The organism is Fibrobacter sp. UWB2, from assembly GCF_002210425.1.
In the GTDB taxonomy this organism is placed as follows: Bacteria; Fibrobacterota; Fibrobacteria; order Fibrobacterales; family Fibrobacteraceae; genus Fibrobacter; species Fibrobacter elongatus.
Genome location: NZ_MWQK01000003.1, coordinates 115,343 through 173,013 on the forward strand (window position 1 = coordinate 115,343; position 57,671 = coordinate 173,013).

Annotated in this window: 48 protein-coding genes (1 of these 48 cut by a window edge); 17 read left to right on the forward strand and 31 right to left on the reverse strand. The window is 45.8% G+C overall.

All coding sequences use genetic code 11. The features are described 5' to 3' along the window. Position 1: 1 nt before the first annotated feature. A complete protein-coding gene (gene hsdR / locus B7982_RS06665) occupies positions 2-2,347 on the forward strand; it encodes an EcoAI/FtnUII family type I restriction enzme subunit R (protein ID WP_088660307.1) in 2,346 nt (781 codons plus the stop codon). Positions 2,348-2,525: 178 nt separating this feature from the next. Beyond that, entirely contained in the window at positions 2,526-3,236 is a 711-nt protein-coding gene (locus B7982_RS06670) for a type 1 glutamine amidotransferase (protein WP_072830128.1), read from the forward strand. A 543-nt stretch (positions 3,237-3,779) separates the two neighbouring features. Here B7982_RS06670 and B7982_RS15220 read toward each other — a convergent pair. Then, complete coding sequence (locus tag B7982_RS15220) at positions 3,780-4,022, reverse strand: type II toxin-antitoxin system RelE/ParE family toxin (protein ID WP_088660083.1); 243 nt, start codon at positions 4,020-4,022, stop codon at positions 3,780-3,782. Further along, positions 4,003-4,242, reverse strand: a complete 240-nt coding sequence (locus tag B7982_RS06680; protein ID WP_088660084.1) for a type II toxin-antitoxin system prevent-host-death family antitoxin — start codon at positions 4,240-4,242, stop codon at positions 4,003-4,005. Before B7982_RS06680 ends, B7982_RS15220 begins: the two co-directional genes overlap by 20 nt. A 197-nt stretch (positions 4,243-4,439) precedes the next feature. Here B7982_RS06680 and B7982_RS06685 point away from each other — a divergent pair, with 197 nt between their 5' ends. From B7982_RS06685 to B7982_RS06700, 4 genes are all read left to right on the forward strand, one after another. Continuing rightward, positions 4,440-4,979 (forward strand): flavodoxin family protein, encoded by a 540-nt coding sequence (locus B7982_RS06685; RefSeq protein ID WP_088660085.1) that lies wholly within the window; start codon positions 4,440-4,442, stop codon positions 4,977-4,979. Positions 4,980-5,014: 35 nt separating this feature from the next. Then, positions 5,015-5,626: a DUF1349 domain-containing protein gene (locus B7982_RS06690; RefSeq protein ID WP_072827658.1), complete on the forward strand. Its 612-nt coding sequence runs from the start codon at positions 5,015-5,017 to the stop codon at positions 5,624-5,626. Between the two features lie 159 nt (positions 5,627-5,785). After that, a complete protein-coding gene (locus B7982_RS06695; RefSeq protein ID WP_088660086.1) occupies positions 5,786-6,988 on the forward strand; it encodes an alpha/beta hydrolase in 1,203 nt (400 codons plus the stop codon). A gap of 105 nt (positions 6,989-7,093) precedes the next feature. Next, positions 7,094-7,618: a cyclophilin-like fold protein gene (locus B7982_RS06700; RefSeq protein WP_233138414.1), complete on the forward strand. Its 525-nt coding sequence runs from the start codon at positions 7,094-7,096 to the stop codon at positions 7,616-7,618. 371 nt (positions 7,619-7,989) lie between these two features. Here B7982_RS06700 and B7982_RS06705 read toward each other — a convergent pair whose 3' ends face one another. Continuing rightward, positions 7,990-8,559 carry a sugar O-acetyltransferase gene (locus B7982_RS06705; RefSeq protein ID WP_088660087.1) on the reverse strand — a complete coding sequence of 190 codons (570 nt, stop codon included), beginning with the start codon at positions 8,557-8,559 and terminating at the stop codon, positions 7,990-7,992. Positions 8,560-8,881: 322 nt separating this feature from the next. Beyond that, entirely contained in the window at positions 8,882-9,025 is a 144-nt protein-coding gene (locus B7982_RS14885) for a hypothetical protein (RefSeq protein ID WP_158212976.1), read from the reverse strand. Between the two features lie 79 nt (positions 9,026-9,104). Here B7982_RS14885 and B7982_RS15055 point away from each other — a divergent pair, with 79 nt between their 5' ends. The 6 genes from B7982_RS15055 (at position 9,105) to B7982_RS06730 (ending at position 12,474) form a co-directional block, all read left to right on the forward strand. Beyond that, entirely contained in the window at positions 9,105-9,278 is a 174-nt protein-coding gene (locus B7982_RS15055) for a hypothetical protein (protein WP_233138415.1), read from the forward strand. Further along, a complete protein-coding gene (locus B7982_RS06710; protein ID WP_233138416.1) occupies positions 9,254-10,324 on the forward strand; it encodes a carboxymuconolactone decarboxylase family protein in 1,071 nt (356 codons plus the stop codon). The genes B7982_RS15055 and B7982_RS06710 overlap by 25 nt, the downstream gene beginning before the upstream one ends. Positions 10,325-10,468: 144 nt before the next feature. Then, positions 10,469-10,855: a flavodoxin gene (locus tag B7982_RS06715; RefSeq protein WP_233138417.1), complete on the forward strand. Its 387-nt coding sequence runs from the start codon at positions 10,469-10,471 to the stop codon at positions 10,853-10,855. Between the two features lie 39 nt (positions 10,856-10,894). Next, positions 10,895-11,536: a DUF4405 domain-containing protein gene (locus tag B7982_RS06720; RefSeq protein WP_233138418.1), complete on the forward strand. Its 642-nt coding sequence runs from the start codon at positions 10,895-10,897 to the stop codon at positions 11,534-11,536. Positions 11,537-11,556: 20 nt separating this feature from the next. Further along, positions 11,557-11,982: a hypothetical protein gene (locus tag B7982_RS06725; protein ID WP_144065930.1), complete on the forward strand. Its 426-nt coding sequence runs from the start codon at positions 11,557-11,559 to the stop codon at positions 11,980-11,982. 90 nt (positions 11,983-12,072) lie between these two features. Beyond that, complete coding sequence (locus B7982_RS06730; RefSeq protein WP_144065931.1) at positions 12,073-12,474, forward strand: hypothetical protein; 402 nt, start codon at positions 12,073-12,075, stop codon at positions 12,472-12,474. An 85-nt stretch (positions 12,475-12,559) separates the two neighbouring features. On the opposite strand, the gene B7982_RS06735 is transcribed toward B7982_RS06730, so the two are convergent. Continuing rightward, positions 12,560-13,723 (reverse strand): hypothetical protein, encoded by a 1,164-nt coding sequence (locus tag B7982_RS06735; protein WP_088660091.1) that lies wholly within the window; start codon positions 13,721-13,723, stop codon positions 12,560-12,562. Then, complete coding sequence (locus tag B7982_RS06740; protein ID WP_088660092.1) at positions 13,720-14,568, reverse strand: TIGR02147 family protein; 849 nt, start codon at positions 14,566-14,568, stop codon at positions 13,720-13,722. The genes B7982_RS06735 and B7982_RS06740 overlap by 4 nt, the downstream gene beginning before the upstream one ends. 166 nt (positions 14,569-14,734) lie before the next feature. Here B7982_RS06740 and B7982_RS06745 point away from each other — a divergent pair, with 166 nt between their 5' ends. Continuing rightward, positions 14,735-16,390 carry a glycosyl hydrolase gene (locus B7982_RS06745; RefSeq protein WP_088660093.1) on the forward strand — a complete coding sequence of 552 codons (1,656 nt, stop codon included), beginning with the start codon at positions 14,735-14,737 and terminating at the stop codon, positions 16,388-16,390. A gap of 82 nt (positions 16,391-16,472) precedes the next feature. Here B7982_RS06745 and B7982_RS06750 read toward each other — a convergent pair whose 3' ends face one another. From B7982_RS06750 to B7982_RS06760, 3 genes are all read right to left on the reverse strand, one after another. Further along, positions 16,473-17,939, reverse strand: a complete 1,467-nt coding sequence (locus B7982_RS06750) for an ABC transporter ATP-binding protein (RefSeq protein ID WP_088660094.1) — start codon at positions 17,937-17,939, stop codon at positions 16,473-16,475. A 73-nt stretch (positions 17,940-18,012) separates the two neighbouring features. Continuing rightward, positions 18,013-18,717 carry an energy-coupling factor transporter transmembrane component T gene (locus B7982_RS06755; protein WP_088660095.1) on the reverse strand — a complete coding sequence of 235 codons (705 nt, stop codon included), beginning with the start codon at positions 18,715-18,717 and terminating at the stop codon, positions 18,013-18,015. After that, the gene (locus B7982_RS06760) at positions 18,714-19,319 is read right to left on the reverse strand and encodes an MptD family putative ECF transporter S component (RefSeq protein ID WP_088660096.1); all 606 of its coding nucleotides are present in this window, start codon (positions 19,317-19,319) and stop codon (positions 18,714-18,716) included. The genes B7982_RS06755 and B7982_RS06760 overlap by 4 nt, the downstream gene beginning before the upstream one ends. A 174-nt stretch (positions 19,320-19,493) precedes the next feature. Here B7982_RS06760 and B7982_RS06765 point away from each other — a divergent pair, with 174 nt between their 5' ends. After that, the gene (locus B7982_RS06765) at positions 19,494-21,863 is read left to right on the forward strand and encodes an RND family transporter (protein ID WP_088660097.1); all 2,370 of its coding nucleotides are present in this window, start codon (positions 19,494-19,496) and stop codon (positions 21,861-21,863) included. Between the two features lie 122 nt (positions 21,864-21,985). Here B7982_RS06765 and B7982_RS06770 read toward each other — a convergent pair whose 3' ends face one another. From B7982_RS06770 to B7982_RS06850, 17 genes are all read right to left on the reverse strand, one after another. After that, a complete protein-coding gene (locus B7982_RS06770; RefSeq protein WP_088660098.1) occupies positions 21,986-22,921 on the reverse strand; it encodes an Rpn family recombination-promoting nuclease/putative transposase in 936 nt (311 codons plus the stop codon). 488 nt (positions 22,922-23,409) lie between these two features. Beyond that, positions 23,410-25,509: a heavy metal translocating P-type ATPase gene (locus B7982_RS06775; RefSeq protein ID WP_088660099.1), complete on the reverse strand. Its 2,100-nt coding sequence runs from the start codon at positions 25,507-25,509 to the stop codon at positions 23,410-23,412. Positions 25,510-25,522: 13 nt separating this feature from the next. Further along, positions 25,523-25,750, reverse strand: coding sequence for a DUF1490 domain-containing protein (locus tag B7982_RS06780; protein ID WP_088660100.1), 228 nt, complete (start codon positions 25,748-25,750; stop codon positions 25,523-25,525). 234 nt (positions 25,751-25,984) lie between these two features. After that, positions 25,985-26,413 (reverse strand): flavodoxin, encoded by a 429-nt coding sequence (locus tag B7982_RS06785; protein WP_088660101.1) that lies wholly within the window; start codon positions 26,411-26,413, stop codon positions 25,985-25,987. A 133-nt stretch (positions 26,414-26,546) separates the two neighbouring features. Continuing rightward, complete coding sequence (locus B7982_RS06790) at positions 26,547-27,122, reverse strand: DUF3793 family protein (protein ID WP_233138420.1); 576 nt, start codon at positions 27,120-27,122, stop codon at positions 26,547-26,549. Positions 27,123-27,388: 266 nt separating this feature from the next. Beyond that, positions 27,389-28,513, reverse strand: a complete 1,125-nt coding sequence (locus B7982_RS06795; RefSeq protein WP_088660102.1) for a hypothetical protein — start codon at positions 28,511-28,513, stop codon at positions 27,389-27,391. Between the two features lie 281 nt (positions 28,514-28,794). Continuing rightward, complete coding sequence (feoB, locus tag B7982_RS06800) at positions 28,795-31,677, reverse strand: ferrous iron transport protein B (RefSeq protein WP_088660103.1); 2,883 nt, start codon at positions 31,675-31,677, stop codon at positions 28,795-28,797. Beyond that, positions 31,677-31,961, reverse strand: a complete 285-nt coding sequence (locus tag B7982_RS06805) for a FeoA family protein (RefSeq protein WP_015732083.1) — start codon at positions 31,959-31,961, stop codon at positions 31,677-31,679. The genes feoB and B7982_RS06805 overlap by 1 nt, the downstream gene beginning before the upstream one ends. Positions 31,962-31,963: 2 nt before the next feature. Continuing rightward, positions 31,964-32,398 (reverse strand): metal-dependent transcriptional regulator, encoded by a 435-nt coding sequence (locus tag B7982_RS06810; protein WP_085491381.1) that lies wholly within the window; start codon positions 32,396-32,398, stop codon positions 31,964-31,966. A gap of 352 nt (positions 32,399-32,750) precedes the next feature. Continuing rightward, the gene (locus B7982_RS06815; RefSeq protein ID WP_088660104.1) at positions 32,751-33,989 is read right to left on the reverse strand and encodes a Wadjet anti-phage system protein JetD domain-containing protein; all 1,239 of its coding nucleotides are present in this window, start codon (positions 33,987-33,989) and stop codon (positions 32,751-32,753) included. Then, positions 33,986-37,228: an SbcC/MukB-like Walker B domain-containing protein gene (locus B7982_RS06820; protein ID WP_088660105.1), complete on the reverse strand. Its 3,243-nt coding sequence runs from the start codon at positions 37,226-37,228 to the stop codon at positions 33,986-33,988. Before B7982_RS06820 ends, B7982_RS06815 begins: the two co-directional genes overlap by 4 nt. 2 nt (positions 37,229-37,230) lie before the next feature. Then, positions 37,231-37,884 carry a DUF4194 domain-containing protein gene (locus tag B7982_RS06825; protein WP_158212977.1) on the reverse strand — a complete coding sequence of 218 codons (654 nt, stop codon included), beginning with the start codon at positions 37,882-37,884 and terminating at the stop codon, positions 37,231-37,233. Beyond that, positions 37,871-39,280, reverse strand: coding sequence for a Wadjet anti-phage system protein JetA family protein (locus tag B7982_RS06830; protein ID WP_158212978.1), 1,410 nt, complete (start codon positions 39,278-39,280; stop codon positions 37,871-37,873). Before B7982_RS06830 ends, B7982_RS06825 begins: the two co-directional genes overlap by 14 nt. Before the next feature lie 222 nt (positions 39,281-39,502). After that, on the reverse strand, positions 39,503-42,478 hold the full coding sequence (locus tag B7982_RS06835) for a UvrD-helicase domain-containing protein (RefSeq protein WP_158212979.1): 2,976 nt from the start codon (positions 42,476-42,478) through the stop codon (positions 39,503-39,505). Positions 42,479-42,481: 3 nt separating this feature from the next. Further along, on the reverse strand, positions 42,482-43,663 hold the full coding sequence (locus tag B7982_RS06840) for an HNH endonuclease domain-containing protein (RefSeq protein WP_088660109.1): 1,182 nt from the start codon (positions 43,661-43,663) through the stop codon (positions 42,482-42,484). After that, a complete protein-coding gene (locus tag B7982_RS06845; RefSeq protein WP_088660110.1) occupies positions 43,630-44,220 on the reverse strand; it encodes a bifunctional 2-polyprenyl-6-hydroxyphenol methylase/3-demethylubiquinol 3-O-methyltransferase UbiG in 591 nt (196 codons plus the stop codon). Before B7982_RS06845 ends, B7982_RS06840 begins: the two co-directional genes overlap by 34 nt. A 153-nt stretch (positions 44,221-44,373) precedes the next feature. Continuing rightward, positions 44,374-45,300: an Rpn family recombination-promoting nuclease/putative transposase gene (locus B7982_RS06850; RefSeq protein WP_088660111.1), complete on the reverse strand. Its 927-nt coding sequence runs from the start codon at positions 45,298-45,300 to the stop codon at positions 44,374-44,376. 246 nt (positions 45,301-45,546) lie between these two features. On the opposite strand from B7982_RS06850, the gene B7982_RS06855 reads away from it, so the two are divergent. Both B7982_RS06855 and B7982_RS06860 read left to right on the forward strand, forming a co-directional pair. Next, a complete protein-coding gene (locus B7982_RS06855; protein ID WP_088660112.1) occupies positions 45,547-46,128 on the forward strand; it encodes a xanthine phosphoribosyltransferase in 582 nt (193 codons plus the stop codon). 35 nt (positions 46,129-46,163) lie between these two features. After that, positions 46,164-47,483, forward strand: a complete 1,320-nt coding sequence (locus tag B7982_RS06860) for a nucleobase:cation symporter-2 family protein (protein ID WP_088660113.1) — start codon at positions 46,164-46,166, stop codon at positions 47,481-47,483. A 59-nt stretch (positions 47,484-47,542) separates the two neighbouring features. Here B7982_RS06860 and B7982_RS06865 read toward each other — a convergent pair whose 3' ends face one another. Genes B7982_RS06865 through sbcD form a run of 4 tightly spaced genes read right to left on the reverse strand, consistent with a single transcriptional unit; the run spans position 47,543 to position 55,285 of the window. Beyond that, a complete protein-coding gene (locus B7982_RS06865) occupies positions 47,543-48,718 on the reverse strand; it encodes a deoxyguanosinetriphosphate triphosphohydrolase family protein (RefSeq protein WP_088660114.1) in 1,176 nt (391 codons plus the stop codon). A gap of 5 nt (positions 48,719-48,723) precedes the next feature. Next, positions 48,724-50,370 carry a hypothetical protein gene (locus tag B7982_RS06870; protein WP_088660115.1) on the reverse strand — a complete coding sequence of 549 codons (1,647 nt, stop codon included), beginning with the start codon at positions 50,368-50,370 and terminating at the stop codon, positions 48,724-48,726. A 56-nt stretch (positions 50,371-50,426) separates the two neighbouring features. Beyond that, positions 50,427-53,978: an AAA family ATPase gene (locus tag B7982_RS06875; RefSeq protein ID WP_088660116.1), complete on the reverse strand. Its 3,552-nt coding sequence runs from the start codon at positions 53,976-53,978 to the stop codon at positions 50,427-50,429. An 11-nt stretch (positions 53,979-53,989) separates the two neighbouring features. After that, a complete protein-coding gene (gene sbcD / locus B7982_RS06880; protein ID WP_088660117.1) occupies positions 53,990-55,285 on the reverse strand; it encodes an exonuclease subunit SbcD in 1,296 nt (431 codons plus the stop codon). 283 nt (positions 55,286-55,568) lie between these two features. Between sbcD and B7982_RS06885 the strand changes: the two genes are divergently transcribed. Next, on the forward strand, positions 55,569-55,964 hold the full coding sequence (locus B7982_RS06885) for a hypothetical protein (RefSeq protein WP_088660118.1): 396 nt from the start codon (positions 55,569-55,571) through the stop codon (positions 55,962-55,964). Here B7982_RS06885 and B7982_RS06890 read toward each other — a convergent pair. Next, a protein-coding gene (locus B7982_RS06890) for a response regulator (RefSeq protein WP_088660119.1) crosses the window boundary here: on the reverse strand, positions 55,957-57,671 show its end. 2,797 nt of this gene lie beyond the right edge of the window; the window shows 1,715 of its 4,512 coding nt (coding positions 2,798-4,512); its start codon lies off the right edge, out of view; the stop codon is at positions 55,957-55,959. The genes B7982_RS06885 and B7982_RS06890 overlap by 8 nt on opposite strands.

Here is a 57,671-nt window from a genome sequence, read left to right on the forward strand (position 1 = left end):
TATGAACGAGTCCGATACCAGAAGAAAGAAGATTGACCCCAAACTGAAAGAAGCCTTGTGGGAAGTGACGCCGGACAGCGCCATTTATACGGAGCAGTCCGCTTACGAAATCGCACCGGGTCGAATCGGCCATGCCGAACGCAACCCCAAGAAAATCGACTACCTTCTGGTTTACAAGGGCATCAAGATTGCCATCGTCGAGGCGAAAAAGGACGAACTTGATGTAAGCGAGGGTGTGCCGCAAGCCAAGGAATATGCGGAACGCATGAACATCCGCTTCACGTATTCCTGCAACGGCGATAAAATCTGGGCAATCGACATGCAGACGGGTAAGGAAGGCTTTGTCAAAGCTTTTCCGACACCGCAGGAACTCTGGAATCGGCTTTATCCTGAAAAAAATCCGCTCCGCGACAAACTGAATGCCGTTCCGTTCAACAGGGATGGCGGCAAGTCTCCGCGCTACTATCAGGAAATCGCAGTCAATAACGTCATGGATGCCATATCCCGAAAGCAGGACCGCATCTTGCTCACGCTTGCTACGGGAACAGGCAAAACCTACATCGCGTTCCAAATCTGCTGGAAAATTTTCAAGGCGCATTGGAATGTCGATGGAACGGAACGCTTGCCGCGCATTTTGTTCCTTGCCGACCGCAATATCCTCTCAAATCAGGCTCTCAATGATTTCGGACAATTTGACGAAAATGCCATGTGCCGCATTACGCCGGAATCTATCGCCAAATCAAAAGGCGTGCCCAAAGGCCCGAGCATCTATTTCAGCATTTTCCAGACGATGATGACCTCATTGAATGGAAAATTCGTTTATGAAAATTACCCCGAAGACTTCTTTGACCTTGTCATCATCGATGAATGCCATCGCGGTGCCGCCAATGACGAAAGCCGCTGGCGTGATATTCTCGATTATTTCCAGCGGGCGTATCACTTGGGCCTGACGGCAACACCCAAGAAAAACGAAAATGCCAATACCTACGAGTATTTCGGAAAGCCTGTCTATGTGTATTCTCTGAAGCAGGGAATTGAAGACGGTTTTTTGACGCCTTACCGCGTGCGAATCTCTTCTAGCAATATTGACAATTACATCTACGATCCCGAAGACGATGTAGAAAGCGGCGAAATTGACCCGAATAAAATTTATACGGAAACGGATTTTTATCACGGCAATATCAAGATTCGCGAACGCGATGAGTTTAGGGTTGAAGAATTCCTGAAACAGATTGACCCCGACGAAAAGACGATTGTGTTCGGTGCGACGCAGGCCCACGCGGCCATTCTGCGAGACCTCATCAATCAGCATTCTCGCAAGCCCAACGTGAATTATTGTAAGCGAGTCACCAGTGACGATGGCGACAAGGGCGAAGCCGATTTGAAGACTTTCCAGGACAATGAAAAACTGTTGCCCACGATTCTCACGACATCGCAAAAACTCTCGACAGGTGTAGACGCCAAGAACGTCCGCAATATCGTGCTGATGCGGCCAGTGAACAACATCATTGAATTCAAGCAGATTATCGGTCGTGGCACGAGACTTTTCGACGGAAAGTATTTCTTCACCATTTACGATTTCGTGGGCGCAAGCAGGAACTTTAGCGACCCCGAGTGGGATGGCGAACCGATTATTGATACGCCGGAACCACCCGATGGTGGAAAAACTGATGGTGGAAATGGCGGGGGGAGAAAGACACCGCAACCGAAACCTTGCAAAATCTGTGGCAATCTCCCGTGCACATGCGACGCAAACGTGAAAGAAAAAAATTGCGTTGAAATTAAACTTTCTGACGGGCACGTTTTGCGCTTGCGTGCCCAGTGGGAAGAAAAGTTCATGTTCGATGGCGAACTCATAACGCTCGAACAGTTTATCAAAATTCTCTTCGGCAAGATTCCGGAGTTCTTCAAGGATAGTAAGGATTTGCGAACCCGCTGGTCTGACCCCATGACCCGCGAAGCGTTGCTGCAGAACTTGAGCGACAACGGATTCAGCAAAGAAAGGCTCCGCCAAGTGCAAGCCTTGACGCAGAACGAAAAATGCGACCTGCTCGACGTGCTGGAACTCATCGCTTACAACAAGAGCCCCATGGAGCGCGCCGAAAGAGTCCGCCTGATGCACGAAGAAATCTTGAACGAAATATCCGAAAAGCAAGTTCCCTTTATGGAATTCGTCTTGCAGCAATATGTGGAAAACGGAGTCGATGAACTCTCGCTGAACCAGTTGCCCGAACTCGTCAAACTCAAGTACGGCACCATCAAGGATGCCTGCGATAAAATGGGCGTGACCGGCAAGGATTTGAAGAAGCTCTTTACCGATTTCCAGAAGACGTTGTACGTAGCGTAATTTTTTGTCAAAACCTCTTGACAACCGCCATATAGCAATTTATATTTAGTGCACAAACGTGTAGAAAATTATTTGGCTCTGTCAAGCCTTTTTGTATTACTGCGAACCTGCTGCGGCGATCCGACCGCCCAAAAAATTAGCCCGCGAGAAATCGCGGGTCTTTTTTATATTTGCGGTTATGGAAACCTATATTTTTCAGCATGTTGAATACGAAGGTCCGGGAGCGATTCTCCCCTACCTGCAGGCCAAGGGGCACAACGTTCATATCGTGCGCCTTTACGCCGGCGACCCCATTCCTCATGAAGACGACGTGGACTTCGCCATCTTGATGGGTGGGCCCATGAGCGTTCTGGACGAAACAAAGTACCCTCATTTTGTTCGCGAAAAAGAACTTTGCTGCGACATGGTGCAGCTGGGCAAGCCCCTTCTGGGAATCTGCCTCGGTGCCCAGATGATCGCAAGCGCCTTTGGCGCGGCCATCAAGAAAAATCCCGAAAAGGAAATCGGCTGGTTCCCCGTCACCTTCACCGGCGATGCAGTCGAAGAAATGAATTTGCCCGAAAGCCTGGACGTTTTCCATTGGCATGGCGAAACCTTTGACATTCCAGAACTACCGGGCATTGCAGAACCATTCGCCTTTAGTGAAGCCTGCCAGAATCAGGCATTCAAAATCGGCAGCGGAATCGCATTGCAGTTCCATCTAGAAGCCACGCCCGAATCCATGGAAAGCATGTTAAAGAACGGCGACGACGAAATCAAGGCAGGCATTGCCGCAGGTTTTGACTACGTTCAAAACCCGAAGGACATCCGCATTGCCGGTAAGACCGCCATGGGCCCCGCCAACGAATTGCTGGTAAAAATCTTGGATTACCTGTTGGAAGAAAAATAAGCAGGATGATTTTGAATAAAGGCAAATAGGTTCTGTGACCGTTGGCTCTGTCGGGCCAGACCGTACTTTTGGGTCGAAACTGCGAAAAAGCTGCGAAAATGACCCTTTGGCTCTGCTGGGCCAGATTGTACTGCTGTGAACTTGCTGCGACGGTCAGGGCGGGCCGGATAGCCAAAAAACTACGGTTCCGCAGCGAATAAACAGCCTGGAAGGGGCTTACGAAACCTCAAAAGTTTGCTAGCCGAGGGCGCCTGTACAGAATAACCCGACAGAGCCAATTATTTTTCGCGCACAGTGTAAAACAAGCAAAGCCCCGCCTTTTTATGCATGTAGGCGGAGGGAGGAAAGATGAAGAATGTCGCAAAATCAAGCTTGCTTGATTTTATGACCGAGTTGCAGCCGATTGCACTTAGTGCAAATGGCTGAGCTGTTCAATACGGGCTGAACTTCAATAAATCGGCATATTCGCAACATTTTTCAGACGCAGGAATTGTATGAAAATTCAACTTGTGCAAAAATTGCACAGGTTCGTTGTAACCAACATCACAATCCCAAAATCCTCAGATAGTCCATCCGGCTATTCAAAATTCGAATGACAAAAACTTTATCACGTTCGTTCCGGTAAAAGACCAAATACCCGCTGACAGAAAGGCAACGATACTTCGTCAAGCTATTTACCTTACCTCTTAACGAAGGGCCGATCTCGGGGAAAACGGCTAGGTTGTCAATGGCGTCAAGAATTTCAATGATTTTTTCATTTGCCGCCTTAATATTTTTTCCGCACATCAGCGGCGGAAAGCCATCGTCCCTGTTCAGCGGAGCGTTCGCCTTCGGCAAGAGCCTTCTGTAACTTCAGTTCGGCGACCATGCGTTCGTATTCCTTGATGTCTATTACAACGTAACAACCGCGACCGTTCTTGGTCAAAAAGACTGGAGAATCTTCGGTCACGTTCTGAAGAACTTCGTTATAATTGCGCAAATCAGAAACTGGCAAAATACAGGGCATGGGGAACCTCCTTTCCTAAAATACAAAATTTTAAGAATAATTACAAGTAAAATTCAACGAAAAACGTGCCGTATTACGAGTTTTCCGTTTCAAATCTATGCTTTTTAAACATATCTAGTTATGAAAACAAAGTATTTGCAATATCTAGAAAATGGAGGTATATTTGAACATGTAAAGACTTCAACCGAGAGGAACCTATGAAAAAAGTATTGGTCTTGTCCAGCAGCTTGCGCAAGGGGAGCAACTCCGAAACCTTGGCGCAGGAGTTCGCGAAGGGTGCCGCCGAGGCGGGCAACAAGGTGGAATTCGAGTCGCTACGCGGCAAGAAGATCGGTTTCTGCATGGGCTGCCTCGCTTGCCAGAAGAAGGGCAAGTGCGTCATCAAGGACGACGCTCCCGCCATCACCAAGAAGATGGAATCGGCTGATGTCATTGTGTTCGCGACGCCGATTTACTATTACGAGATGAGCGGCCAGCTCAAGACAATGCTCGACCGCGCAAATTCCCTCTATTCCAGCGATTACAAGTTCCGCGAGATTTACTTGCTCACGTCTGCTGCCGACACCGACGCGAAGGCCATGAACATCGCGAAGCGCGGCATTGGCGGGTGGATCGCTTGTTTCGATGGCGTGAAACTTAAGGGCGCCCTCTGCGCCACGGGTGCCGAAAGAGCCGGTGACGTCAAGAAGAATTCCGCACTCCTGAAAAAGGCGTTCGCCATGGGAAAGAAAGTTTAATAAGGGGTGATCAACTATGAAAAAAGGAATTCCTCATGAAGCAAGTTTTTGACACCGCCGACCTGAAATGGACTCGCGAACCTGCAACTTACAAAGTTGGCGAGGATGAAATTTGCATCGTGACCGATCCGCATACGGATCTCTGGCAAAGAACTTATTACCGTTTTCGCAACGACAATGCGCCGGTTCTTCAGATTGAAACGGAGGAAAAATTTTTCTCGTTTGTCATGAAGACAGACTTTTCTGGAAGCCATCATCGCTTCGATCAGTGCGGAATCGCTATGTATCTTGATTCTGAAAATTGGCTGAAAGCATCTGTTGAATACGAAAATGAAAAATTCCAGCATCTTGGTTCGGTTGTAACCAACCACGGTTATTCCGACTGGGCTACGACTGCTATCAGTGCCGAAATTAAAACGATGTGGTTCCGCTTTAGCCGTCGAGAAAGTGACTATTGCGTAGAATGCTCGCAAGATGGAAAAAACTTCACGCAAATGCGCATTTGCCACATGTGGGAAGGTGCTGGTAAAATCCGCTTTGGTATTTACGCTTGTAGCCCTGAAGATTCCTCGTTCTTGGCAAAATTTTCAGACTTCGCGTTGACGGAATGCCTGTGGAAAGCTCACGACGGCCAGCAACCTGATTGAATTTGTTTATTAAATATCCATGCCTAAAAAGCATAACAAACCATAGTAAATAAGCAATTGCTATTGTACAGGGAATAAATAATATTAAAAATGTAAAGGGAGATGTCCGCCTGCGCGGACATGACAAGAAGAGTTGAATTTTTAAATAGGAGATAAATCATGAAATCCAGATTCTTAAAAGCGGCGCTCGCCGTGGCTTCCGCATGCACCCTGATGGCATGCTCCCCCGAAAAAGTCCCTTCGACAAGCTCAGGGACCTTGTCGACAACAAAGCAGGCAACAGAAACTGCCTCCGCAGCACAACAGACAAAGGAAGAAAATATGAACAAGCTCACGCTCACCGCCGAATGGGACAAGGTATTCCCCAAGAGCGACAAGGTCGAACATTCCAAGGTCACTTTCAAGAACCATTTTGGCATTGAACTCGCCGCCGACATGTTCGTGCCCAAGGACACGAGCCTCAAGGTGAACGGCAAGTTCCCCGCAATCGCAGTCTCTGGCCCGTTCGGTGCCGTCAAGGAACAGTCCAGCGGCCTTTACGCCCAGCAGATGGCGGAACGCGGATTCCTGACCATCGCATTCGACCCGAGCTTCACTGGCGAATCGGGCGGCGAGCCGCGCTACATGAACAGCCCGGACATCAACACCGAAGACTTCATGGCATCTGTAGATTTCCTCTCGACCCGCGACAATGTTGACCCGGAACGCATCGGCATCATCGGCATTTGCGGCTGGGGCGGCATGGCGATTAACGCTGCCGGCATCGATACCCGCGTCAAGGCGACAGTCGCTTCGACCATGTACGACATGAGCCGCGTGACTGCAAACGGCTACTTCGATTCCGCAAACAACGCCGACGCCCGTAACGAAGCGCGCAAGGCACTGATGGCCCAGCGCACCAAGGACTTCAAGAACGGCACCTACGACCTGGCCGGCGGTGTGGTGGACCCGCTTCCGGACGACGTTCCTTACTTTGTCAAGGATTACTTCGCCTACTACAAGACCCCGCGCGGCTACCACAAGCGCTCTCTCAACAGCAACAAGGGCTGGGCCGCTTCCGCAGGCACCTCGCTCATGAACACGAAACTCCTCGCATACGCCGACGAAATCCGTAACCCGGTGCTCATCATCCACGGCGAAAAGGCTCACAGCCGCTACTTCGGCGAAGGCGCATTCGAAAAGATGACCGGCAAGAAGGTCAAGGTCCCTGCAAAGCTTGACCCCAGCAAGAACTGGAGCAAGACCGTCGGCAACAAGGAACTCCTCGTCATCCCCGGAGCCTCCCACGTGGACCTCTACGACAACCTGGAAAAGATCCCCTTCGAAAAGCTGAACGAATTCTTCAAGACGAACTTGAAGTAACTTGACTGATGTCATCCCCGCGTAGGCGGGGATCTCCTGTATTGTGTCATCCTGAGCGAAGTGCCGCAGGTACGCAGCCGAAGGATCTAAAAGAGGATCATGTTTATGAAAAAACTTTTCGCATTCATCGCCACTCTTTTGCTGTTCGCAGCTTGCTCTTCTGACGCGGCGTCGTTTGTCAAACCGTCGCAGCCTGAAGCTCAGACGCCGAAATCGTCCGCCAGTAAAACGCCCGGCGCAGAGCCAGCAAGTTCATCGGCCCAAACGGAGGCTCCCGTGAAACTCAAGATCCATGTGAACGACACCACCTTCACGGCAACGCTCGAAGAAAATTCCTCGGCCAAGGCCTTCGCCGAATTCCTCGCGCAGGGCGACATGACGCTTGACATGCACGACTACGGCAGCTTCGAGAAGGTGGCTGACCTGCCGCGCAGTTTCCCGCGCAACGACAAGCAAATCGACACCGACGCAGGCGACATCATCCTTTACCAGGGCAATTCCATCACCATTTACTACGACAAGAATTCCTGGAACTTTACGCGCCTGGCACGCATCGACAACGTAAACAAGAAACGCCTCCTGCAGATCCTCGGCAAAGGGAACGTGAAGGCGACATTCTCGGTGGAATAGATATATATTTAAGCACATGCCTGGTACACAACCTTGTGTACCGATGAAAGAGAAAAAATGCATAAACCTCTTGACAATCGCGTTCTGGCAACTTATATTTAGTGCACAAGTGTGTAGAAGTCGCAGGGCGATGTAGAACTTTGGTGTTGAAGCCCCCAGTAATGTTTAAGATTTTAAACACAAGTCCTTTATGATGGTCAAAATCGCCATTCTAAGCCACGGACTTATCCACAACACGAAAGTCATACTTTCCCGATTCATCGTTATACATACGGGCACTCATCATACCGGTGCCATTATCCATGCCTGGAAACGTCATGGATGCAATCTCATTGAAATCTATGCGCATGTTCTCCTCCAAAAACTGGAAGTTATTCTTCAATATTCTTTATGATTTTTGCTGGGTTTCCTGCAATCACCACATGATCAGGAAAAGATTTAGTTACTACAGAAGCAGCAGCGATTACCGTGCTATCTCCTATGGATACACCCGGAAGAATCGTGACTCCACCGCCGATCCAGACATTATCGCCAATGGTGACCGGCTTAGGGATACCAATCTTTTCTCTTCTTGATTCTGCGTCCAACGGATGACCGATTGCATATATACAGGTTTTAGGTCCGATCATACAATGTTCTCCAATCCGAATCGGAGCTGCATCCAGGAACACGCAGTCAAAGTTTATGAACAAGTCATCGCCCGCAAAGATGTTATATCCGTAATCACAATGGAACGGGGGCTTGATGGCTATCCTCTCCCCGCAGTGCCCGAATAGTTGTTTTAACAATGCTTTTCTTAAGGACTCATCTTCCGGAGAACTATTAAAACGAGAACAGAGGATACGAGCGTTTTTCTTATCCTCCATGAGCTGCGGGTCATTTGTAAAAAAAGATTCTCCATTTGTCATTCTTTCTCGTTCAGTTTTCCTGCATTTTTCCATCATTCCCTCCACAAATCCCGATTTGTCTTAGTCTATTACTAGCCGATTATATTCAAGATTTTGTAATTTTAGTTACTTTTGTATGTGATACCCGCCGTCTGCAAATACAACACATCACTATCTTTCAGCATCTGCTTGAATTCTTGTGAAATCACTCGCATAATAGACCTCCAATAACAAATATATACTAATACTAATTGGCGATAAAAGGCAAGTCGCCGAACTCAAAGGCAAAGTCCAAAAGAAGGCTATAGAAGCATTCATCTGACAAATACCTTTTTACAGAAAAAGATGTTCCCTTTTGAATCCATCTTTTCATATTTTACTCCAAATCAACGACAACTTCATCATTTTGATAGAATTTTAAAGGTTGAAGATGTTTTACTTCAATGTTTATTTCCGCAGTTTCATAGGCAAAATTGTTTACAAAAGTGCGTTGGCGGGCTTCACTATGCGTTTCGCGCATACTGAGCATGAAAACTTGGTATTTTGCGAGGTTTGCACAATTATTTATATTAAAAGCGTAGAAAGAAAAGGAACAAACTATGAAACTAGGGACGATTATGACGATGCTTGGTATGGGTGCGGTGCTTGCCGCATGTGACTGCTGTCCGCAAGACGGGGCGAAGACGCTTTCGCAGGACAAGGAACTGCGTGCCGTGATGGATACGAGGTTCCGGCGGCGACTCCGCTTGTGGAAAAGCGCGAGGTGGAGTTGATTCGCCTGGTGTCGCTTGTGACGCAACAGTCGGGCGATCTTTTGCAAGAAGAAGTGGCGACGGCGCTTGCGCAGGGGCTAGCTCCCGAAGAGATTCTCGAGGCGATTTACCAGTGCGCCCCTTACACCGGGTTCCCGCGGACGGTGGATGCTGTGGAAATTGCCCGCAGCGTGTTCAAGGCGAAGAACGTAAAGGTGGACGAAAACCGTGCAACGGTGACGGCGCAGTCCCGTTTGCAGGCGGGTGCAGACGCGCAGGGAACGCTGTTCGGCCAGACTTTCCGCGACATGGCGAAAAACGGTAAGAGCGGTATGCCGACTATCAATTACTTCTTGGCGAGCAACTGCTTTGGCGATTACTACACCCGCAAGGGGCTCGACCTGAATACTCGCGAACTCTTGACGATGGCGATTCTCGTGAACCTGGGAACGGAGCCGCAGCTCAAGGCGCATATCGGCGCGAACCTGAAGATTCGCACGGCCGAATACGTGGAACAGGCGATTTATAATTGCTTGCCGTATTGCGGTTATCCGCGCACGCTGAACGCGTTGCGACTGCTCAAGGAAGCGGTGGCGGAGGCGAAGGCTGGTGCTGTAAACGCGGCGGACACAAAGGTCGCTGAGCAAGGTCGAAGCGTGCCGGGCAAAGACTGGAGCGTGTTTCCGGTGGGCAAGCCGAACGATGCCTACGCCAAGTTTTTCGTGGGCAAGAGCTATCTCGACATGATCAGCAAGGAACAGGTGGGCGTCGGGAATGTGACTTTTGAACCGGCGTGCCGCAACAACTGGCATATCCATCATGCAAAGAAGGGCGGTGGCCAGATTCTCATTGCGACGGCGGGACGCGGCTACTACCAGGAATGGGGCAAGCCGGCGGTGGAACTGAAGCCCGGCGACGTGGTGAACATTCCAGCTGGCGTCAAGCATTGGCACGGGGCGGCTCCGGATTCCTGGTTCCAGCATTTGGCGATTGAAGTCCCTGGCGAAGGTGGTCGCAACGAATGGCTTGAGCCCGTGAGCGACGAAGACTACGGGAAGTTGAAATAAAATCGGGCCTAATGACGCGAATGGTTTTGCTCATGAATACGTTTAGGTTGTTGGCTTGTGCGATTTTGTGGTTCTCGGCGGCGTCGCTTGCGGCGGCACCTGCGCCCGAGGGATTCGTGCTTATCAAGGGCGGGACTTGAACTCGTGAAGCCCTATTCCGACGACTACAACACCGTCTTGAAACAGGCGCAGAACGACCAGCACAAACAGGCGCGCCCGGCCCTCAAGAAAAAGCCCGACGCAAAGAAGTGGGCCGATTACGAAACGATTATCATCGGTTACCCCAACTGGTGGGCAAGTATTCCGATGCCTATTGCGACTTTGCTCGAAAGTTACGACTTTACGGGCAAGCGGATTTTGCCGTTCTGCTCCCACGGTGGCGGGCGCTTTGGCCAGAGCATCACCGCGATTGCGAAACTCGCGCCCAACGCAAAAATCGGCGAAGGCCTTTCGGTGCATTACTCCGGCGGTTCGAGTCTCTCGAAAGATGTGGCCAAGTGGCTCGAGAAAAACGGCGTGAAGACGAAATAATGTATATTCCTTGATATGCCTATTTCCGCTAAAATTCGTATGCCACTTGATATCGCGATGACGGTCGCGACGCTCGTGCTGATGGGCGGCAATTACTTCTTTGAATCGACTGCCGTTCACGAGATTCTGGGCGTGGTGCTGCTTGTTCTGTGGGCGGTGCACATCACGCTGAACCGGCGATTTTTCCTTTCGCTGTTCAAGGGCCGCTACAACGTATTCCGCATTTTGCAGGCAGTCGTGAATTGCGGAATCCTTTTGTGCGCGATTTTCCTGATGGTAAGTGGCATCATGCTTTCGAACCACGTGTTCGCCTGGCTCGGGATTGAATCGGGCGCAAGTTTTGCCCGCACGGCGCACCTGCTTGCAAGCCACTGGTATTACGCGCTCATGTCGCTCCACATCGGGCTGCATGTGAGCCTGATTGCAAACCGCTTGGGACTTGCTGGAGCATTCAAGTCAAAGGCGGCGCTTGTCGCAACCCGCGTGGTTGCCGTTCTTGTGGCGGGTTACGGAATTTACGTCTTTGTGATTCGCGGGCTTTGGAAATACTTGTTCCTGCAGCAGTCGTTCTTTTTCTTTGACACGGAACGCGGCTACGCCCTCTTTTTCGTGGACTATATCGCCATCGTCGTGTTGTTTGCCGTCGCGGTGCATTATGTGGCAAAACTCATGAAAGCGTAGATTTGTACATTATTAGTACAATGAAGCGTATTAAACAAAACATTCTTTCGATGATTGCAGTCGCGTTATTCACGATTCTTTCTGCTATTGTCGAGGGTTCTTTTGTTTACGATTACGGCGCTGAACTTGGTCAGGTTGCAGAAAGTGAGAAAGTTTTCACTGCTCACGATTTTGCCGATAATCCGTTATACCTGTCACGCGAATCAACAGCGGATGCTATACTGCTTACGCGCAGGTCGGGCCAACAGGTTTCATTGCGAACATCGCGAAGCAGCAGCCTTCAAGGCTATGGCGGGCGCAGTTCGGCAACGTCCAAACAGGCTACACCGTTGGCGACTAAAATCGCGCGGTCAACTATTTGCATTCATTGCGGCTTCCCTTTACCGCTAGTTTATCAAAAACCTAAAGAATATTACGTTTACACGCTAGAGCGAATACTCTGTTAGCAAGTTCTTTCTCCAAGCCTTAAACACTAGTAAATGGCCGCGGCCCTTACCGGGTGCGCGACATCATTCATTTTAAAAAAGAGAAAGAACATGGAAAACATTTCCAAGATGGAGATGGCTAACGCCCTCTTCAATAAGCCCTATATCAAGACTAAAAAGAAGTTTTTCGGTTTCAAAACCAATGTCACCTACACTAAGACGAATTCACCCGTTGTGGGAATATGCCTGGAGTTTAGCCCCACGGAAGGGCAAAAAGTCCAGGCGATTGTCGAAGCGTCTTTGGAATCTCTGGATGCAACAATTCAAAGAGAGGGGCGGCCTAAAACAAGCGACAATGGAAACCTCCGGCTGAATCTTTGCTATTCGCAGGACCGCGAATTTGTGGCACTGCACTTGCAGCAGTTTTCGGGATTTGAATACCATACACTAGGTGAAATCCGATTTGCTGAAGGTGACGAGGCGCATAAACTTCTCGCCGCTTTCATGAAATAAACGGACATATCGTCAAAAAGGCTCCCTCGGAAACGGGGGGCCTTGATGCCGATGCCGCTATAGCATAACCAATCGCAATAATCGTTTATTTGAAATCAATTCCTTCAAACACGATTTTGTCAACTTCTAGATAAGTTCCGCTTCTCATAAAAATGCTAAACAGACCGATTTCGTGAGAAATCTTTTTCCACTCCACTTGATAGGAGCTTTCTTCAAGAACTTCCTTACCGGGGTGCAAGATGATTTCATTCCAGTTTTCAGCCGCTTTGGCCTTCCATAACGATTTTTTAAAGGTATTTTCTCCAACTTCACGGTAATGTTCCAAAGCGATATTCAATTCACAGTCGCCTCTTACCGTAAGGCGAATCGCCGTGAGATTGCTCAGGTCGAAAAATCCTGTATCAAGTCCTAGATGAGTTCCGAGCAAAACGAAGCCTGTATCTATTGCGAATTTAACAGCGAGATACTTTCCATGATCGTTATCTTCTTTTAATACGGATGAGAAACTTTCAGCACTATCAGGTATTGCAAAATTCGCTTTGCCAACAGCATTAAAATACCATCCGTAGTTAGGATAAGTTTTGGCGAGGTTATTCAAACTATCTCCATCGTCAAAGTCTTCGAAAACATACTCAACAGACTTTCCTGGAACAGGAACAAGCGTATCTGCGGATTCGTTTGGCGCAAGCGCCACTTCTGCGACGGTCGAATCTCCAGCAACAATAGTAAAGGACCCTGCCGGCACATGCGCAAACACATACTCGCTACCGAAGCGGTTTGCAAAATAGGGGGTCGATTCCAGTTGAACATTTTCTAACAGGCCTTCGATTTCTTGGGTCGAAACGCCAGTACGTACAATGAGCGAAGCCGAAGGCAACAATGCAATTTCCTGAACCGAGGTATCTGCAAAATCGACCGGCGACCAACTCATGAATGCGGAATCTTCGCCCGCAAGGGCTTCTACAAAACAGCCTTGGTCTGTGCAGATGCCGAGTTTGTCATTAAAAGAAACTCGTCCGCTTGAATCCGAAAGGGCGCTATCAATGACCGAGAAGGCATCTTTTGAATACACCTTCATTTGTGCGCAAGCGAACGGCTTATTTAAACTGTCAACGACGTTGAAGGCAATTCCATTTGTCGTTTCACTTGTGGCACCTGCGGTGTTACTTTCTGAACAACCTAAAAACAGCGACAGGCAAAGCAAGGCGCAAAACGAAACACAAAACGAAGTTTCCATACCTTTTTTCATTGTTCTTCCTTTTTCATCATCGGAAACAACTGAAAGTTTAACTGATAAACGCTATCGCAAATTTGCGGAGGCATCGCATTGACTACGTTTACGATGGCTTTTCTCGTTTTGGCGAGGATTTCACGAATTTTATCAATTTGTCGCGAATCAAGAGCCATCGTGAGCGTGCTGATGTCGCGCTTTTCTTTGGGTGTGTTTTGGATGGATTTGCCGGCCAGTTCCGCAATGCTGCTTTGGTAATCGCTGATACAGGCACTCAGCCAGTGTTCCATAGTCTTGAGATGAGCTTCGGTCGGAACCACGCGACCGTCATTGCGGGCATGCGCAAGTCCGAGCTGCAACAAAGCATCGACAGCGTTTTCTACTTGCGAAGCGGAAAGCTTTGGAATGCAGCATTCCCCAAGGGCGGCAGCATCTTGTGTACCGCGATAATTGAATACATCGAGCGCCGAGCGGATCATCGGATAATACCATTGCTGAAAATAGCGGTACCGGGCTTCGTCGAGTTCTCGGCTGGCTGCAGGTCGCATTTTTTGAAGCGTTTCAAAATGGCTACGCACATCCTCATCGTTTTTCGCCTTGCCGTAAGCAATCATTTCGCGGAAGTATTCCGCCTTAGCATCCTTGAAATGGAAAAAATTAACGAAAACATCTATGCATTTCGGAGAAATGTGGCGTTTACCCTGCAATATTTTCAAAAGCAGGCTTGCGTCCATGCCAACCGCCGCAGCAAACACTCGATAACTGAACGAGGAATCCAGCGATTTTTCGAGTTCATAGAACTCTTGCAGGAACTTGCGGTAGTCCGAATAGTCGTAGATGTTGATTTTGTTTTTTGCAAACATAAAGCGTCTCGCCAGATATAAAAAGCCCTATTTGAAAAATCGCTTCATTTCCTGGCGTCTCGTAAAAAAAATATACAATTCGTGGACATTTTTGTCCACACCATTCGAAAAAAACAATTGATAAATATACTTGGGGAATATAATTTCGTAAAATGGAGGAACCCCTATGATTAAAAGAAAAAACTTCATTATTTTGATTCTTGCTCTTTCGAGTATGGCATTTGCAACTAAGTACGAAGCTGAAGCAGCGACTCTTTCCGGAGGAGCAAAAAATGTCAACGCATCCGGAGTTTCGGGAACAGGTTATGCCGACTTGCAAGAAGGAAATATTTCTTTTAATGGAGTCACCGCAGAGAGTGCGGGCAAGTACCAAGTGACCATCCATTACAAGGCCGGAGATTTCAAAGCAAACTACTTGAAAGTAAACGGCGCAACAGCAGGCACCATCGACTTTAACGCCACCACTTCGTGGGCGGACGTCACGACAGTCGCTACACTTAAAGCCGGGACAAACACAATCTCTATCGAAAAATACTGGGGCTGGATTAGCGTGGACTATATTGAGGTTGAGCCTTATCATTCCTCCCCTTTCAAAATATCCGCAACACCGGTTACCCCGAACGCCACCGAAAGCGCCGTCAAACTCTACAGTTTTTTGCGTGAAAACTTTGGCAAAAAGACGATTAGCGGCATGATGACCGGCGACATGAGCGGTTACACCATGGGAGCCGACTTCAAGACGCACGACGACGTGAAATACACCTACACGCGCACAGGAAAGTACCCGGCTCTTGTCGGGCTTGATTTCTTGTTTGCGAGTGGCCCGAAGGCAAATGAAAGTTGGAACAAGGAATACACGGACAAGGCAATTTCCATCGCGAAAGGCCTTTGGAAAGCGGGCGGCATCCCTGCATTCACTTGGCACTGGAAAGATCCGCTAGACAAAAAAGACGCCTTCTATATCCAAAGTGCAGCAAACGGAGGCGAATACACCGATTTCGATTTCTCTACAGGTTTCAAGCCAGGCACCACTGAATGGAATACCGAAAGTGCTGCTTACAAAGGAATCGTAGCCGACATTGACCACATCGCCGATTACTTCCTTGAATTGCAGAAAGAAGGTGTAGCGGGAATCTTTCGCCCCTTGCATGAAGCTGGCGGAAAGTGGTTCTGGTGGAGTATTAATTCCGGAGAACAGTTTGCAGCCCTCTATCGCCTCGTCTATGACCGCATGGTCAAAGTCAAGGGTGTAAAAAACATGATTTGGGTCTATAACCCTGAAGGAAGTACCGTAAACTCTTGGGATCCGGGTAGCGAATACTATGATATTCTCTCCATCGACATCTACAATAGCGCAAACGACCATTCCAGTAACGCTAGCGCCTTTGACAAATTCAAAGGCGCATCGAAAAGCACGAAAATTATCGCACTCAGCGAAAATGGTCCCATTCCCGATGTGAACAACATGCATACCGACGAAGCCGTATGGAGTTGGTGGATGCCGTGGTACAGCACCTGGAGCGGAACTTGGCCCGGCCAAACAAAAGATGGCGTTTGGAAGAGCAACATGAATGACGAGCGTATCATTACTCTCGAAGACATGCCAGGTTGGGACAAGTACATAGCAATAACCAAGCCTGACACAAGTACCACCAGTATCGCAACCATGCCACGCATGGCCGGGACTGCAACCACCGTTGGGATTTTTGACATGAACGGTCATTACTTGGGAATCACCACACAAGGACTTCCGCAAGGGCACTATGTTATACGTAAAAAGATTCAAGGACACATTGTGAATACGGTGTATCTCAAGAAATAAAATTATTGGGTGTAGGGCGACGCGACAAAAGAACATTACGCATTCACGCTAAATCGGATGTCGAAAACTCGGCATCCGTTTCTCATTTCACCATCGCCTTGACAAGCTGTTTCTCATTCCCTAACAGCGGATACTGTTCTACGACTTTTCCGTGTTCCATGCGTATCACAGATTGACAACTATTCAAAATAAATTCAGGGTCATGGGTAATTACGAGCAAAGTTTTTCCGCTTGCAGCAAGTTTTTTAAGCGTTGCAGAAACAGCAAGCATTTGCCGATAGTCAAGACCGCTTGTGGGTTCATCGAAAACAACAATTTCACTGCCGCTTGAAATTCCGCTCGCTACAGCGACACGCTGTTTTTGCCCGCCCGAAAGTGCCATCGGATGATTTTCCGTATATTGCTTGAGATTGAGTCCATCAAGAATTTCAAGAGCAAGTTTTTCATTTTGCGGTTTCATGCCCAGCAAGACCTCGTCCAGAACGCTTTCGGTAAAAAACTGGTGGTTCACGTCTTGCATAATTAGGTATGCGCCGCGTTTGCGTGCTGCACGCTTTTGATGCCAGCTCCCCAGCAAGCCGCACAGCACTTGGGCAAGCGTCGATTTGCCCGCACCATTATGGCCAACCAGTGCCGTAATTTGTCCACATGGGAGTTCAAGACGGTCAATATCGAGAATTGGATGCTTGCGATGGTAAGAGAAAGTGAGATTGTTGAATATTATGGATTGTCGCAATTGTGAACACGAGAGATAATGGATCCTATCGCCTTCGGCTCCAGGATGACAGACTGAATTCAACATTTCCAGATTCATGCATCGGAGTCCGAGGCTTGATGCATATTCAGCGCCTTTGGCTTCAAGTTCTGCCGGAGTCCATTCGTACGCAATTTGCCCATCTTTCACATAACAAATTCTGTCGGCGACATCACGCAAATAGTAAAGGCGATGCTCCACGATAACGACCGTCTTCCCCGCCTTTTTCCATCGCGAAACAATTTCCTTCAAATCCGCAATCGTCTTGAGATCCAGATTTGCAGAAGGTTCATCGAGCACAAAAATTTCAGGTCCTGTCGCCGAAACAGATGCGCACGCAATTTTCTGTTTTTCGCCGCCCGAAAGGTTAAAGATGCTACGGCCAAGCAAATGCTCTAAATGAAATTCCTGAACAACATTCTCCATGCGCTGTTTGATTTCTTCGGGATCCATTCCCAAATTTTCGCAGCCAAAAGCAAGTTCGCAATCCGTATCGATGTTGAAAAATTGCGAACGCGGATTCTGAAAAACGGAACCCACAACTCGTGAAATTTCGGCTAGCGTCATATCGGCGGTATTTTTTTCGCCGAGCAACACATCGCCATCCATCGTTCCCGAATGGTAATGCGGAATCAAACCGTTAATGAGCTTTGAAATCGTCGTCTTCCCGCAGCCCGACTCCCCCGCCAGCACAACACACTCGCCCGAACGAATTTCCAGATTCAAGTTTTTGAGAATCGCATCGTCAAGGGAATCAGAGTAAGAAAAGGAAATGTTTTTTAGAGAAATGTTCATTTTTCCACCTTGTCATGCCCGCCAGAGCCTGTGCTGAGCAAAGCCGAAGTAAGCGGGCATCTCCTTTTCAATGCTATACGGAAGGGAGAATCCCGGTTAAACCGGGAATGACATAAAACAAAACAACAGCAATACAATAAGCGCACACAACAAAATCCGCCCAGCGAAATCCAATCTTTGCAACGCAAGTGCGTTTCGTTTCTGCCGAGAGTCCACGAGTTACCGCCGCAATCGAAAGTTCATCGCCAATTTTCGTAATAGAAACCAAAAGCGGAACTAGCCGATATTCAAGAAACGCCACCGGATTTTTTAAAGTCCGCAAACTGAACAAGCGGATTCCGCGCATTCGCATTGCATTGCCAATCGCACGGGATTCATCATACACCGTCGGGAAAAATCGAATCATCACAATCAAGGGTATCGTCACCTTGTTCGAAACATGCATTCGCGACATGCATGCCAAAAATTCATTGACCTTGGTAGTTGTTATCACATAATAAAGCACAGCGCAGGCCGGCATAATACGGTACATCAAAAACAACGATGCAAGAATTATCGTACCCGAGGTACCAATATCCAAATTTTTCACCTGACCAAAGAAAAAGCCTGCACTCAAATAAACAAAAAAGAAAGTGCAAACAAATTTCCACTTTCCCTCAAGCAACAGCAAAACAGACGCTACAACAACCATCAACAAGCTATAGACAAGCGGAGCGGTAAAAATCATACCATTTGCCACCACAGCTAAAAACAGTTTTGTCCGCGGGTCTAGTTTCACTGGGCAAGTCCGATGCGTTCAAAATGCTTTTTCATCATGCGACGAGCAATAAAGCCACCCACCACAGCACCTGCGGCACCAAATCCAAAAAGACCAATCAAAGGCCAATAGCTGCTAGAAAGCTCCGCCAAATGAGCAATATAAGCCTTATCACAAATAGAACTGCAATACGCCAAATATTCTTCGGTCGAAGACCAAAGCGGAATCATCATCGAAGAAGGTACAAAACTTATCATCACATTAGCAAGCAGACATCCCACAAAATTCTTGTGGAACAGCTTTAAGCAAAGGCCCGCCAAAACGCCATACACCACGCAAAGCAAACCAAAAGAAATTCCGTGACCAGAGATTGTCATGACAATTCCGAAAAGCGTGCAAAGTAGCACACAGCAAAGTAAAGGTCTTTCGACTTTCGAAAAGAAAAGGAATAGCGGGACGCTCGTCACCAAGCTCACTACGCATGTGGAAACCACAATAAATGCAGGAATAAAACCGATGCTCGCTCCAAGTCCAGAAAGCACAAGGTAAAGAGCACCAAAAATGCCCACGTTCACTAGGTCGCGCACCAATGTATTCGAAGATTTTTTACCAGTAGTTCTCATAGCCGCCAAAACTTGAAAAATCCCACAAAAAAAGCTACTCCATTTAGACGCAGTTTAGCCCCGTTTAACATTTTCCACACATACTATATCAACCCTTGCTCCTAACGCGTCCGAATGGAGTAGAAAAACAAAACTCGTTATGTTATTTTCGGGCAAAATTTTTGGGGAGGAAACATGCAAGTTTCTCGCGTTAATAAAGTTTTCGCCCGTCTGGGGCGTTTTCAAGTCAAATTCCGTTGGCTGATTTTACTCGCAACAATTCTTGAGACTCTCGCCGCATGCCTCGGGCTTCCGCAACTGCAAATGACCAGCAGCGAAGAAGAATGGTTTGACGATTGGGACAAAGTCAAAATCGACCAAGCGCACTTCAATGACGTTTTCGGCAGCGATGACGGCTATATGGTGATGGTCCGTGCTAACGATGTTTTTGCGCCCGAAGTTTTAAGCGCCATCGACCGACTTTCAAAACGCCTCGAAAATGAAGTCCCTTACGCTGACCGCGTCGTTTCACTCACGCATAACTTATCCATCCCCATCGCAAACAACGAGGGCTTTGAAGTCATCGACCCGTTCGAAGGCGGCATCCCGACAGATTCAGCACAACTCGCCGCCAAGAAATCGCTCATCATGAGCCGAGAATCGCTGGTAAACAACATCGTCTCTGACGACGCCAAAGAAACATGGGTTATTCTCTCGTTGAAATCATACGAAGGCGGCATCGATTTCGGCAAAGACAGCATCGCACCTTTCGCCCGCAACGTCATTCTCTCCGATGAATTCAAAAGCGACAAGTTCGAGATGCTCCCAACCGGCATGAGCTACACCGAAATGGAAGAGAACGAAGTTATCTCGCGTGAATGCGCTATGCGCATTATCTTCGGCTTTGCCGTCATGCTCACATGCCTTATTTTATTCGTACGCTCTTTGCGAGGAGTCATCGTCCCCGCCATCGCCACCGTCGGAGGAATCGCATCTGTTCTCGGCGTAAACGCTTGGCTCGGCATCATTGGCGACGAAAGCATGGTCGCGCTCCCCGTACTTTTGGGCATGGCACTTTCGGTGGGCTACTCTATCCATTACATCAATTCATTCCGCATGCACTTTAGGCGCACGGGCAACCGCCGCGAATCCGTGATAAACGCCGTCGAAGAAACAGGCTGGCCGATCCTCTTCACTGTTATCACTACCGTAGCCTCGCTGATTTCGTTCTTGTTCGCTGGCATCCGCCCTATCCGCTGGATTGGAGGCATTTCGGCAGGCATCGTGTTCATGGTTTATTTATACGTCATCATCTTGATTCCGATTCTCATGAGCTTCGGTAAAAATACAAAGCCCGACCCGACAGAAGTGAAAGCGGCCGGCGCCACCAAAACCGACATCCTCTTTGAATTCTTCGGTCGCAAAGTTTGCAGGCACAGCGGTATCGTCGCCGCGATTTCGGCCGCCTTAATGTTAGCGCAAATGCCGGGCGTGATGAACATTGACGTGAACATGGACTACACAAAAACGATGGGCGAAAAAATCCCGTTCGTCACAAGACTGATGGACATGCTCAGCGGCAAGCTCGGAAGCCTCTACGATTTCAACGTGATGGTCGAATTCAACGACGGCGATGCACTCAAAGATCCCGCCAATATGAAACGCATCGAAACGCTTGAGCAAAAACTCGGCACGCTCCAGCTCACAAAAATTTCAGGCGACAAGCCCCGCGTGCAATCCGTAACGCGGCTCGTGAAAGAAATGAACCGCACGCTGAACAGCGACAGCACGGAATACTACAAGATTCCCGATGCGCAGGATATGCTCACGCAATTGCTGTTCCTCTACGAAATTTCAGATGCGGATGCCCTCTTTGAACGCATGGACGAAGATTACAAAACAACATACATCCACATAGAACTTTCCGGATACGACGCCAAGAAAATCGTCGAAGACCTCGATTCCGCAAAATCGTACGCCGTCCAAATCTTCCCGGACGCCAAAACATCCATCGTCGGTGAAGTCGTAAACTACGCCGAAATGAACGGCAAACTCGTGAACGGACTGTTGCGTTCGTTCGGAGGCTCTTTCGTGATTATCGCCATCATGATGATTCTCGCATTCGGAAGCATCAAGGCAGGCCTCATCGGCATGATTCCAAACGTCGCGCCCGTACTTTTAATCGGCGGTGTCATGGGCTATTCGGGAATGCCGCTTGACATGATAACGATGATTGTGATGCCGATGATTTTGGGCATCGCTGTTGACGACACCATCCACATGAATAACCACATCAAATACGGTTATGAACGCACAGGCAGCTACAAAAAAGCGCTATTGCTCTCTTACCGCGAAATCGGAAAGACGATGGGCATGACGACATTCATTCTCTGCGCAATGTTCTTCGTGTTCATCTTCAGCCCCATGGGTGCATTGCACAACGTCGGATTACTCTCCATCATCGGCCTTGCAGCAGCCCTCGTTGCCGACTACACGCTTACCACCGCCCTTGTGTACGTCACCAAGCCCTACGGAAGAGAGAAACGAAATAAACAAGTCCGCTAACGATGTCATGCCCGCCTTGAGCGGGCATCCCCATCTAAAATATCGCAAAAAAGGTAGTCTTTCGACTACCTTTTCGCAAACATTTTGAATTTTTACGCTTTCAATTTGAAGAGCACTGGTCTTCACTTTCCACAAATTTGTTCTTCCGTCAGATTAAATCTGCGAACGAGAGTCTCTAAGGGAACCCCATCTTCATAAAGTCCCCTAGCCGTTTTAAGCATTTCTTCTTCAGCTTTTTTCCGTTCTTCGTCCACTTCTTTGCGAGCTTCGGCAAGTCTTTGACGAAACACATCACCGGCACTAACAAAGCCGTATTTTTGTCCAACACTTACAAATGCCATATCCAGCTCCTTGAGAACACCTTCATCAACGTACTCTTTCAAATATATGTTTATTTTTTGCAATAGACAAGACGCCTCATTACGGTGCATTTTTCGCAAGGAATCACGGAATTGAGGCAAGACCTCTAACAGCTTTTCCTTATTGAACGCATACTTCATTGCGACAACGCCCATTCCAGTTGCAACGTCTTCGCATGTCAAACAGTCGCTATCGGGTATATCCGCCATATTCACAAAAGCGCAATGGAAGGGCAATACAGAACCACGAAAATACTCCGGATAACCCTCTTCAAGTCTCTTAAGTGGATTCCAATTTTCCCGTCCATTATAAAAGATAATTGCCATCGTCGGAATTCCGCTAAATGCACGATTCTTATCATAAATCTTCATCACAGAATTGACATAACGAGCAATCTGATCAAGAACATTTGGATCCCGTCCCGATTTATGTTCTAACAGAATTCCAACCAAAATCGGAGCACCTGTCGACACATTCACACGAAACGCCAAATCCGCTTCACCCGTATCGTCAACCTCTGAATACGAATCTGGAATACGGACAAGAGTATCCATATTTATAGTCGATATGAATTCGCCAACATCATAATTTACTTTGCCAGCAAGTTCCAACAGATTTCTAAGATGCCCAACATCAGAAAACAGCCAACGGAAAAACGGATCGTGGTTTCGTCTCGTTGCATTATTTTCTTCGCTCATATAATTCCTTTCTCAAGAAGAGAATCAACACAAACACCTGAGTAAAAACTCAGACTTCATTTAGCAAAGGATATAAGAAAGGATATAAATAACGATATAATAAAAATCAGCCGCATTTAATCGGCTAAAATCAATGTATAAAACTAAACAGATAAAAACAAGAGGTCAAAGAGTTTTTCGTTCATTTTGCAAACAACCGTTTGCAAAAGATTCTTCAAGCATCCATTTAACCTTTTACGCAACGTACAGAATAAGCATTTTCTTGACTAAAAAAAATAGTAATATAGATTCTTTACATCATCTTTGTACATACAAAGCGACAAACAACGCAAGAATCAACATTCCTCAATAATTACAACCGAGTAAAATCAAAAAAAGTATTCCCAAAAGCAAAGGGAATACTTAATTCAAGAAGGAGATGCCCGCTCGGAGGCGGGAATGACAGTTTTTCGCGGACAAGACAAGTCAGGCGCATTTACGCACGACGTTTAATCCACTTTCAGCTTGGTCATGCTTTTTGCACAGATGCCCATGGTCGATACGTTGTGCAAGAATGCAGACGTTGTCGGAGAAAGCAGACCGAAGAATCCGCCTACAAGCAAACTTGTATTGAACGTGATGATAAAGCGGTAGTTCTTCATGATGCGTTCCATCAGCTTTTGGCTCAAGAGGCGCAGTTCCACGAGGTCTTCGAGATTTTCGCGGCGGAGCGTTACATCGGCTGTTTCGCGAGCAATGTCACTGGCATCGCTCATGGCGACAGAGACATTCGCTGCAGCAAGAGCAGGAGCATCATTAATGCCGTCGCCCACCATAATCACACGCTTGCCTTCGGCCTTCATGCGTTCCACATAATGGTGCTTGTCTTCTGGCAAGACCTGCGCGAAGAACGTATCGATTCCCAAATGTTCCGCAACGCGTTCTGCAGCATTCAAGCTATCGCCCGTCAGCATCACCACATTCTTGATGCCACTTTCACGCAGTCCGCGAATGGCATCTGCAGCTTCTTCACGCGGAGGATCACCAATGCAAATGGCACCCGCCAACTCGCCGCCAATGCCGAGGTAAATCACGGACGCAGCGCCTGCCTGTTGGTCAATAATCGCCTGGTTCGCTTCGGAGACATTGACCTTTTCGTCTTCGATGACAAAGTGCTTGCTTCCGATGACCACGCGCTTGCCCTTGAGCGAAGTTGCGATACCGTGCGCCACGATGTACTGCACATCGGCATGTTCTTCGGCGTGATTGATATTGCGTTCCATTGCCGCCTTGACAATCGCACGAGCCATGCTATGCGGGAAATGTTCCTCGATGCATGCCGCAATTTTCAAGATTCGCTTTTCGGAATATTCGCCGAACGGAATAATCTTTTCGAGACGCGGTTCCGCCTTTGTGAGCGTTCCCGTCTTGTCGAACACAATCGTATCGGCAAGAGCAAGCTCTTCCAAATACTTGCCGCCCTTCACCGTCATGTCCATATCCGCCGCTTCACGCAGTGCAGAAATCACGGAAATCGGCGTTGAAAGCTTTATCGCGCAAGAGTAATCCACCATCAAGATGGAAACTGCTCGCGAGATATTCTGCGTCAACAAGAGCGTAAGCCCAAAGCCAAGGAAGCTAAACGGCACGATGCTATCGGCCAAATGTTCCGCGCGGCTCTGCACGCTTGCCTTCAAGTCTTCGCTACGATCGATCAGTTCCACGATTTTCTGGATTTTCGTATTGCTGTTGACCGCATGGACCTTCACGAGAATCGCGCCTTCTTCAAGAACGGTCCCGGCAAAAACGATTCTGCCAGCAGTCTTCATCACCGCCTTGGATTCACCCGTCATCGTCGATTCGTTCACAAAGGCTTCGCCTTCAATCACGCGTCCATCAACAGGAATCATGCTACCGGAGCGGATGCGGACCAAGTCATCGACCTGGACGTCCTTCATATCCACCAATGTATCCACGCCGTCTTTCACGACCCAGACCTTATCCACCTTGACGGCAAGGCTACCCGTCAAAGCCGTGCGCGTACGCGCCTTGGTATAATCTTCCAGCAAGCCCGACACGCCCAAAAGGAACATGACCGTTCCGGCAGATTCGTAATTGCGTTGCAACAGCGAAGCGCCAATTGCAGCACCGTCCAAAACATCGACGGTGAGCTTTCCGCTCATGAGCGTCGAAACGCCACGCGCCACATAACGCAACCCGCGAACCACCGTAATTGCCGTGCGAATCGGAAGCGGTAAGAACCAACGCGACAAATAGCGCCTTGCAATCATTCCCGTGAGGCTTGCTTTAAAGCCATCGTCCAATGCTTGCAACTGGTATTCCGTTTCACCATCGCATTCAGGCAACTCTTTGGGGTTGAGCGCACTTACAAAATCAAGAATCTGCTTACGGCTCGTCTCGAAATCGCCCGCCTTGGCGGAATATTCAAAAAGGAGGCCGCCATTGACGCTACGCACCACAACACTTTTAACGCAAGGCTCACTCAAGCAAGCCTTGTGAATGCGCGCTTCATATTCACGTTCAAAAGCGTACGCCCCAGCACGCAAGCGAAGGCGACCCGGCTTATCGTAAACGATTCTGAATCTCATAAGCGTTCGCTTCTTACTTGTCGAGACCTGCTTCTGCCTTAGCGTCGTTGCAAATGTCGCTAGCTTCGTCCTTCATATCTTGGAAAGCAGCCTTGGCGTCAGCCGTGAACTTCATGCCATGAGCAAGTCCCTGAACAGCAAGTTCGCGGGTCTTCTTTGCCTTGAGCACTTTCTTAGCGACAGCGGAGCCCACAGCACCAGCAATAACGAGCCAGAATTTTTCGTTTTTGAACATAGACATATCATTCTCCTTATTAAAGAAAAATCAGCGGAGCACCTGCCCGCTTTTAAAAATTAGATACTCTCCCTTCCAACGGCTAATTACAAATAAATTAAACACACAACTCTCGCAACCCCGCACCGCAGTTGAGTTTCACGAGATTGACGCTAACATTGTTAGTGATTTTCTAACAATGTTAGACTCTCTAATTTTGTTAGAGAGCCTAACATTTCATGGATCATCGAGACTCAACAATTACGCAAGTGCAAGGATCTTGCCGAGTTCACGGCACTTTTCCTTGCCTGCATCATCCGGAGCACCTTCAATAGCGAGCGGGTCATCAGCAAGCACGAGGCCCGCATTTGCAGCATCTTCTTTCCACGGATTCATCCATTCGCCGCCACCCCAGCCGTAAGAGCCGAAAAGCACGACTTTCTTGCCCGAAATCTGAGCCTTCAGCTGATCATAAAGCGGCTGGAATTCGCTATCTTCAAGTTCTTCGGCACCCATCGCCGGGCAGCCCAAAGCAAACTTGTCAAATTCCTGGGCCTTATCGGTAGAAAAAGCAGACGTATTGAAAAGCGTCACATCGGCGCCAGCTTCCTTTGCGCCAGCAACCACTTCATTCGCCATAACTTCGGTGTTACCCGTACCTGTCCAGAAAATAACAGCAATTTTGTTCATTTTATGTTCCTTTTGTTATCGGTTAGTTTTCAAATCTTTTCTGTCATGCCCGCCTCCGAGCGGGCATCCCCTTACTTATTTCTAGAAGGAGATTCCCGGTCAAGCCGGGAATGACAACATTGTTGATTTTTCATCAACTTGCAACTGTCAACTGCTCCAAAGTTTCACCAAGTTCAAATCGTTCTCGTAAAATCTTTTGACACTTTTTGTATACTTCAAAAATGTGCATGGAATTCGGCACGTCGTTATAGACCTTCCAGCAGCCAATCAGCTTGTATTTTTTACCGCCGTACGTAATAAAATCTTTCACATCGTCAAGCGGGTATCCCAAAAACACGCCCACTTCGTGCGGAAAACACACCGAACGCGTCATGCGAACCTGAAAAAAGTTCAAAAGCGATTCAGCATCAAAGCAACTGTAGCCAAAACCTTTCAAAAAATTACGTACTTCGCAAGAGCATCCCAAATTCTGTAAAGCGCTATTCCGGTAGACATAAATAAAATAACGTCCACAGCGTTCAGCAATAACGCGAGCAATAACGCCCTTAGGGTTCAAGGCCTGATTCCAACGAGCAAGGATATTGCAAAGCAAAACACCATCAGCAACATCAACACAAAAGAGATTGCCCAACTTGTGCCCCGCAAGTGTCGGGGCACATTGTCGAACCAAGCAGGAATCAAGGTTTCTATCCATGAACAACCTAAGCATTTAGTATAAAGTCAAAAATCCCGCCGTTAGCCTTCGCCACGGCGGGATAACCTATTCTAGCATATATGAGGTAACGAAATCTATATGCTAGCCGAGCTTCTATGGCAATAGTCTCTGGGATATATTTTAGAATTTTTCATACTGTAACTCAACTCCAAATAGACTCAAAACAATCCTTAAAGTTAGATTAATCTAATAAAATTTATCTATACAAAAATCCCGCCACGACATTCATCGAGGCGGGAAGTTTATCCTATGGCAAAATCTTAGAATGCGAACACAGTTTCGAGACCGAAGCCGAGGCCAGTATCATCGCCAGCATCATCGCCGACCGGGATATTGAACTTGGCAAAGCCAGTCACTTCAAGACCTTCGACCGGAGTGAAGTAAGCACGGAGGCCTACGTTGAACGTAGAGACGTCATCGTCCTTATCAAGCGTGTTCGTGTGGTATTCCAACGGAAGGCCAAGAGCGATTGCATCGTTGATCTTTACGCCCGGTTCACCATAGACAAAGAAGTATTCAGGAATTTCTTCGCCATGGACAGTCGGAGCCTTGTCGTCGAAAATAGCGTAGAGCACAGAGGCCTTGACATTGAACGTGCCGAGATCAAGAGCCGGTTCGAAAAGCAATGCATGAGTTGCTTCCGGAGCGTCTTCGGTAAGAGCGTCAACATGAGCACCGTAAACGAAGTGGAATGTGAAAGCATCGAACTTCAGGTTTGCATCAAGACCGGCGTGCAATTCGTTGTGCTTGCCTTCCTGATAAGACTTGTAATCTACAAACGGACGCAACACATGTTCGCCAAGGCCGAGTTCGTAAGCGAGGTGGAGGTCATAGGCAACACCTACGCATTTTTCTTCACCATCTTCTTCAACGCAAACCTGATTGTCGTTGTCGCCGCGACCAAAGCCGAGGCCAAAAACAAGTCCGTTATAGTCAATTTCAAATCCTCGAATATCGTGTTCTGCCATGCCGGCGGCATTATCAGCTGGATCATCATAATCGTAGAAGTTCAGGAAAGCACCTTCCGAGAAAGTCAAGTCACCAAACTTCACAGCAAACTTGTCATTATGCGTGTACTGGACAAATGCGCCATTGTAAATAGCGGTCGGATCTGTCGTTTCGCCATCAGCTTCCAACTGTACAGATGCAGACCATTTTTCGTTAAGCTTAACATCAACGTTCAAATCGAAAGTAGAAGCGTAGCTATGGCTCTGCTTATCGTCATTAATCACATCGCCCGTGTAGGCGTCAAATTCTACTTCGCCAGAGAACTTGACTTCCGGGCCTTTAGATGCGGCTTCAGCTTCCTGAGCAAGCGCCGGAACGGCAAGGATAGATGCAGCAGCAAGACCAAACAAGAGGTTGGATGTTAAACGAGTCTTCATTTTTCACTCCTATGACGGATTCTTTTGATTTTTTGTAACACTCCGTCAAGCGTTTTACATTTTGTGTTACAAAACTCTAGGCTTTTCGCCCTTTTTACTCTTCTTAAAGCAAAGAGCGTGCCAATTATTTTTCAGTTCGTTCCATTCAGAATCATTTTTTTCTGCGCCCATTGTTAGTTTCTCCTATCTTTGTTAGTTTAGTCTAATTAAGAGCGTTTAATTAAGGGCTGGCAGGTTTCGGGCCTACCAGCCCTTAATAATGATTCTTGACTCAAATGCAATTAGTCTTCGAAACGCCCTTTCTTATTTGCGCTCATACCAAAAAGCTTAAGGAACACGAATGTTGCCACAAGCACGATGATCGAGCTTACAATCCAGAACACATTGCCACCAACTGGCACCTGGTAGAGGAGCACCGCGACAGCCCAAGCGAGGATCGTCTGCACCACAGCCATCAGCACACCGAGTCCAAGGCCGATTTCGCGAACCACGACACCCATCGCAGCAAGGCACGGCACATAGAGCAAGATGAAGATGAGGAATGCAAACACCTGCCAGTTAAATCCATCGACCGGGTTTCCGTTCTTGTCCGGGTTGTGGAAGTAAGAGCGGAGGTTGGCATAGATGTCAGCCGTTTCGCTCAAGTCGCCTTCTTCGAGAGCGCCGATTTCATCTTCGCTCAGCGTGAGACCAGCGGCAGCGAGCTTTGCAAAGACTTCTTCGCGAGCCTTGTCGGCACCTTCATCTTCACTGAAGGTTTCGATAGAAGCATACTCTTCGCAAGTAATCGCTTTTGCATCAAGAATCTTATCAAGCGTGACCTTCTTGAGTTCTGCTGCATTCTGCGCTTCGAGTTCACCAGAAGTTCCGAGAATGTCCGTGAGAGAGCCGAAAACTTCACTCAAGTTTTCCGGAATCGTGCCAAGGGCTTCCTTGAATGCACCGAGAATATCCGGAGCACCACCTTCTTCCTCTTCTTCAGCAGGGCATTCGTCCACGCCAGCGATGAGGGGCTTTTCTTCAGCGGGCGCTTCGGCAGACTCAGCGACCTTTTCAGCAGCAGCACTGTCTGCGACAACTGCGCTATCAGCGACTGCGGAATCAGCAACAGCGACCTTTGCAGAATCGGCAACTGCGACAGGTTCTGCAGCAGGCGCCGGAGCTTCAGCCACCTTTTCAACAGCAGCGGGTTCGGCAGCCTTCGGAGCTTCAGCAGCATCGCCAGGGCCTGCCATAGAGTACAGCGAGTTCATCGTACCAATCACAGCTTCCTTAGCAAGGAGGCCCGTGAAGAGCGACACAGAAGCAGGCCAGTTGTTCGATTCCACACCGAACGGTTCAAAAACCGGGGTAATTGCCTTACCGATTACAGAAAGCAAGCTGTTTTCGGAATCACCGTTACCCGCCGTAAATTCGCTTTCCGTCTGGACCTTGGATTCGTCAATCACAACACCTTCGGGGAGCGGGACTTCCTTTTCATCCTGCACCATGGCGTAGCCTTCTTCGCTCTTCACGATTTCGGTCTTTTCACCATTGATTTCGGTATAGAGTTTGTCCACAAAGCCAAAGCTGTTGAGGAAGCCGAGAATGGCAACGGCAATCGTAATCACCTTACCGGCGCGAATCACGTAGTCGCGCAAACGGAGCCAAGAGTGGATCATGAGCGACTTGAACTTCGGCAAGTGATAAGGCGGCAGCTCCATGACAAAGTTGCTAGCCTCACCCACAAACAAGGAGCGGCGAAGAATCAAGCCGTACACGATCGCAAAGAGAACGCCCGCGAGGTAGAGGGCAAACACGACCGTCCCAGCCTGCGTTCCAAAGAATGCAGCCGCAAACAGCGCATACACCGGGAGGCGAGCGCCGCAGCTCATGAACGGCACAAGGAAAATCGTGAGGAAACGTTCACGCTTGGATTCGAGCACGCGAGAGCCCATAATGCCCGGCACGCCGCAACCAAAGCCAACCATCATCGGCACGAATGCACGGCCCGGGAGTCCGAGGAATCGCATAAAGCGGTCTGCCACAAAAGCCGCACGTGCCATGTAACCCGAGTCTTCCAAGAAAGAAAGGCAGAGGAACATGAAGAAGATGACCGGAATGAACGTCGACACCGTCTGGATACCGGCACCGATACCATCGGCGAGGATTGCAGACACAAAGCCCGGCGCATGGAACACATCCGTGAGCAAGTAGCCAAGGCCATCCACAAAGATAGCGCCAAACAGCACGTCAAAGAAATCAATGAACGCAGAACCGATCGTCACTGCGACCCAGAAGACCAGGTACATGACCAAGAGGAAAATCGGGAGCGAAGCCCAGCGATTCAAAAGCACGGAGTCAAGCTTATCGGACCAGGTTCTCTTAGAACGGTTCGAAAGAATCGTCTTACCTGCAATTTCGTGAGCCAAACTGTAGCGTGAATCCGCCATTGCAAATTCGCTTTCTTCGCCGAGAATCTGCGTGACTTCGGCCTTGTTAATCTGCACCTTGGCTTCGGCAAACTTGTCTGCATAGCTCTTTTCGTTGCCCAAGTACATGAGCGAAACCCAGCGGGCATCCGCATCCAAAAGCTTTGCAACCGGCTCGACCTTCGGCTCCAAATACTTGACAGCAGCTTCAACCTTCTCGCCGTAATCAATCGCCTTGGGCGTCATCTTCTTGCCCGCAACAACATGCGCCATTTCGCTGATGAAGTTCGTGATGCTTCTTTCGTTCACGGCAGAAAGCGGAATCACCGGCACACCGAAACGTTCAGCGAGGATATCCAAATCCAAATGCAAGCCGCGCTTTTCCGCGATGTCGATCATGTTCGCCGCAATCACCATCGGGATCTGCATATCGACAAGCTGAGAAGTCAAGAACAAGTTACGTTCAATGTTCGAGGCATCAATGATATTGACAATGAGGTCCGCTTCGCGAGTGAGCAAGTAGTCCACAGCGGCGCGTTCGTCTTCGGCATTCGCGAAAAGCGCATAAGTACCCGGCAAGTCCACCACGCGGATATGCTGGTTACCGAGTTCAAAAAAGCCTTCCTTCTTTTCGACAGTCACGCCCGGCCAGTTACCAACACTCTGGCGAGCACCCGTAAGGGCATTAAACAGAGCCGTTTTACCGCAGTTCGGGTTACCGGCAATTGCAATAGTAAAAAGCTTCGGAGCCATTAGACCCTCTTCAATTTAAGAACGTTCGCTTCTTGTCTGCGAAGCGACAAACGGTAAGAAAGAACACTCACCTCGATCGGATCCCCGAGAGGTGCAATCTGCAAGACTTCAAGCGTTACACCACGGACAAGTCCCATCGACAAAAGCTTGGACTTGTAGCGGGCATCGCCCTCATTGTAGCCGACAATTTCAACCTTGTCGCCCTTCTTGAGATCCGAAAATTTCGGTTCCAAATCCCATTTTTTAGTTTGCGACTTGCCGCCGCAACCACAATTACAACCCATTGTTATTTTCCTTTTTTTGCCTTTAATGCATTCGCCTTTTTCGCAACGACGCCTTCATTTCCTTTTTTCATGAAGTCTTCGATTATCGAAAGGGTTTCAGCCGAAAGAATATGTTCCATGCTGCAGGCGTCCTTATCTGCAATTGCTTCGGAAACGCCGAGACGGATTAAAAAGCCCTTCAAAAGAATATGGCGGTTCAGCACATCGGCAGCCGCCTTACGCCCTTCTTCGGTGAGTTCCACACCGCTATAGGGTTCCTGAGTCACAAGGCCCAGCTTTTTAAGTTCAAGAATCGCTTTTGCCACAGAAGGCATCTTCACAGAAAGGGCGGCGGCAATATCCTTGACACGGGCAATCCCGTTTGCCAAGCGAAGCATATGCACCATTTCCAGATAGTCTTCGAGGCTCTGGCTGAGCTTTACGTGATTGTTTTCCATATTTGATGATCCTTTAAACGTTAACGTCGCCTAATTTTATTAGACGAGACTAAAATTAGTAAGCCTCGGCTAATTAGTCAAGGCTAAACTTTTGAATTTTCGCAGAAATATGAGAAACGCAAGAAAAGATATAGGGAGGGCCTATAACATATTACATGGACTCATCATTTGGGCCACTTTATACCATTTTTCATGAGAAAATGACCAACAATGCCAAAATCTTGTGTTTTTCGAAAAAAAGCACATTTAGAGAGTTATACCGCAAAAAAGTGCTTATAATTCTCTAAATGTCTTGTTTTTGAGGACATTTAGAGAATTATAGAGAGGTTTTTGTTAAATAGCCATTTTCATATTAAACAATTACTTCAGGATTCATCCAACTGATAATTTCCTGTTCTAGCTTGATTTTATTATTTAACATAAAAGTTGTTATATTAGCATATTTTTTCGCAGCAATTAAAGATTCCGCTTTTTTGAAGTCATTAGATTCAAAAGGCTTGGCATAATTCCGATATTTTTCCAAATTTTCAATATCCATGCAATAGGGTTTGAAATCTATGCCTGTCTTATTCCTTAAATTATCAAGAATATAAAAGCCATCGGGATCAATATCGCCAAAATGATAATACGAAATTTCTTTGTTTTGGTTTTGCACAAAAGTCTTTTTAAGAAACAATTGTTTTGTACTATTGTGATATCCACTCAAATACAAGAAAAATACGTCAGTTCCCCGAACCCTGTTAAAAGAAGTCAAGTTTTCAACAGTCATTATGGATTTACTGTTGATTTCAATTTCATCAATATCGTCAACTTCAGTTGAGGGAAGGGCCAAAGCCTTATTATTTGCGACATTTAATACTCGACCATCAACAAACATTATTTTCGCACTTCCTTTAAAATAGATGTAAGAAGGATTTTTATAAATATTTAAGTTTTCTAAAATTGTATCATAAATTTCCTTCGTTTCCTCTAAACCATCAACAGTTTCATTAAATTTTCCGCTTTCATGAAGAATTTTGCAAACTTTTGTTCGATATGATTTTTCCCACGCTTTCGAATCGTGAAGAACTTCTATAGACAGTTCTCGCTCAAGAATTTCTGGATGATTTGACAAAATATAGTCAAGAAGTTTTATGATATTTGCCGATTCTTCCAAAGGGTATGCGGCCTTTTTGTCAGCCTCAATACGATTGATTTGCGTTTTGCAGAAATCAACAATAATCGAATTCTTCGAAAGAAAACTTCTGTAAAAATCACGTTCTTCTTGTTGTTGGAGCTTTTTATCCTTTACACCTAAAATATCTCGCACTCTTAACCAATAATCATCCGATGTATTGGCTAAAATTTTTACAACATGTTGATTTCTGCTTTCCGTAGAAATCAGGTTTTCAGACTCAAGATTCTTTAACTCTTTTTCAAAATCCTCAATTGAATTAACATCTTCAAAATCATCGTTATATTTGGGGTAAACATCTGTCGGCGCTATAGAAAACGTCTGGCGAACAGAGTTTTCGCCCTTATAGGTTTTGCTACCTTCATACTTATGCAAAAGTTTTTCTAGAATCAGTTTTTGACGACTATTTAAATTCATACTACGGCCTTTCGCAACCCTTCTTCGGCGATGGTATATTTTCCATCAGAATACAGTGCAACAGTATTGTCAATATGGCTGCCAATGCTATCTATTTTTTCTGGTGGAGCGGCGTAGAACACCTGAAAGTGATTTTCTTCTAAGAACCGAACCATCTGTTCAATACGTTCCTTAGACAAAGCCGAGAACGCTTCATCTATAAATGCTAGGCGGGCGCAATTTTTATCCTTTGGATAGAATTGCATTAAGCTTGCAGCAAGAATGATGAAATAGGGAGTTTGTTTTTCGCCACCGCTTGCCGAGCCTTGCTTCTGGGAAAGGTTCATTTCTTCACCAGTTTTACGACGGATACTCATGTCATAAACAAAATAGTTTCTGTAGTCAGAGTATTCCATTTCGTCGGAGCCTTGCTGCAGAATATCAGCCAAAAATCTCTGCACATCGGCATTGAATTTTTCTTGGGAAACCTTCTGTGGATTGAAAAAATCCGGATCTTTGATATAGCTTTCAAGATTGCTGCATATATCAAAGAAAATCTTTCGATCAGGTCTTTCTTCCATTTTGAATTGGTAAAAGTCAATACCAAAAGGAATTTTCTTCAATTCCCTATTGATGACATCAATTTCTTCCTTAGCCTTTTCAATATTTTCCTTGAGTTCCGCAATGAAATCGTGAAGGAACGCGTTGCGAAGCTTTGTAGAGGCTACTTCCAATTTATTCTTCGCTTCATCAAGTTTTGCGTTGGCAATATCGCGATACTCTTCTCGGTAGAACCAAATATAGGCTACGCCGCGTTCGTTCAAATCCTTTCCTGCTAATTTATTGTATTCAAGTTGGATATTCTCTAAGGACCGCTCTTTTTCTTTCAATTCAGATTCCGCATTCTTTAACGTCTTTTCTGCAATAACAATCACATTGTTTTGTTGTCTAGCCATCTGATTGTACAGATTAAGCATTTCCTGCTCAAGATCCAGATTTTCCCGAACCAAACCTTGGTAATAGTCTGTTCGTTCACCAATTTTTTGATTCAAATTTGCAATAGACTGATTATTAGATTTGTTGAAAATATCATTCTTTACTAATTCTCCATTAACACTATTAAATATTTGTTGGAGATTAGCGACTTTTTCCTTTGCCATTTCAATTTCTTGAATAGCGCGAAGCATCTCAGAACTTTTCTTAAGATCTTCAATTTCATTTGCAATCTGTCCAAGTCGCCCTTTCAACTGTGGGACTTTTTCTACAGACTCAAAAACATATTCTTCTGGATCCCATTCAATATTGTCACACAAGCGCAACAAATCCCCAAATACATTTATTTGGTCGATAAGTCTTTGCAGGTTTGCAGAGGTCAATTCCTTTTCCCTCTTCTTCATTTCCAACTGCATTTCAGCGACATTTTTGCCCAAACAAGGAACAACGTCATTGATTTTCATCATCGTAGCAGCATAGCTCTTGGTCAGCATGCCATCCTTCATTAAGCCTCCCTTCGGATGATCATGAAGTTCTTCGATGGTATCGCAAAGATGAATTCCATTCAGCAAATAATTGGCATACTTACGCGCAGCCTTGTTTTTGATTTCCAAAATTTCTGCGGCAGAATTCTTTTCAATATCGCTATCGGGAATTTTGTCAGACAAAACGATATTTGCGTTAGTGAGCTTTTTATCCTTCAAAATTCTTAAGGCGACATCACAATATTCGTCATCAACAATTAGGTAATAACGTTTACGACCAAGGAAAGTTTCTATAGCCCTACGCCAGCTTTCATCCTTGATTTCTTCCACCAATTCTGCAAAGAAGCGCACCTCAGACGTTATGGAACGACATTCAAATTCATTTTGAATTATTTGTTTAGCATTTTCGGCATCTCGCGGGAAAATGATTTTCTTAGACTGCAAATCTTTGATATCTTTTTCAATATCAGATAGGGCATTAATACATTCTTTCTTCTTGTCTTCTAAACGAACTTTATCAGCCGAATATTGATCACAAGCAGCTTTGATTTGATCCCCAAATTCAATAAAGCGAGTTTGTTTTTCAAATGGATCGATTCCTGGCTCTGCCAGATTCTTAAGAACTTCCTGAGATTCTCTAGAAACCTGAAAATCACTTTCAATCTGAGGAATCAATTGCGTTATCGCAATCTGAAGATTTTTTAAATCAGCGATAGCAGATTCGCATTTTTCAATTTCATCTTTACACTTCTTAAGTTCATTATTTTTATCATTTAGTAAATCACTAAGTGTTCTGTTTGAACTTTCAACTTTAGTAAGATTTTTACGAGCAAGCTCTAACTCTGAGTCAACAGAATTTTTTTGCTTTTCAAGCGTTCCCTTTTCAAGTTCTAACGTTTTAGAACGAATTTTACATTGTTTTAATTCCAGCTGATCTTTTTGAAGAAACTGATAACTATACATCATCTTACGAATCTTCATATATTTCAACTGTTTTTCGTAAGCAAATGTTGCTGTTTCAATTTTTTCTAAAAGTTCCTTACGCTTTTGGTTATTCTCCAACATTTGAACAGCTTCACTATAATGATTTTTCTGTTCTCTCAAAGATTGTAAAGAATTCACGTCATTCTGCACAAGTACAGAATCCTTCACAAACTTTTCAACATTTTTTTCTGGCTTAAAAGCCATCATCTTTAAAATTTTTTCAACATATTTTTTAAATTCGCCATCATTTACGCGAAGCCCCAAAGCTCTCGCAATCTGAGGTTTTGCTTTATCACGTCCCAACATTTCTGAAGCTTTTACAGGAACACCCTTTCTTGTGAGATTTCTTCCGCTGACAACACTTAACTTTCCACTTTCAATAGACCTAAAATTAAAATCCTCAATTTTTGCATTTTGGAAGATAAACCATTTAGACTCCGCAGAATCCTGCGCGGAACGAGATTCTATGTTCACGCCAACAACAAAATCGCCTTCTGTTGGGGAATTAAATTCCATTACAATATAACTGACTACGGCATCTTTTCGAAGGTATCTGTTGGAACCGTTTGTCTTGCGGTCACCATGAATGTAAGCATTTACCGTTCTTTCTTTATCGTCTGCAGCACGATTGAACTGCGTATTGGCAAACAGCAAATAAGACATTGCGTCGAGTATTGTGGTCTTTCCAGTGCCGTTAACACCAGTAAATAGGGTGGAACTACCCAATTCAATACAAACATTCTGGAAGCAAGACCAGTTTAACAACAGAAGTTTCTTTGCGGTTTTACGGAATTCCATTATTATTCCTCCTCTTCTTCTGCATCAAAGTTATCTTCGGCAACATCCTCGTTTTGAGGACCCGCATTCATCATTCTTTCTCGCACTCCAATAACAAATGTCGCGAATTCAGATTCATCTAAAGCAAATTGAATAGACGGATAAAGAACAATCACTCGTTCATTATCAGAGGCATTCCAATTTACAAAAATCAGATTGTATCTTGCAAATAGTTGAAGCGCGTTTTTCAAATTACTTTTAACGTCAAAAGCGCCCTTGAATTCAAACTTTTCCAATTCAGCATTCAATTCAGGGAAAGTCGTCGTGATTTGCTTGGATAAGGAGCCTGATTGAATTTTATCCATATACAAGGTCCACAAGCAACAAAGAATGATGCTTTGGAATTTATTAAACCTCTGCTTGGAAACAACAACATCGGCACTATTATTCTGAAGCATTACAACTCCATTGTCCCTCACAACAATATCAAAGCCAATCAAGTTCAAATAATCCGAAAAAAGCCCTTCGTTTGATTTAACAAAGAAGAACATCTTGCGATTATCATCGTCTATGTCTCGAACGATGAAGGTTTCTTTCAAAAGTCGGCGGCAGCACTTTTTAAACACCAACTGTTCAGAAGAAGTGAGATCGTCCCACATTTCATTAATTGTTGACATCTTTTTTTGCCCTCCAATGCCGAATCTTAAATTCGTCTGACTCAATAAAATCTTCATCAATTTCTATCAGGTATCCGTTTTCGCGAGCGTATGTTACTGCAGCCATAGACGCAAGAACATCTTTTTTTTCGTCCAGACTAAGATTTAAACTGTCTATCTTGCCATTAACGGATTGACTATCCAAGAATTTTTTCATCAGTTCTTTGGAATACGGATTATATGATTCATTCTGCAATTGGCGTTTTTGACGTTCTCGCTCTTCAACGCTCATCTCGATTACATCAGCCTCGATATTCGATTGAATACTTTGGTTTTTGTGAGGATATTGCAAAGATGTTCTATCTACAAATTCATAATCATGAATATGGAAAAGATTTTGGATTTCTTCGTCTATCTTATTCAACTTATCTTCATCAAAATTTTGGACTAGATATCGTATAGTTTCTTCTACATTTCCACGGTTATCCTTACCCTTATTTCGAAGAATACGTTCTCGTGCAACCGCAATTTTAATATACGCATTAATTTGATCCTTAATACGTTTCATAATCTTATTGTAATCGTCATGGATAAAGCGTCTGGTGCTATCCAGCATCCTTACAACTTTATCTTCTGCTGCGCTTCTGGAACAGCCTTCCTCATCCATAACGCTTTGCGTAAGGGATCCAAAATATCCGATTCCTTTGAATTCCTCTAATCGCCTAGATATCTTTTCACGATATAGATGGATATTTTGTTGCTGAACAAGGCGCGAATACTCTTTGATAAAGTCACCGTCACAATATTTGATGATATTCTCCGTCAAACTGACCAAGGAACCTTCTCGGAGCATGCCTTCAATGATTTTTTTGATAGAGGTGGCAAGTTTCTTCAGTGCCGAGGAAAGTTTGCGGGCTTCATCATACACTGGTGTTAGAATCAGTTTATAAGGATTCTGTTCCCCTTGCGCCCAATGTTCTAAGGTATTGAAAATGTTATAAATGGAAACAGAAAATTCTGAGCGAACAGGATTCTTTAGATTTTCAATAAACTGAGCCAAGGCAATCCCGTTATCAGGCATAACAATCATCTTTTCAAGTGTTGAATCGTCTGTTTCTTCTTCTAGCCAACCAACACTCACAAAACGTCTAATAATAAAATTCGCCTTAGCATTCCAGTCAGGTTCCAACCCCAATTCAGTCGCATCTTCGCCCTGTATTTCAATATGATTTTCCAACAAGTAAGCGGCTATCGTATCACGAACAATATCTCGAAGAATTCTATATGAAATTTCGTCATCAAAGAGCTTATAGATTTTCAACAACAATTCCGAATAAACAGCTTGATTACGGTTCCCACTACCGAGAATCGTAAAAAAATCGTTAGGAATTACATTAAAAACACTATGCATATTCATGAGGAAATATACGCAAAAATCTTGACACTTTAATGACAAAATCAACAATTTTTCATCATTCAGCCAGAACAAGAGCATTCATAGTACCTGCTCTGCCTAATCTTCCATATTATACTTCATCTATCCATCAACAATCAAGACATAACAGCTAAAAAAGACGAACCTACTTTTATCAAAAAACTCAATAAAACAGATGAAGAAAATCCACATCCATTACTTACCCTATTTCCAAAACATTTTTTCCTTATATCCGCAAGCAGGATAATTAGAACATCCAACAAAATTATATCCATTATAGGCTTTCCGTTTTACAAGGAAACCGCCACATTCAGGACATATTTTAGGACTTGACAAAATAGTCACGTCTCTTTGCGCATACCTACACCGAGGAAAATTAGAGCATCCCACAAAAGTTTTTCCATCATGTTCAACTTTTAGCAAGTCTCCAGTTTTGCAAAGAGGGCATTTCGTCTGTTTTTCGCTAATTTTTCTCCTTGTTGATTTAAAGAATACTGATGTAGATTCTGAGAATTCCTTGAAAAAAAGCGATGGATTCTTGTTGTCCACAAGGACATAGGTTCTATTTTTAGTTCGGGTAATAGCAACATAAAACAGGCGACGTTCTTCTGCAAATCTGTAATCTTCTGCATTTGTAAGAACAAAGTTCAAAACAGGATCATCAATTATCTGATTCGGGAACCCAAGTTTGTCATTTCTAAAATTCAGCAAAATAACATTATCCGCTTCCAACCCCTTTGATTTGTGAACGGAAAGGAATTGTATTTGCAACTTCGGATTCTGAACGTACTCTAGTGCATCTACACCATTTTTCCGAATCTTTCGGAACAAGCCTGTATCTTTTGCAATTTCTATATCGTAATTCGTTCGTCCCAAAAGTAAAATGGACGAATTCGCTCCATAATCCAAAGCAATTTTATTGATTATCGCTTGTAACGCATTTTTCGGATTGTCGTCGAACCCCCAAAAAACAAGGGGATAATCTAACTTTTTATCGGAGCGTAAACTTTTCTTGAGTTGGAGCGGATTTTGCAAAATAAAACGCGATGCTTCATCGATTAATTTTTGCGAATTACGATATGTTTTCTCAATTTTTAATATTTTCGTTTTTCCAAAATACTTTGCAATATCAGTGAATAATGAAATATCGCTACCGGCAAATCGATATATAGATTGCCAGTCATCCCCTACACAGAATAACTTTGCTTTTGTTTTATCAACAATTGCCTTCAACAAATTAAATCTTGCCTTTGAAATATCTTGATATTCATCTACAATCACATATTTATACAAAGGAATATCGCAACCAGCATTAACATTCTCTGTTGCATTGTTTATCATATCAGAGAAATCAATTGAATTATTGGCTATTAAGTATTTTTGATATTCTTCCAATATCACTCTTATTATATTCAAAAAAGTGTTGTTTCTTCTTTGCAAGAATTTGTTATCTTCTGACGAAAGCCAATCTTTCCAATTATCAATCGTTTCTATTGTATAATTATTAGACTTAAAAAGTACAATAAACGTTCCGCACAGCTTCACAAACTCAGAAAAATACTTATTCGTCTTGGTTGCATAAACAGTATTGAAAATATCCATGAAGTCTCGTGATTTCAGAACAACTCCATTTTGTTTCAAAATCTCTTCAAGCTTTTGTAAAAGCACCCCTTCAGAATTGTAGTATGAATAGGTTTCAATCAACTTGGTATTATTCTGCTTGTGAAGTTCTCTTTTCCAATCAATTCCATCTAAGTATTTTTTTGCTTCAACGGGCGAAAGCCATGGAACCGTATTGTTCCTTGTGATTCCAAAGTGTTCCAAATAAATATCATAATCTTTCAAATAAAAATCAGGTCTGTACGCTTTTCGCAAGGGATCAGAATTTTCAAATGGGTAGAGTTTTTCATATTCGTAATTTACACCGTTTAAAAAAAGAAAATTTGCGATTTGAACTTCTTCGAGACTTTTAACTTTTTCATTTTTTAGCGTTGTATGATTCTGCGACTTCTTTATTTTTTCTTCTTGAATATACTTCTCTTGATCATATTTCGACCTAAGCGTTTCCAAATCCACGCTTTTTTCGGCCTCATACATTTCGCCCAATGAGGAATAATCCTCCATATTCTTAGGGATATCAATATAGTATGCAAAATACTCAATTAAATTTTTTACCAATTCAGGATAATTGACCAATTCCTTTTCAAAAAAGTTATGTATAAATTCATTAAAAAGAGATTCATCAAGAACATCGGGTCTTTTTCCAACAGCACTTTTGATTATATCAAGACCCAATTTATGAAAAGTTGTTGATTTAACAGGGATTCCCAACTTTCCCTGAATTCTATCGGTCATTTCTTGAGCAGATTTTTTCGTAAACGAAATAAGCAGTATTTCTTCCGGACTTACATTCTTTACGTCACATAAATACTTGACCTTACCTGCAATCGTTAGTGTTTTTCCGCTACCAGCTCCTGCAAGCACAAGAATTCTATCTTCATCGGTTACGACAGCTTCTCTTTGTTGCATATCTAAGGACTTTCCATCTATGTTGGAAAACAGATAATCATATTTTTGAGATTCCTGAGCAAAAAACGTTTCATTCGCTTTTTCCAAATAATTTGAAAAATCCTTATAGATTATTTTAAAAAGATTTATTTTTCCATATTCTTCATCATTCGCTTTTAAATTGCAAGTTGCAACATCTTGAGACAATTTTTCCCACTTCTGACGAAATATTTCTCCATCAGCCTCCGTGACATAACGACTTGTCAAGAAACTAAGTTCATCAAGAAAAACATTCACATATTGTATAAGCGATTTGAGACATTCCTTACGCTTAATCTCTGCATTTGACGCAAAAACGAGTCCTGGGAAATCCTTGTACTGTTTCTTAAAATCTTCTAGCTTTACAAAATCTTCAACTTTTGACGAAATGCCACTATACCTTTGTAATTCATGATATAGAACTTTATACTTTAAAATAAAAGCATCTCTTTCAGCATCCTGAATATAATGCTTAAATAACCCGTCAAATTCAACGAAAAACGAATCACATACTTCTATGAAACTCCGTACTTTTTCTTCAAATTCTTTAGCAAGCCGTTTTCGATGAGCTACATAACAAGCAACAAATATTACTAGCAATACAATTATTAAAACAAACATACCTAGCGACAACCATCACCCCTTAAATTTCCATATTTCATATCCTTGCCGCCTTGCGGAATCATACACAGGTTGCATGTTCTTCCGTAAAATGTTGACAAATTCATTCTTACTGTTACCGGGTTTAAACAATTCCGTTTCAGCCCATATTGAATGGATGTTGTCGCGGTAGCATTTCTCGAAGCGGCTGCGAACGAATTCGTCATCCCACATCAAACGGTACATTTCATATTGGTTGTCAGCAAATCGGTTGAAAAATGTCCAATGCGGCAGGCGATTATTCTTGGAAGAGTTTAACGAAGAATCCATCGGGATCAGATTCCACAATTCATCGTTCATCACGAACGACCATGGAATAAAATGGTCAATATCGTAATCATTTTCAATAGGCTTGTTTGTATAGATGTCAAGAATCGTTTCTCGTTGCAGGATTATTTTCCATAGTTTGCGGACTTGTTCAAGTTTTCGAACACTCGCATCCATAGGCGAGAGCTTATATACAATCCCAGGGACTTCGGGATTGTTGACCTGCAGCCACTTGGATTTTTCATGTTGAATCCATCCGAGTAACGCAACAGAATTATCTTGGATATATTGCTTCCAAACGGGATTGAACACAACGACACGATTCAGTTGCGAGCCTTCGTCAAAGGTGTACGGCAGCAAAATACGACGATTCACAGCTTGCGTATATCCGACAATTTCCGAAGCACTATTCCAATTAACTTTCGCGCCACCTCCCTGTTCGTAACGATTGTAGAATCCAGCCAGAGCACGATAGGGTACGTATTTAGTTAACGCAACTTTATACTTTTTTATATCTGTGTTATATTGCTTAATGGCGTTCTTGATTTCGACCTTCGAGGCATTGGATGGGAGTTCACTTTTAGCAGCCAACTGCACGATGGCAAGTTCCAACGCATCACGAAATTCACCTTTCAGCATCCCGCTCAAGTGAACATGATATTCCAGCACAGTGTACCAGGCATTTGCAATCATCTCATCGATAATAGCATCGAATGTCGCCTGCGCAAAATCTTCATCAATAAGTTTGACAATCGCCTCAAGCCAGTAAAACTTGTAGCAATATGTCGGATTTTTCATCATAAGCGAAAAGCACTCGACATCAAGCTGATTACAATAAGGCGAACTAATATCTAAAGCTAGGCTTTGCGGGAAAGAATTATATTCATCCATTTTTCGTCTTTCCTATTCGGTCTAACATCTGTAGAAATCCAATATTCTCTACATTGTAATTCTGGAACAAGTGTAAGCATTTCATTTAGACGATTTTCCGTAAAATCTATAAAAAAGCGACCTTGACGTTCGCCAGAAAAATCACCATACTTGAAGGATGTATAAATTACTCCAGTATTTTTCAGTGCAACGGCCATTTTATGCAATACTGAAATCAAGTCATCCCATTGCAAATGGAGAATAGAGGCGCAGGCCCAAATTCCATCATATTCGTTTACTGATGCAAATTCTTGAAAATACAACTGCTTAACAGGAATTCCCGTATAGGCACTTGCCAATCGGCAAAATTCCCTAGAACCATCAACAGCATCAACATCATAACCTTTATCCAAAAAATATTTGGTATCCCGACCAGAACCACATCCAAAATCGAGAATTTTCGCATACGATGGCATATACCGCAGGAACCGCTCCTGCGTCGCAGAAAAATCAACACAAACAGTGCTACGAGAATACTCTAGAGCATTTCTATTATAATATTCAATGGTCGATGTCATACAACATCTTTAAAATACTTTATTTCAGCCACTCTCATAAACTTATTTTTCAAAATGTCACTTCAAATCAAGGAAATCTTAGAGAATGACTACTAAAAAAAGCCGGATGTATAAAACAATCCGACCCATTACATAAACAGCAACAACGTGAATTTATAGAGCCTTGACCTCTTCTTCGGTAAGGCCGGTAAATTCAATAATTTCTTTAACAGGCATATTCTTGCTTTTCATCTTCTTCGCAATTTCACGAGTATTTTTAGATACATTTTTAGAAATCTCCGCGTTGATTTCATCCGCGAATTCCTCAAAGAAGCCCCGTCTAAGGACATTATGATCCCATCTGTCGTGATGCATTTTCTGATAAGCCTCGAATTCTTTTTTACTGAATTTAGATACTTTGGAACTCTCCGTCAACTGTTTGAATTTTTTGTCAGAAAGCTCTTCGGGGAGCTCTCGCAGCTTATCCAAATAACGGAAAAAGAACAGCCATTTGCTAAGATTGTCCTTGCCGATAAAGAACGGGACCTTCGAAAGTTCAATAATCGTATAGTTATACGCATCCATAATCTGTTCGCCGGTTTCCAAATCCAAAGTCGTAGCGCGGTGAACAATTCGATTGTCATTTTCGAAAATGCGGTACTGAGCAAGAGCAATGACATAAGTCGGCTTCACGTCATAATCCCATTCACCGGGTTCCGCCTGGTTCGCAACAAGTTCACTCGCATAGAACGCAAGACGTTTCAAGAAGTTGTCCATTTCACGAATCTGAACTTCAATTTCTATCAAATTTCCAGCATCGTCTTCGCAGTGTAAGTCAAAAATCGCCGTGCGGGACACCTTACTTCCGCTCAGATTTTTAGCCACATTGCGGGTTTTCACGCTCTTGATGGGATGCTTGAGTTGCGGAGCCAAAAGGTCGTTCAACAGGTTCACTAGGTTTTCGCGGCTGACAGGTTTGTCTGGGTCAAACGCTTTCTTAAAAGCGAGATCAATCAACAAATTTGCATACGGACTTTGTTCGCCCGGCTTTACGAGATAGTCTTCGAGTGACTTGTGAGTAGTAACATTTTTCTTTTTCATGCGGCAATATATGCGAAATTCATGCCAACCGAAAAAATGCTAATTTCACGCGAAAAACGGCAAATTGCAATTTGCGAAAAAGTGATTAATCGATTTAATCACTGATTAATCACTTCACGCAACACATGTTCAAGCGTCCCGTTTTTCGACATTTCGCCCACTTCTAAGGAAATTCCGACAATCTCACCCCATAATGTAAGCAATTCGAATAATTGCAAAAATGGCGCTTTTTGCTAGATTTCATGCATGAACTTCCTTGAGCAAAAAATCCTTGCCGATGGCGTAGTCAAACCCGGCAACGTCCTTAAAGTTGACAGTTTCTTAAACCACCAAATTGACATCCGCCTGATGCAAAAAATCGGCGAAGAGTTCAAACGCCGTTTTGCCGACGTCCAGTTCAATAAGGTGCTCACCATCGAGGCAAGCGGTATCGCCATCGCGGCATTTATCGCCTACCTGAACGACGTGCCCGTGGTATTCGCCAAGAAGGGCCAAACCGTCAACAGCACCGACGACAAATACGTTGCCAAGGCATATTCCTTCACGCACAAAAAGTTCAACGACATTTTCGTTTCGCGCCCGTACCTCAAGCCGACCGACAAAATTCTCATCGTAGACGATTTCCTCGCTGACGGTGAAGCAAGCAAGGCACTCATCGACCTCGTGAAGCAAGCAAGCGCTGAACTCGTCGGTGTCGGCATCGCCATCGAAAAGGGCATGCAGCCCGGTGGAGCAAAGCTCCGCGCCGCAGGCGTACGCCTCGAATCCATCGCCATCGTCGATAGCATGGACCCCGAAACCGGATTCATCAAGTTCCGCGAACAGTAACTAGATTGCCGCAGGCAAAGCATTCAAGGTAAAGCATGAAGACTTCGGACAACATCTACCAGCTTGACGGACGCGTTCCGCTTTTACAGGCAATTCCATTCGGCTTGCAGCACGTGCTCGCCATGTTCGTAAGTAACATTACGCCGATCATCATCCTTGCAAACGTCGTCGGGATTGAAAAAGGCCTCACCGCCTCGCTTATCCAGAACTGCATGATTATCGCAAGCATCGGTACGCTCATCCAGCTCTACCCCGTCTGGAAAATCGGCTCCCGCCTCCCCATCGTCATGGGCATCAGTTTCACATTCCTCTCCGTCTCCATTTCCATCGGAGTATCGCAAGGCATGGGAACGCTCATGGGCGCCGTCATCGTTGGCGGTATTGTCGAAGGACTTCTCGGTCTCTGCGCCAAATACTGGCTCAAGCTCATCCCGCACATCGTCGCGGCCACCGTCGTGACCTCCATCGGATTTTCGCTTTTGCCCATCGGCGCTAATTCATTCGCAGGCGGTCAAGGCGCCGCTGACTTCGGTTCTGCACAGAACTGGATTGTCGGAAGCGTCACGCTCCTCACCTGCTTGCTCACGCAGATTTTTGCGAAAGGATTCTTGCGTTCACTCTCCGTTTTGGTCGGCCTCATCGTCGGTTACATTCTCGCACTCTGCATGGGCATGGTCGATTTCTCGGGCATCACAAGCAACGGCTTTTTCGCACTCCCCAAATTCCTCCCGTTCACCCCAGAATTTAACTTGGGCGCCATCCTCTCCGTCATCGCCATCTATCTCGTGTCCGCCACGGAAACCGTCGGTGACTCCAGCGCCCTTTGCAGCGGTGCCCTCAAGCGCCAGATCCACAAAGTCGAAATGGGTGGCGCCATCAGCTGCGACGGTTTCGTAAGTTCCATTTCCGGCCTCTTCGGCTGCACCCCGATTACATCGTTCAGCCAGAACGTCGGCCTCGCCTCGCTCTCTGGCGTTGTGAACCGCTTCGCCATCGCGACAAGCGCAGGCATCATGCTCCTCGGCGGCCTCTTCCCGCCCGTAGGTACCCTCCTCACGACCATCCCGCAAGCCGTTCTCGGTGGCTGCACCATCATGATGTTCGGTTCCATCCTCTTCGCAGGATTCGGCATGATTGCGAAAAGCGGTTTCTCGCAGCGTAACATGATTATCGTTAGCTTGTCCTTAAGCACCGGCCTCGGATTCACATCCGCATCGCAGATGTTCAAAATCTTCCCGCAGATTATCCAGACCATCTTCGCCGAAAACTGCGTCGCTGTGGTATTCATCCTCGCCGTTGCATTGAACTTGGTATTGCCCAAGGACAAGGAAGAAAAAGCAGCAGAAGCAAAATAACCATTAAACAAATTTTAATTAAAAACCCAGCCAAGCCGGCTGGGTATTTTTTTTGCACATTACTTTTCCCCAAAACTCACGCCGAATGACTTTGGCATCACGATTTCCTTATAGGCGTTCATCAGGTAGTCATCGGTCATTCCAGAGACGTAATCAGCAACAATGCGCGGGAGCGATGTCGTTTCTTTGTACTTTTCGCCAAGCGATTCACACCAGTGATTGATTCCTGTTGCCTTTTTCACGCCAGACTTGAGTTCATCAAGGCATTCTTCCAAGACGGTACGGAACATCATCCTGATTTTTTCGTCCTGGGTTGACTTTTTCGGATTCAAATAGATGTTTTTGTAGTTCCAGTTTTTCAGCTGGTTAAGCGCATCGAAAACTTCAGGCGAAAACACAAGCGTTTCTTTGTCTAAACTATTGTTGACAAGGTCTGTAATAAGCGTGTTGACGATTTCGCTATTTTTGCTACCGAGAACTTTCGTGATTTCTTGGGGGATATCTTCGCGCTTCACTAGTTTCAAGATGATGGCATCTTCGATGTCGCGGCCAACGTACGCAATCACGTCCGAGATTCGCATGACACATCCTTCCAATGTCATCGGGACCATCTCTTTCGATTTCAGCGTTCCGCTTAAGCTGTTTCTGTATTCTTCCAGCAGTTTTTCTGGAGTCTTGCTACGGTTGCAGCCGTATTCGTTTTTCAGGATTTCGCCGTTGTGGCAGATGATTCCGTCGAGCACTTGCGCGGTAAGGTTCAGTCCCTTGCCGTACGCTTCGAGATCATTGAACAATCTAAAGCTTTGAACATTGTGTTCAAAAATTCCTTCTCCGCAATCTTGCAAAAACTTCGAGACAATCCGTTCGCCATCGTGCCCAAAAGGCGTATGGCCCACATCGTGACCTAGCGAAATCGCCTCAATCAAATCCTCGTTCAGATTCAAAAAGCGTCCAATGGTCCTTGCGATTTTAGCGACCAGCTGCACGTGCAGCACACGATGCGTGATGTGGTCATTTTCAACAAGGTAAAATGCCTGGGTTTTGTCAATGTATCGGCTATAGCAATAGGAATGGATAATCTTATCCGCATCGCGGGAAAAGTTCGGGCGGATATCGTCCGGCACTTCGTGATAGCGAATTGCGGAAGCGGACTTGCAGGCGTATTCTGCAAGCGAGTTTTCCTTTTCCATCAAGCGGGATTCAATTTGTTTTTTGACTGAGGCGTTCCATTCCATAAAAATTACCCGTTCATAATGTATTCGGCATTTTCGAGAATGTACGAATCTTTGGACTTTTGTTCTTCGGGGAGGCGGTCAAACGGAATGATGTCATGACGTGTGAAAGTCCGTTCATCGGTGGGACCCGAGCGGTAACCCATAAGGAGCATGGACATCATCCAGCGGCGATGTTCTGCGTCGCGCAACAAAGCATCATCGTCCGTGATTTCAAAACAGCGTTTGCGGAGCGGGAGCGCATTCGCGCAGTAAATGGCAGACGTTTTATCGGCTTCGCTCAAGCGGTACCACATTTTTTCTTCGGTGTCGCGAGTATCAGGATTTTCGTTCCTTTCGCGAACGTAGTTTGCACGCTGGCCGCGTTCCACGCGTTTGGAGTGCACGAATTCCTTCATTTCGTCGATATCACCCATGATGCGCACGTAACCGTACATTCCGCTTTCGTTGATGCGCTTGATAATGTCATCGTTTGCTTCGCGCCAGTAGACGGCAATGTCGGCGTTGTCGTAAACAGCTCGCGGCAAATGCACAAGTGTCGAGATGGCCTTGGAAGCGTCTTCCTTGCAAATGCAAACGACAAGGCGTTCCCTTGGGCTTGCGGCCACGGCTGCAATAAAATTGCGCGCCAGGTCTGCTTCGCAATAGGCATCGACAAAGTTCCATTCGACATCCAGGTAATCGCCTCGCGTTGTCTCCGGGTCGTGCGTAACCTTGTTTCCATTGGCGTCGACGTAGGTGTACTTCGAGAGTCTAAAAAGCCCCATGCGAGAAACGACCAAGCGGTCTACCCACTTTTCACAATCTTCATCCACAAACGTAATGCAGGTCTTCAAGTTTGTACGTTTGAAATTCGGATAATGGCAAACGTTTGCAACGGCAAAGGCAACCGCCTGCGCAATCGGGCCGGTTCCCAATAGTACAACGTGCAAGCGTTCATTTTCGGCTTCGCGAATAGTCGGCAAAAAGTCCGTACCGACAAGCAACTGTTCCGACATGAATTCGTATTCGTTAAAAACGTCAACCAGCAAATGGCCCTTATTCTGTTCAGGGGCCTTCAGGTACCACAAAATTTCGGAGGTCGAGGGGTCGCTCAACAACAAATGGCAATGGATATCGCGTGGGGACTTTTCGCACACGTTGCGCAATACTTCGATGCAGTGCAAATTGCGCGAATCGCGTTCGGGGCCGTCTTCGCCAATCACCAAAATTTGGCTTGCCAAAAGAGCGCCTGCATAAATCAGATCTTCTTCGTTTTCGTAATCCTTTTTATAATGGATAAAATGCCCATCGATATCGCGGCGGCTCACAACAACTATCGGGCGCTTATCGTCCTTGAGCGCACGCAATATACTTTTAAGCTGGTGGCCCGCACCAAGTACAAGCACATGGCCACGGACATCGACATGCTTTTTGCCTTCACGCATGGATTCGGACGTGTTCTTGAACACATTGATCATCACGCTGATGAAGAGCACCGCGAAAACGACGTAGCCCGACAAGAAGCCTTTCCAGCCGAGCGTCTTTTCGCCAAGCACCCATGAACCAAGCAAAACGCCAATGACAAAGATAACCAGCGACAGGCCAAGCAAAATCAAGAGTTTCTTGGCGATGCCATTCGACCAGGCGCCTTTAATAAGTCCGTTATAATTCATGAAACGCTCCCGATAAATCCAACTATAATATTATAGTTAATTTCTCGGGATCCGATTCAAGGCCGGGACGACACAACACCAGCTCCGCTGAGGATACTGCGGCCACCGCAAGGCGTAACGTCAATATGCGTCCTGAGTTCGCTCTTGACCAAATCCACGTGCGTGATGACGCCCAAAAGCTTGCCCTTTTCCTGTTGCATTTTTTGGAGCACGATGACCGTTTCCTGGAGCATCTTGGAGTCTAGCGTTCCAAAGCCTTCATCGAGGAACATGGAATCAATACGCACATTGCGGCTGGCAAGTGTCGAAATTCCAAGCGCCAACGAAAGACTCACGAGGAACCCTTCGCCACCGGAAATGTTGTCAATCGGGCGCACGGCATCGCTATTGTCATGGTCCACAAGCTGGATGTTGAGCGTATTCGGCTCGGTCACCATCTCGTAACGCGGGAACATATCGCGCAGGTAGCCATTTGCTATTTTCAGCAAATTGCGGAGCGTAATCGTCTGGATGAACTTGACAAACACATCGCCGTTGCCCGTATCAAGCCTGTTGCCGTTAAACCAGCGCTGCATCTGTTCCCAGTCGCTGCGCTTAGACTTGAGCACGGTCAATTCCGCCTGCATATCACTGAACGTCTGGCGCTGTCTTTCGTCATTCTTTTTCTGTTCCGTCCATGTCGCAAGATTTACGGTGCATTCGTTCAGCTTGGACTTTGCAGAATCGCGATTCTGCTTTGCCACATCTTCGGATTCTTCGAAGTTGCGCTTTTGCTGATGCTCTGAAAGCTGGTCGTTGAAATTCTTGACCGATGTCTGCGCAGTCATCCAGTTGTCATCCACGGACTTTTGCTTTTGCTGGAGCGTTTTGCGTTCCGATTCCGGGAGTTTCGCGGTCATGAATTCCTGCTCATTCGCAAAATTCTTCGAAGCGAGATTCTCGAGGAAAAGCGCCTGGAGTTCAGCAAGTTTCGGTTCAGCATCTGCAATGTGGCGGTTCAATTCCGCAATGGAATTGTCAAGCGCAATTTTCGCTTCGCGCATTTGCTGTTCCAAACGGCGGGCTTCATTGGACACACGTTCAGCCGTGTCGCGCAAGGTTCTCGCCTTGTTGCGTTCATCATCCACAGACTTTTCACCAAAGAGCTCGTTACGGCTCTTTTCGAGCGTGGCGAGATTTTCGCGAAGGCCGTCTAGCTTGCGCTTGGTTTCATCGAGTCTCGACTGAGCCTGTTCAAGATTTTCCTTGAGCTGCTCCACATTCGAGCGGAACGTTTCCAAGTCGCTTTCGACCTTGACCTTTTTATCTTGAGCCTTGCTCCACCAGTCATTCTTCTTTTCGAGTTCGACAAGGAGCGCGTCCATATCTTCCATGCGGATATTCGAGAACCACGGTTCAAGCAATTTTTCGATTTTCTGCGAGAACTCCTGCACCTTATCTTGTGCCTTTTTAAGAGTTTCCTCTGTACGGCTCAGGTTGCCCACGAGATTTGCTCTTTCAACAGCGGCACTGTTGACCTTGTTTTGCAAGTCATCGGCATTCTCTTTTTTTTGCAAATATGTTGTCTTAAGCGTCTGCAGATTCTGCAAAACCTCACGAGCATTTTCAAGAGTCACGCTTCCAAGAGTCGCGCATTCCTTCCACGGCTCAAGTTTAGCGTTCAAAAGTTCAAGCGAGGCCGCTTCGGCAATGGACTCATCATTCTGCTTTTGCGAACTTTCGCGAAGCAATTCTTCAAGATTCTGCTGTTGCGTTGCAAAGCCATCCAGCTTGCGCTGGACCTGTTCCATTTCGCCATTGATCTTACGCAACTTGGCGGCAAAATCGTTCAAGCGTTCCGCGCCATTTTCAACCTTTGCCGAATCGTCACACGAGAGGTGTTCACGCGAGCCGCAAACAGGGCACGGTTCGCCCGGCTTCAACGCGTGGCGGAGTTCAGCAACAACAACGGGAATATCATCCTGGATAATCGTTTCCTTCTCATTCAGGAGCGTTGACAATTTCGTCTGAGCCTGTTCACGTTCACATGTCAAACCAGCAATTTGCTTTTGCTTAGATTCAATATCACTCTGCAAACGCACAGATTCACCGTGATGGCGTTCCGCATCGCTAGCACAGCCATTCATTTCGGGCAACAAATTCACAAGGTCCGCATCGATCTGATGTTCGTTCAAATAATCCCGCAACGCACTCAAATCTTGCTTTTGCTGTTCGCTTGCTTCATCAAATTTCTGCAGCCCTTTTTTCAGGGCATCGAAATGCAGAGATTCAACAGCAACTGTAGCGTTTTCATGGTCTCTTTCCAGGGCAATCGCTTTCAAGAGAGGCAACAAGCCATCAATCGCATCATCTTTTTCGTTGTCTTCAATGTACTTTTTGACTTTTTCAAGAGCGCCTTCATTTTCAGAAATCCGGTCACCGAACTCCTTGATTTTCGTCTGGGTCGTGCTAATTTCAGATGCAATTTTCACGACATCAGCGTCCGCATTTTTCACCTGCGTACGTGCATTTCGAATATCGCCATCCAGCGTAGAAACCTGCTGCCAGACAGATTCATTGGCAACATATTCTGCCTTGCATTTTTCAAATGCGGCCTGCTTTTCGCCATTATCCTTTGCAGCACTTTCGAGTTTTTCTTCGGCTTCGGGGAGTCGCTTTTGGCACTCGCCGAGTTGCATTTTCATGTGTTCAAGATTTCCACGCACAGAATTGAACTCTGCATACGACGATTCCACTTCCTGAGCGCGCAATGCGCGTTCCAACTTTTCGCGGTTCGGTTCAAATTCAGCCTTGGCGCGTTCTGCAGTTACGAGCAGCCCCTTGGCCGTGTCCAAATGCGATTCAATGCCATGCAGAGTTTCGAACCAAGTGCAAATATTGCGGAAGCGTTCTTCTTCATGAGCGAGCGTATCCTTTTGAGAAGTCGCCTCTTCAATTTTTTTGCCCAATGCATCAAGCTCTTCTTCAGTCAGCAACGTGACTGCGCCCATCTTGGTTTCAACGTCTTCGACAGCCCTGTTTGCATTAGCATACAAGTCATGAACCGCCACTGCAATTTTTCTGTAGATCCCATCGCCCGTCAGCTTTTCAAGAATCGCCGCACGTTCATTTTCATTGCATTTCAGGAACTTGTTGAACTCGCCCTGCGCAAGCATCATGGACTTGGTGAACTGTCCAAAGTCAAGACCAATCACGCGCGTCATCGTCGATTCGATTTCGGCCTGCTTAGAAAAAGACGCTTCAATAGTCTGCGAAGTTTCATTCGTCAGCGCCCAGGAATATTTCTGCAACTTATTCGTTCTCAAAGAGCGGTGCTGATTCCAGCATGCCGAATAGACAACGCCCTTGCATTCAAAAGTCACTTTTGCAGAACAGCTCTTGGCCCCGTAAGTCATCACCTCATTGGAATCGCCCACGATGGCGCCCAAGCGCGGCGTCTTGCCATAAAGTCCAAGGCAAATCGCATCGAGAATCGACGTTTTTCCGGAACCAGTCGGGCCCGAAATGCAGAACATGCCGCTATTCGCAAAATCCGGCGATTCAAAATCGATCGTCCATTCGCCGGCAAGGGAATTGATATTACTGAATTCAACCTTCTTAATCTTCATCGAGCACTCCCTTAAACATTGTCCTGAGCTTTGGCGACAGCTTCGTTAAACAGACTGATAAACTTATTGTACTGATTTTTCACAACTTCAGATTCATCGCTTTCTTGAGCGTTCGATGCAATGAGCATTCTGAAATAATCTTCCTTGGTGTACTGCTTTGTAGATTCCACGCAGTCATCAAACGCATTTGCACCACGCAAAACCTCTCGAGAAACGCGATGGCGCTTGACCACAAAATGCTTGCCCGATTCTTCGGCTTCGAGCGCATCGTTCAAGTTCACAAAATTACCCGTTGTCAAAAGCAAGTCGACATACGTTTCCATCGGATTTGCAATGAGCTCTTTTTCAAGATTTCGCAAATCGCGCTTGAGAGTTTCAAGATCGCCCTTGAACTGTTCAAAACGCATCGATTTCGGGACTTCCGCCTTTTCAACAACAGGCGCCTCATTCGGCTTCACATCGACCGTAAGCACAACGCGCTTGCAATTCGATTCATCAAAGCCCATCACGAACGGCGAGCCCGAATAGCGCACCTTCGGATTCTTGGCAACCATCGAAGCATAATGAATATGCCCTAGCGCCACATAATCGAGTTCACTCGGGAACGTCGAAATATCCACATTGCCAAGCGTCCCGATAACTTCACGGACACCATCTTCTACAGAATTTTCAGGAATTGCAGCATTGCCATCCGCGCTAGATTCTCGCTCATCGCCGTTACGGCCCGAAAGGTTCGAAGCGTACAGATGCCCGGTCGCAATAATCGGAATATTCCTATCCCCGCGCAATTCTACGGCATAGCGGTACACATCACCATAAAGGCGTTTCAGTAAATCTTCGTCAGAAACCGCATCTCCACAATCCTTATAGAACTGCTCCAGTTCCAAATTGCGCATGAACGGCACGGCGCAGCAAATGCCGATAACATTTTCATCGCCATCCTTGAGCTCGACCACCAAATCTTCAACTTTGCGGTCATTGATTGAACCCACGACCTTGATGTTCAGCGCTTCGAGAACACCCCCCGGCGCATCAAGAAGCGAGCCGGAATCATGGTTACCGCCAACGACAACGACATTGGTGCAGTTCGTTTTCAGGAGCGAAGCCAAGAATTTGTAATACTGCGTTTTCGCCACATTCGAAGGATTCACGACATCAAAAATGTCGCCTGCAATGATAAGCGCCTGGGCACCGACGCGTTCAATTTCACTTTTCAGCCATTTCAGGAACGCAGCCGTTTCATCCGTGCGGTCAATGTCGTGCATCATATTGCCAAGATGCCAGTCTGCGGTATGGATAAATTTCATCTTCTAAAAACCTCTAATTCTTTATCGTTTTAAATATAAAAAATGTAAATGTCTATTTATGACAAATCTAGAGCTTTCAGCTTGAAGGCATTTTATAATGCTGAAATGAAAGTTATGCGGGCGGGGCCCCAGCTCGGAGTTGACGCCTCCGGCGTCAGCGGCTTCACTCGGTTATGCCGGTCTGCTAGCAGCCCGTCGCAACACTCGTTTTGCACGCTACTGCGAAGATAATACCTTGGCCGTCGCCAAAAAGCGAAGTTCTAGGTTTTACTATAATTCAATCATGGATTACGAATATAGTGTTATCGGGTCGGTTTATTGTAACGCGGAGGCGCTTGCATCGGTGCCGGATACCCCTGTTGAATATACGTACAAGGGCTACAAGTTTTTGCTCCGAAAGTTTAGCGAACAGATAAGCATTAGCCTGCGCGGTATCACCGACAGTAATTCAAAAAGCGAATCCATCAGCATTCAAGAAATCTGCAAGAACATCCCGGAATCCATCATCACCGAAGTCTGCAAACAGCTTTCCGAAAAGTTTGCCTGCACCGTTTCCATGCGCAAGGGCTACGAAGTCTACGGAAACGCAAACGTCTTTAACGGCGGTTCCGACTACGAAGTTATCGAAGAAAAGTGGTTTACCGTCGAATTTGACAACGGCGTGCAAAAAACTATTTAAAGAACCTGGCGAGGGTAGCGCAGAGGACGTTTACATCCACGGGTTTTGCCACATGATCGTTCATGCCCGATTCTAAGGCAGCGCGCTTGTCTTCTTCAAATGCGTTTGCGGTCATCGCAATAATCGGCACATTCGCGACTTCCCTGTTTTCTAGGTTACGAATCCGGCGAGCCGCCTCATAACCGTCAATACCCGGCATCTGGATATCCATCAAAATCGCATCGTACTTGACAGACGAATACTTGAGTTTTTCTACAGCCAAGTCGCCACGTTCCATCGCCGTCACTTCTATACCGCGGTCTTCCAGAATTTCCGTTGCAATTTCACGGTTCAGTTCGTTATCTTCAACAAGCATGACCTTGCGACCCGTAAAGTCATACGTTTGGGGCTGATTCGAAAGCATCTTCAACGCAGAATCAGATTCCAGCGAAATTTCCGAAGAATTCCCACAGAACTTTTCGAGCATTCGCCTTAAATCCGAGGGGAACAAGGGCTTTGCAAAGAACGAGGTCACGCCCGCTTCAAGCGCTTCTTTTTCAATGTCAAGCCAGTCATAAGAGGTAAGCACCACAATCGGCGTTTTCGGCCCAAGCACCTTGCGGATCTTGCGCGAAATCTGAATGCCCCTCATCTCTTGCACATTCCAGTCAATCAAAATCAGCTGGTAATCATCCTCTGCAGTGCGGGATTTTTCAATGCATTCGAGAGCGCCAGCATCCGATGTACAGAAATCATAGCGCAAGCCTTCACCTTTCAAAGACGCATCAACGGTTCTGCAAATATTCGGGCGGTCATTAACGACGAGGCAATGCAAGCCCTTGAACTTTCCGGTTTCAAGAGTCGATTCAGAATCTTCGCAAAGTTTAAACTTAAATGTCATCAAGACTTCGGTGCCAAAATTTTCTTCACTCGAAACCTTAATCGTCCCGCCCATCATGTCAATGATATTCTTCGTGATGGACATGCCAAGACCTGTGCCCTGAATGCCGCTCACCGTCGAAGAATTCACGCGGGTAAACGGATCGAAAATCTGCTTCAGGAATGCTTCGCTCATGCCGATGCCGTTATCTTTCACCAGGAACTCATAAACGCCATAGCCCGATTCAGCAGGCAATTCCTTGACATTCATCGTAATGAGTCCATTTTTCGGCGTGTACTTGATGGCATTGGAAACAACGTTTAACAGCACCTGATTCAAGCGCAACTTGTCACAGAAAATCATTTCATTGTGAACGTTTTCAAGTTCCACAAAGAACTGCTGTTTGCGATTGCGGACATCCGAAAGCACAATTCCCTTAAGCGTGTGGATAATATCCGAAAGGCGTTCCGGACGAGCGGTAATGTTCATCTTGCCCGATTCGATGCGGCTCATGTCGAGCACGTCATTGATAAGCGCAAGCAAGTGTTCCGAAGACTGCCCGATTTTCGAGAGGTAATCGGCAACCTGTTCCTTGTTGTCGATATGTTCTGCAGCAAGGCCCGTAAACCCGATAATAGCGTTCATCGGTGTACGGATATCGTGACTCATGTTGTTGAGGAACGTCGTCTTTGCGCGGCTTGCAGAATTTGCCATCTGTAGCGCCCGTTCCAAAGCTTCCTGGTCTTTCTTCTGCTTGCGAGTTTCTTCGTCAACGCTATGGAAACCCGCCACAATCTGCACTGGGTTCGTTGCAGTCAGCACAAACTTGATTTGCCAATATTCAACGT

Bases quoted from the DNA above. Each gene is read 5' to 3' on its own strand.
- hsdR (WP_088660307.1), top strand. From the start codon at position 2: ATGAACGAGTCCGATACCAGAAGAAAGAAGATTGACCCCAAACTGAAA.
- B7982_RS06855 (WP_088660112.1), top strand. From the start codon at position 45,547: ATGAACTTCCTTGAGCAAAAAATCCTTGCCGATGGCGTAGTCAAACCC.
- B7982_RS06680 (WP_088660084.1), bottom strand. From the start codon at position 4,242: ATGCCCTGTATTTTGCCAGTTTCTGATTTGCGCAATTATAACGAAGTT.
- B7982_RS06820 (WP_088660105.1), bottom strand. From the start codon at position 37,228: ATGGAATTCCGTAAAACCGCAAAGAAACTTCTGTTGTTAAACTGGTCT.
- B7982_RS06780 (WP_088660100.1), bottom strand. From the start codon at position 25,750: ATGTCTATGTTCAAAAACGAAAAATTCTGGCTCGTTATTGCTGGTGCT.
- B7982_RS06700 (WP_233138414.1), top strand. From the start codon at position 7,094: ATGAAAAAACTTTTCGCATTCATCGCCACTCTTTTGCTGTTCGCAGCT.
- B7982_RS06805 (WP_015732083.1), bottom strand. From the start codon at position 31,961: ATGGGTTGTAATTGTGGTTGCGGCGGCAAGTCGCAAACTAAAAAATGG.
- B7982_RS06790 (WP_233138420.1), bottom strand. From the start codon at position 27,122: ATGCTTAGGTTGTTCATGGATAGAAACCTTGATTCCTGCTTGGTTCGA.
- B7982_RS06840 (WP_088660109.1), bottom strand. From the start codon at position 43,663: ATGGATGAATATAATTCTTTCCCGCAAAGCCTAGCTTTAGATATTAGT.
- B7982_RS06705 (WP_088660087.1), bottom strand. From the start codon at position 8,559: ATGGAAAAATGCAGGAAAACTGAACGAGAAAGAATGACAAATGGAGAA.
- sbcD (WP_088660117.1), bottom strand. From the start codon at position 55,285: ATGAAATTTATCCATACCGCAGACTGGCATCTTGGCAATATGATGCAC.
- B7982_RS06670 (WP_072830128.1), top strand. From the start codon at position 2,526: ATGGAAACCTATATTTTTCAGCATGTTGAATACGAAGGTCCGGGAGCG.
- B7982_RS06745 (WP_088660093.1), top strand. From the start codon at position 14,735: ATGATTAAAAGAAAAAACTTCATTATTTTGATTCTTGCTCTTTCGAGT.
- B7982_RS06760 (WP_088660096.1), bottom strand. From the start codon at position 19,319: ATGAGAACTACTGGTAAAAAATCTTCGAATACATTGGTGCGCGACCTA.
- B7982_RS06695 (WP_088660086.1), top strand. From the start codon at position 5,786: ATGAAATCCAGATTCTTAAAAGCGGCGCTCGCCGTGGCTTCCGCATGC.
- B7982_RS06865 (WP_088660114.1), bottom strand. From the start codon at position 48,718: ATGGAATGGAACGCCTCAGTCAAAAAACAAATTGAATCCCGCTTGATG.
- B7982_RS06885 (WP_088660118.1), top strand. From the start codon at position 55,569: ATGGATTACGAATATAGTGTTATCGGGTCGGTTTATTGTAACGCGGAG.
- B7982_RS06740 (WP_088660092.1), bottom strand. From the start codon at position 14,568: ATGTTTGCAAAAAACAAAATCAACATCTACGACTATTCGGACTACCGC.
- B7982_RS06815 (WP_088660104.1), bottom strand. From the start codon at position 33,989: ATGAATTTAAATAGTCGTCAAAAACTGATTCTAGAAAAACTTTTGCAT.
- B7982_RS06750 (WP_088660094.1), bottom strand. From the start codon at position 17,939: ATGAACATTTCTCTAAAAAACATTTCCTTTTCTTACTCTGATTCCCTT.
- B7982_RS06725 (WP_144065930.1), top strand. From the start codon at position 11,557: ATGAAGCGTATTAAACAAAACATTCTTTCGATGATTGCAGTCGCGTTA.
- B7982_RS06770 (WP_088660098.1), bottom strand. From the start codon at position 22,921: ATGAGCGAAGAAAATAATGCAACGAGACGAAACCACGATCCGTTTTTC.
- feoB (WP_088660103.1), bottom strand. From the start codon at position 31,677: ATGGCTCCGAAGCTTTTTACTATTGCAATTGCCGGTAACCCGAACTGC.
- B7982_RS14885 (WP_158212976.1), bottom strand. From the start codon at position 9,025: ATGCGCGAAACGCATAGTGAAGCCCGCCAACGCACTTTTGTAAACAAT.
- B7982_RS06875 (WP_088660116.1), bottom strand. From the start codon at position 53,978: ATGAAGATTAAGAAGGTTGAATTCAGTAATATCAATTCCCTTGCCGGC.
- B7982_RS06830 (WP_158212978.1), bottom strand. From the start codon at position 39,280: ATGAATATGCATAGTGTTTTTAATGTAATTCCTAACGATTTTTTTACG.
- B7982_RS06860 (WP_088660113.1), top strand. From the start codon at position 46,164: ATGAAGACTTCGGACAACATCTACCAGCTTGACGGACGCGTTCCGCTT.
- B7982_RS06685 (WP_088660085.1), top strand. From the start codon at position 4,440: ATGAAAAAAGTATTGGTCTTGTCCAGCAGCTTGCGCAAGGGGAGCAAC.
- B7982_RS06730 (WP_144065931.1), top strand. From the start codon at position 12,073: ATGGAAAACATTTCCAAGATGGAGATGGCTAACGCCCTCTTCAATAAG.
- B7982_RS06735 (WP_088660091.1), bottom strand. From the start codon at position 13,723: ATGAAAAAAGGTATGGAAACTTCGTTTTGTGTTTCGTTTTGCGCCTTG.
- B7982_RS06795 (WP_088660102.1), bottom strand. From the start codon at position 28,513: ATGAAGACTCGTTTAACATCCAACCTCTTGTTTGGTCTTGCTGCTGCA.
- B7982_RS06870 (WP_088660115.1), bottom strand. From the start codon at position 50,370: ATGAATTATAACGGACTTATTAAAGGCGCCTGGTCGAATGGCATCGCC.
- B7982_RS06785 (WP_088660101.1), bottom strand. From the start codon at position 26,413: ATGAACAAAATTGCTGTTATTTTCTGGACAGGTACGGGTAACACCGAA.
- B7982_RS06720 (WP_233138418.1), top strand. From the start codon at position 10,895: ATGCCACTTGATATCGCGATGACGGTCGCGACGCTCGTGCTGATGGGC.
- B7982_RS06845 (WP_088660110.1), bottom strand. From the start codon at position 44,220: ATGACATCGACCATTGAATATTATAATAGAAATGCTCTAGAGTATTCT.
- B7982_RS06825 (WP_158212977.1), bottom strand. From the start codon at position 37,884: ATGTCAACAATTAATGAAATGTGGGACGATCTCACTTCTTCTGAACAG.
- B7982_RS15220 (WP_088660083.1), bottom strand. From the start codon at position 4,022: ATGTGCGGAAAAAATATTAAGGCGGCAAATGAAAAAATCATTGAAATT.
- B7982_RS06765 (WP_088660097.1), top strand. From the start codon at position 19,494: ATGCAAGTTTCTCGCGTTAATAAAGTTTTCGCCCGTCTGGGGCGTTTT.
- B7982_RS15055 (WP_233138415.1), top strand. From the start codon at position 9,105: ATGAAACTAGGGACGATTATGACGATGCTTGGTATGGGTGCGGTGCTT.
- B7982_RS06690 (WP_072827658.1), top strand. From the start codon at position 5,015: ATGAAGCAAGTTTTTGACACCGCCGACCTGAAATGGACTCGCGAACCT.
- B7982_RS06850 (WP_088660111.1), bottom strand. From the start codon at position 45,300: ATGAAAAAGAAAAATGTTACTACTCACAAGTCACTCGAAGACTATCTC.
- B7982_RS06775 (WP_088660099.1), bottom strand. From the start codon at position 25,509: ATGAGATTCAGAATCGTTTACGATAAGCCGGGTCGCCTTCGCTTGCGT.
- B7982_RS06810 (WP_085491381.1), bottom strand. From the start codon at position 32,398: ATGGAAAACAATCACGTAAAGCTCAGCCAGAGCCTCGAAGACTATCTG.